Origin of the sequence: Rufibacter sp. XAAS-G3-1 (assembly GCF_013623775.1) — a bacterium.
Classification (GTDB): Bacteria; Bacteroidota; Bacteroidia; order Cytophagales; family Hymenobacteraceae; genus Nibribacter.
On the sequence record NZ_JABFAM010000008.1, the window covers coordinates 288,358 to 340,010 of the forward strand.

The 51,653-nt window shown below is 52.8% G+C and carries 43 protein-coding genes; 18 read left to right on the forward strand and 25 right to left on the reverse strand.

What is annotated here, in order from left to right:
* Window positions 1–236: 236 nt before the first annotated feature.
* The 4 genes from HHO50_RS11350 to HHO50_RS11365 all read right to left on the reverse strand — a co-directional run bounded on the left by HHO50_RS11350 (window position 237) and on the right by HHO50_RS11365 (window position 3,051).
* Entirely contained in the window at window positions 237–701 is a 465-nt protein-coding gene (locus HHO50_RS11350) for a MaoC family dehydratase (RefSeq protein ID WP_181306160.1), read from the reverse strand.
* Entirely contained in the window at window positions 698–931 is a 234-nt protein-coding gene (locus HHO50_RS11355; RefSeq protein WP_181306161.1) for a hypothetical protein, read from the reverse strand. Before HHO50_RS11355 ends, HHO50_RS11350 begins: the two co-directional genes overlap by 4 nt.
* A 128-nt stretch (window positions 932–1,059) precedes the next feature.
* Window positions 1,060–2,055: an OmpA family protein gene (locus HHO50_RS11360; protein WP_255478703.1), complete on the reverse strand. Its 996-nt coding sequence runs from the start codon at window positions 2,053–2,055 to the stop codon at window positions 1,060–1,062.
* 285 nt (window positions 2,056–2,340) lie between these two features.
* Complete coding sequence (locus HHO50_RS11365; RefSeq protein ID WP_181306162.1) at window positions 2,341–3,051, reverse strand: OmpA family protein; 711 nt, start codon at window positions 3,049–3,051, stop codon at window positions 2,341–2,343.
* A 1,121-nt stretch (window positions 3,052–4,172) separates the two neighbouring features.
* Between HHO50_RS11365 and accD the strand changes: the two genes are divergently transcribed.
* From accD to HHO50_RS11380, 3 genes are all read left to right on the forward strand, one after another.
* Window positions 4,173–5,069 (forward strand): acetyl-CoA carboxylase, carboxyltransferase subunit beta, encoded by an 897-nt coding sequence (gene accD / locus HHO50_RS11370; protein ID WP_181306163.1) that lies wholly within the window; start codon window positions 4,173–4,175, stop codon window positions 5,067–5,069.
* Window positions 5,070–5,263: 194 nt separating this feature from the next.
* On the forward strand, window positions 5,264–5,980 hold the full coding sequence (locus HHO50_RS11375) for an OmpA family protein (RefSeq protein WP_255478704.1): 717 nt from the start codon (window positions 5,264–5,266) through the stop codon (window positions 5,978–5,980).
* Window positions 5,981–6,780: 800 nt separating this feature from the next.
* Window positions 6,781–7,377 carry a hypothetical protein gene (locus tag HHO50_RS11380; protein WP_181306164.1) on the forward strand — a complete coding sequence of 199 codons (597 nt, stop codon included), beginning with the start codon at window positions 6,781–6,783 and terminating at the stop codon, window positions 7,375–7,377.
* Between the two features lie 500 nt (window positions 7,378–7,877).
* On the opposite strand, the gene HHO50_RS11385 is transcribed toward HHO50_RS11380, so the two are convergent.
* Together HHO50_RS11385 and HHO50_RS11390 are read right to left on the reverse strand one after the other, a co-directional pair.
* The gene (locus tag HHO50_RS11385) at window positions 7,878–8,516 is read right to left on the reverse strand and encodes a DUF2238 domain-containing protein (RefSeq protein WP_181306165.1); all 639 of its coding nucleotides are present in this window, start codon (window positions 8,514–8,516) and stop codon (window positions 7,878–7,880) included.
* Window positions 8,517–8,619: 103 nt separating this feature from the next.
* Window positions 8,620–9,336: an MBL fold metallo-hydrolase gene (locus HHO50_RS11390; protein WP_181306166.1), complete on the reverse strand. Its 717-nt coding sequence runs from the start codon at window positions 9,334–9,336 to the stop codon at window positions 8,620–8,622.
* A gap of 104 nt (window positions 9,337–9,440) precedes the next feature.
* On the opposite strand from HHO50_RS11390, the gene nth reads away from it, so the two are divergent.
* From nth to HHO50_RS11430, 8 genes are all read left to right on the forward strand, one after another.
* The gene (gene nth / locus HHO50_RS11395) at window positions 9,441–10,148 is read left to right on the forward strand and encodes an endonuclease III (protein WP_181306167.1); all 708 of its coding nucleotides are present in this window, start codon (window positions 9,441–9,443) and stop codon (window positions 10,146–10,148) included.
* Window positions 10,149–10,360: 212 nt separating this feature from the next.
* The gene (locus tag HHO50_RS11400) at window positions 10,361–12,808 is read left to right on the forward strand and encodes a TonB-dependent receptor (protein ID WP_181306168.1); all 2,448 of its coding nucleotides are present in this window, start codon (window positions 10,361–10,363) and stop codon (window positions 12,806–12,808) included.
* Between the two features lie 653 nt (window positions 12,809–13,461).
* Window positions 13,462–14,442, forward strand: a complete 981-nt coding sequence (locus tag HHO50_RS11405; protein WP_181306169.1) for a radical SAM protein — start codon at window positions 13,462–13,464, stop codon at window positions 14,440–14,442.
* Window positions 14,443–14,596: 154 nt separating this feature from the next.
* Window positions 14,597–15,127, forward strand: a complete 531-nt coding sequence (locus HHO50_RS11410) for a gamma carbonic anhydrase family protein (RefSeq protein WP_181306170.1) — start codon at window positions 14,597–14,599, stop codon at window positions 15,125–15,127.
* Window positions 15,128–15,241: 114 nt separating this feature from the next.
* Window positions 15,242–15,670, forward strand: a complete 429-nt coding sequence (locus HHO50_RS11415) for a hypothetical protein (protein WP_181306171.1) — start codon at window positions 15,242–15,244, stop codon at window positions 15,668–15,670.
* A gap of 96 nt (window positions 15,671–15,766) precedes the next feature.
* Window positions 15,767–16,561 carry an alpha/beta hydrolase gene (locus HHO50_RS11420; protein ID WP_255478705.1) on the forward strand — a complete coding sequence of 265 codons (795 nt, stop codon included), beginning with the start codon at window positions 15,767–15,769 and terminating at the stop codon, window positions 16,559–16,561.
* A 236-nt stretch (window positions 16,562–16,797) separates the two neighbouring features.
* Complete coding sequence (locus HHO50_RS11425; protein ID WP_181306173.1) at window positions 16,798–17,682, forward strand: glycosyl hydrolase; 885 nt, start codon at window positions 16,798–16,800, stop codon at window positions 17,680–17,682.
* Between the two features lie 298 nt (window positions 17,683–17,980).
* The gene (locus tag HHO50_RS11430) at window positions 17,981–18,904 is read left to right on the forward strand and encodes a glycosyltransferase family 9 protein (RefSeq protein WP_181306174.1); all 924 of its coding nucleotides are present in this window, start codon (window positions 17,981–17,983) and stop codon (window positions 18,902–18,904) included.
* A 182-nt stretch (window positions 18,905–19,086) separates the two neighbouring features.
* Here the strand turns inward: HHO50_RS11430 and HHO50_RS11435 are convergent, their stop codons facing one another.
* Entirely contained in the window at window positions 19,087–20,472 is a 1,386-nt protein-coding gene (locus HHO50_RS11435) for a Coenzyme F420 hydrogenase/dehydrogenase, beta subunit C-terminal domain (RefSeq protein WP_181306175.1), read from the reverse strand.
* The gene (locus HHO50_RS11440) at window positions 20,469–21,581 is read right to left on the reverse strand and encodes a polysaccharide pyruvyl transferase family protein (RefSeq protein ID WP_181306176.1); all 1,113 of its coding nucleotides are present in this window, start codon (window positions 21,579–21,581) and stop codon (window positions 20,469–20,471) included. Before HHO50_RS11440 ends, HHO50_RS11435 begins: the two co-directional genes overlap by 4 nt.
* A 322-nt stretch (window positions 21,582–21,903) precedes the next feature.
* On the opposite strand from HHO50_RS11440, the gene HHO50_RS11445 reads away from it, so the two are divergent.
* Together HHO50_RS11445 and HHO50_RS11450 are read left to right on the forward strand one after the other, a co-directional pair.
* The gene (locus tag HHO50_RS11445; RefSeq protein WP_181306177.1) at window positions 21,904–22,506 is read left to right on the forward strand and encodes a histidine phosphatase family protein; all 603 of its coding nucleotides are present in this window, start codon (window positions 21,904–21,906) and stop codon (window positions 22,504–22,506) included.
* An 82-nt stretch (window positions 22,507–22,588) separates the two neighbouring features.
* Window positions 22,589–22,873: a hypothetical protein gene (locus HHO50_RS11450; protein ID WP_181306178.1), complete on the forward strand. Its 285-nt coding sequence runs from the start codon at window positions 22,589–22,591 to the stop codon at window positions 22,871–22,873.
* Between the two features lie 308 nt (window positions 22,874–23,181).
* Here HHO50_RS11450 and HHO50_RS11455 read toward each other — a convergent pair whose 3' ends face one another.
* The 4 genes from HHO50_RS11455 to HHO50_RS11470 all read right to left on the reverse strand — a co-directional run bounded on the left by HHO50_RS11455 (window position 23,182) and on the right by HHO50_RS11470 (window position 27,065).
* Window positions 23,182–24,651 carry a hypothetical protein gene (locus HHO50_RS11455; protein WP_181306179.1) on the reverse strand — a complete coding sequence of 490 codons (1,470 nt, stop codon included), beginning with the start codon at window positions 24,649–24,651 and terminating at the stop codon, window positions 23,182–23,184.
* 195 nt (window positions 24,652–24,846) lie between these two features.
* Entirely contained in the window at window positions 24,847–25,452 is a 606-nt protein-coding gene (locus HHO50_RS11460; RefSeq protein ID WP_181306180.1) for a Pycsar system effector family protein, read from the reverse strand.
* Window positions 25,453–25,602: 150 nt separating this feature from the next.
* The gene (locus HHO50_RS11465; RefSeq protein WP_181306181.1) at window positions 25,603–26,160 is read right to left on the reverse strand and encodes an NUDIX hydrolase; all 558 of its coding nucleotides are present in this window, start codon (window positions 26,158–26,160) and stop codon (window positions 25,603–25,605) included.
* An 89-nt stretch (window positions 26,161–26,249) separates the two neighbouring features.
* A complete protein-coding gene (locus tag HHO50_RS11470; RefSeq protein WP_181306182.1) occupies window positions 26,250–27,065 on the reverse strand; it encodes a TIGR04290 family methyltransferase in 816 nt (271 codons plus the stop codon).
* 255 nt (window positions 27,066–27,320) lie between these two features.
* Here HHO50_RS11470 and HHO50_RS11475 point away from each other — a divergent pair, with 255 nt between their 5' ends.
* Window positions 27,321–28,112, forward strand: coding sequence for a polysaccharide deacetylase family protein (locus HHO50_RS11475; RefSeq protein ID WP_181306183.1), 792 nt, complete (start codon window positions 27,321–27,323; stop codon window positions 28,110–28,112).
* Window positions 28,113–28,418: 306 nt separating this feature from the next.
* Here HHO50_RS11475 and HHO50_RS11480 read toward each other — a convergent pair whose 3' ends face one another.
* From HHO50_RS11480 to HHO50_RS11530, 11 genes are all read right to left on the reverse strand, one after another.
* Window positions 28,419–29,291, reverse strand: coding sequence for a DUF1080 domain-containing protein (locus HHO50_RS11480; RefSeq protein ID WP_181306184.1), 873 nt, complete (start codon window positions 29,289–29,291; stop codon window positions 28,419–28,421).
* A gap of 388 nt (window positions 29,292–29,679) precedes the next feature.
* Complete coding sequence (locus HHO50_RS11485; RefSeq protein WP_181306185.1) at window positions 29,680–30,807, reverse strand: glycosyltransferase; 1,128 nt, start codon at window positions 30,805–30,807, stop codon at window positions 29,680–29,682.
* Window positions 30,808–31,179: 372 nt separating this feature from the next.
* On the reverse strand, window positions 31,180–32,310 hold the full coding sequence (locus tag HHO50_RS11490) for a glycosyltransferase (RefSeq protein WP_181306186.1): 1,131 nt from the start codon (window positions 32,308–32,310) through the stop codon (window positions 31,180–31,182).
* Window positions 32,300–33,439: a glycosyltransferase gene (locus HHO50_RS11495; protein WP_181306187.1), complete on the reverse strand. Its 1,140-nt coding sequence runs from the start codon at window positions 33,437–33,439 to the stop codon at window positions 32,300–32,302. The genes HHO50_RS11490 and HHO50_RS11495 overlap by 11 nt, the downstream gene beginning before the upstream one ends.
* A gap of 223 nt (window positions 33,440–33,662) precedes the next feature.
* The gene (locus HHO50_RS11500) at window positions 33,663–34,787 is read right to left on the reverse strand and encodes a glycosyltransferase (RefSeq protein ID WP_255478706.1); all 1,125 of its coding nucleotides are present in this window, start codon (window positions 34,785–34,787) and stop codon (window positions 33,663–33,665) included.
* On the reverse strand, window positions 34,777–35,814 hold the full coding sequence (locus HHO50_RS11505; RefSeq protein WP_181306188.1) for a Gfo/Idh/MocA family protein: 1,038 nt from the start codon (window positions 35,812–35,814) through the stop codon (window positions 34,777–34,779). Before HHO50_RS11505 ends, HHO50_RS11500 begins: the two co-directional genes overlap by 11 nt.
* A gap of 142 nt (window positions 35,815–35,956) precedes the next feature.
* Window positions 35,957–36,961, reverse strand: coding sequence for a zinc-binding dehydrogenase (locus HHO50_RS11510; RefSeq protein WP_219921520.1), 1,005 nt, complete (start codon window positions 36,959–36,961; stop codon window positions 35,957–35,959).
* Window positions 36,962–36,967: 6 nt separating this feature from the next.
* Complete coding sequence (locus tag HHO50_RS11515; protein WP_181306189.1) at window positions 36,968–39,025, reverse strand: NAD-dependent epimerase/dehydratase family protein; 2,058 nt, start codon at window positions 39,023–39,025, stop codon at window positions 36,968–36,970.
* Between the two features lie 45 nt (window positions 39,026–39,070).
* The gene (locus HHO50_RS11520) at window positions 39,071–40,189 is read right to left on the reverse strand and encodes an NAD-dependent epimerase/dehydratase family protein (protein WP_181306190.1); all 1,119 of its coding nucleotides are present in this window, start codon (window positions 40,187–40,189) and stop codon (window positions 39,071–39,073) included.
* Between the two features lie 28 nt (window positions 40,190–40,217).
* A complete protein-coding gene (locus HHO50_RS11525; RefSeq protein WP_181306191.1) occupies window positions 40,218–40,481 on the reverse strand; it encodes a hypothetical protein in 264 nt (87 codons plus the stop codon).
* A gap of 473 nt (window positions 40,482–40,954) precedes the next feature.
* On the reverse strand, window positions 40,955–42,265 hold the full coding sequence (locus tag HHO50_RS11530) for a hemolysin family protein (RefSeq protein ID WP_181306192.1): 1,311 nt from the start codon (window positions 42,263–42,265) through the stop codon (window positions 40,955–40,957).
* Between the two features lie 216 nt (window positions 42,266–42,481).
* Here HHO50_RS11530 and HHO50_RS11535 point away from each other — a divergent pair, with 216 nt between their 5' ends.
* Window positions 42,482–44,710 carry a cytochrome c biogenesis protein CcdA gene (locus tag HHO50_RS11535; protein ID WP_181306193.1) on the forward strand — a complete coding sequence of 743 codons (2,229 nt, stop codon included), beginning with the start codon at window positions 42,482–42,484 and terminating at the stop codon, window positions 44,708–44,710.
* Between the two features lie 84 nt (window positions 44,711–44,794).
* Here the strand turns inward: HHO50_RS11535 and HHO50_RS11540 are convergent, their stop codons facing one another.
* Window positions 44,795–45,325 (reverse strand): DUF4385 domain-containing protein, encoded by a 531-nt coding sequence (locus HHO50_RS11540; RefSeq protein WP_181306194.1) that lies wholly within the window; start codon window positions 45,323–45,325, stop codon window positions 44,795–44,797.
* A 78-nt stretch (window positions 45,326–45,403) separates the two neighbouring features.
* On the opposite strand from HHO50_RS11540, the gene HHO50_RS11545 reads away from it, so the two are divergent.
* Together HHO50_RS11545 and HHO50_RS11550 are read left to right on the forward strand one after the other, a co-directional pair.
* On the forward strand, window positions 45,404–45,961 hold the full coding sequence (locus HHO50_RS11545; RefSeq protein ID WP_181306195.1) for a hypothetical protein: 558 nt from the start codon (window positions 45,404–45,406) through the stop codon (window positions 45,959–45,961).
* A 1,013-nt stretch (window positions 45,962–46,974) separates the two neighbouring features.
* The gene (locus HHO50_RS11550; RefSeq protein ID WP_181306196.1) at window positions 46,975–48,903 is read left to right on the forward strand and encodes a hypothetical protein; all 1,929 of its coding nucleotides are present in this window, start codon (window positions 46,975–46,977) and stop codon (window positions 48,901–48,903) included.
* A 112-nt stretch (window positions 48,904–49,015) separates the two neighbouring features.
* Here the strand turns inward: HHO50_RS11550 and trxA are convergent, their stop codons facing one another.
* Window positions 49,016–49,342 carry a thioredoxin gene (gene trxA, locus HHO50_RS11555; RefSeq protein ID WP_062542637.1) on the reverse strand — a complete coding sequence of 109 codons (327 nt, stop codon included), beginning with the start codon at window positions 49,340–49,342 and terminating at the stop codon, window positions 49,016–49,018.
* Window positions 49,343–49,856: 514 nt separating this feature from the next.
* Here trxA and HHO50_RS11560 point away from each other — a divergent pair.
* On the forward strand, window positions 49,857–51,002 hold the full coding sequence (locus HHO50_RS11560) for a J domain-containing protein (protein WP_181306197.1): 1,146 nt from the start codon (window positions 49,857–49,859) through the stop codon (window positions 51,000–51,002).
* The last annotated feature ends 651 nt before the right edge of the window (window positions 51,003–51,653 follow it).

Consider the following 51,653-nt stretch of genomic DNA (forward strand, 5'->3'; position numbering starts at 1 on the left):
AGTCTTGCGCCAGTAGAATCCAAACCTGTGAGGTCTTCAAGACCTCACAGGTTTCTTCGTTTTGGGCCCGTTTTCCGAAAAACAGCCCCGAAACGCCTCAGCGGGGCTCCTGTCCCACAGAGAGAGGAGCCCCGCTAATGCGTAAGGTCAGTAAATATAAAGCCACTCAGTTCTTCTAAGTGGCTTTGGGGAAATGATGCGTTGGAATTGTCTTTCAGAGAGCCGATGAAAAGTGCTTAGATAAAATGGTAGAGGAACGTGATAACTCCCGTAAAGGCCGGTTTCTTGCCGCCTTCAATTTCCATGGTTACCTCTAACCGAGCTTTGATCACCCCCCTCAGGTTTACGGCCGAAAGCAGTTTTACCCGCAGGCGCAGGGCGCTGTCTACCAGCACCGCCTGGTTGAACCGCAGGCTTTCAATCTCATAGTTCACCTGCATCTTCAGGTTTTCAATGGTAATAATCTGTCCCCACAGGTAAGGCAGCAAGGACACCGTCAGATAGCCGTGCGCGATGGTGCTTTTGAAAGGCGATTCGGTTTGGGCCCGCTCCGCATCCAGGTGAATCCATTGGTGGTCTAAGGTCGCATCGGCAAAGAGATTGATCTGCTTCTGGGTGATGGTGTGGTACTCAGACACGCCAATTTCAGTTCCTTCATACTGTTGTAAGTCCTCGAAACTGCGGATGATGATCTTGCTCATGAGATTTCTCTTGTCTTATAGGTAGAACCAGGAAAGTTGTGCGGGGATGACGTGCCAAAGGTAATCTCTTTTACTTGTTTGTGAAAGCGCGATAAAGCAAGAGCCCGCTGGAAATCCCTGCCGGAAAACGGAAGATAGAGAAGCGAAGGGCGAAAAGCACAAACGCCGGTGAAAGTACCGGCGTTTGTTTTGGCAAAGTTTTCTAAAAAAGAGCCCTTAAACCCAATCATAAGTGCTGGGGCTTGCTGGCAAGTCTGGGGACTAGCTTCATCCCTAGCCCCGAGACTGTAGCCTCACGCCCGTTGGTTTTAAACCTGTGAGGTCTCCAAGGCCGCACAGGTTTTCGGTTGCTTACGCCTTAATTCGCCTCCAGAATCTGGAAGAGTTCGTCAAGCTTAGGGGTGAGGATGATTTCGGTGCGGCGGTTTTTCTGACGGGCTTCGGCCGTTTTGGCGGCATCCAGGGGAACGTTTTGGGCGCGGCCCGATGGGGTGATTTTGGTGCCAGCTAAACCGGCAGTAGTCAGGATACGGGTAATCTCGGTGGCGCGCAGGACGCTCAAATCCCAGTTGTCTTGCATACCCGCGGTGCCGCGGGCCACGGGCACGTCATCGGTGTGGCCTTCCACCACTACGTTCACGTCTTGCTGGTCTTTAAGGGCGGCGGCCAGTTTGCGGAGGGCGTCCTGGCCTTTGGCGTCTACTTTGGTGCTGCCAGATTTGAACAGCAGTTGCTCTGAAAGCGACACGTACACTTTGCCGTTGCGCACGTCTACGGAGAGGTCTTTGCTGTTAAAGCCCAGCAGCGCGTTGCTGACCTTGGCTCTGAGGGCGTTCACGGCTTTGTCTTTTTCAGCCAGAATGCGCTCCAGTTCGTTCAGGCGCTCTTCCCTTGATTTCAGGTCTTTGCTGAGTTGGTCTAGTTGGGAACGGTTTTTAGTTAGGGTTTCGCTCAGCTTTTTCAGTTCATCATCGCGGCGGGCCAGGTCTTTGGAGAGGGTGGAAGTCTCCAGCGCACTGTTGGCCATGAGGCGGTCATGGTTCTTGATCAGCTTGTCATAGGTGTTGCTCAGGTCACCGTATAACGTCTGGGTTTTCCGAAGCGTACTGCCCAGCAGTGTGGTGTCAGCGGCTAGTTGGGAACGGTATTCGGTGAGGGTAGCTACCTGTTTGGAAAGGTCTGCGCTTTCTTTTCTGGCCTTGGAGAGGGCACTCTGGGAATCGGCTTTTTCGCGCTCCAGCCGTACTTTCTGGGCCAGCAGCGAGTTGTATTTCTTGGTAGTGGTGCAGGAGCCTAAGAGGAACGTGCTCATAAGGGCTACGCTGGTGTACCGGAACAAGGAGGAAGGAAACATGACAGGACTTTGTAAAGTTAAAAATGCAAATTCAAGGGTTGTAGCGGATTTGTACCAGATAGGCTGGTGGAACGTAATGAACTTTGTGCAGGCCCTAACGACCTCAGATAGCCAAAGATAAGCAGGATACGGCTTGACACAAACACCTTTACAAGTTTTTAGGCTATTTTCCTGAAATAAGCCCAGAAACGAAAGAAGCCGGGCTACAGGCCCGGCTTCTTTGATTAATGCTGTTTATGTGCTTGCTGCCGCTTTTTAGTTAGCGGCAGTAAAATAAGAATAGGCCTAGTTGGTTTGAATCAGTTTCAGGATCTTCTCAAAGTTAGGGGCCAAAATGATCTCTGTACGGCGGTTGCTTTGGCGGGCTTCTGGGGTACGGGTCATGGCAACCGGTGTGTACTGTCCGCGGCCAGCCGGAACCACCATCTGCGGCGGCACTCCGTTGTTAATGAGTAAACGGGTAATCTCAGTGGCGCGCAGGACGCTCAAATCCCAGTTGTCTTTGTAGGTAACGTTAGCGGAGGCAACGGCTACGTCATCGGTGTGGCCTTCAATCACAATTTCGGTATCACGCTGTGATCTGATGGCGGCCGCCAATTTACCCAGGGCAGATTGGCCGTTAGGGTTTACTTTGGTGCTGCCCGAGGCGAAGAGCAGTTTCTCTGGCATGGTCACGTACACCCGGCCATCACGAATGGAAACAGTCAAGCCTTGCTCCTGGAAACCGGCTAAGGCTTCGTTCACCGATGTTCTCAGTTCATTCAGGATTCTTTCTTTCTGGGCAATTTGCTGTTGGTACTGCGCCAGCTTGGCATCACGATCACGCAGATCGGCGTTGGCTTGTTCCAGGCTGCGCTGGGCAGCAGTTTTCTCTTGTTCCAGCGCGTTTTTGCTTGCTTCCAGCTCTTTGTATTTCTTAGATGAGACACAAGAACCCAGAACAGCTACTCCAAGGATCATGGCGGCGGCGGATGAGGCGAAACGTGTTTTCTTCATAGGTGGCTTTTTAATAAAAGGGTTAGTGGTGGTGAAAATGGCCTGTCATCTACTACAGCGGCGGCTCCAGCAGAGACCTTGGCTTTGAAACGGACGCAAATAAATAATAATTGCCCTCAATATTCTAATTTACTTTCTCTTTGGTGTAAGATATTGATTAGGCGATGCTTATGATCTGGCAAAGGAGCGTAAAGTAACCTATTGAGTTTCAGCGGATAGGCACTTGTGTTTTCAGGAGGGAAGAATTGTGAAAAGAAAAGTTTGTTAGATGCCATTTGCCAACCGGGTTTCGTTTCCAGAGGCTATCAGAAAATAATAGACGGTCAATTCTAGTAACCTGTCTGATGACCAACGAGAAGTGCCTGCGTGCCTGCTGTTTTAGAGGCGTTTTACAGAAAACAGGCTGAAATGAGCAGAAGAATCCAGCGGTGTAGCGTTTATGGGGCAGAAAAAACATAGGAAACCTAACGTGAACTCGGAAATTCTCACGCATTGCGTCCCCCTTTGAAGGGGGTAGGGGGATGATTACTCGTGCTGAATACGGCATTTTGGAAGCTCCAAGAAGGGGGAGGACGTACCATTGGACAGGCGGATTTCCGCCCTCTTCCGCCTTTGGCATCCCCCTACCCCCTTCAAAGGGGGACGGAATGCGTGTACAGCATAGTAGAAAGGCAAACAATGGAATCAAAATGGATTATCGTATCCCTTTAATTCCCGAGTTCACGTGAAACCTATAAAGTACTGATTTCCCTCGCTCGCCTCTGGCGAGTGTGAGCTACCTGCAGCCTCTGGCTGCTTACGAGGCTGTTTTATACTGTTCACAAAGCGGCAAGGTGCCGGAACTAGCCCACACTCGCCAGAGGCGAGCGAGGGAAATGGAATCCAGCAGTGCGACGCTTGTGAAATATGTTCTTCTAAAAGAGGCAAGGTTTCCTGCCTTTGGTGCGCCAGAAAAACAATTGCCTGTAAAAACGGGTAAAACCCATCTGCGAGGAGAAATCTGGTTTTGAAAGGTACACTAGGGAGCTACCTTTTCTTTTTTATCTTTGCACGCGTATTTGTAACTGCTTGCGGTTTCCCACTGGAGGCTTCATTGTTGATAAAAACCTTTAGAGCATCATATGGCTTGGTTTAAAAGAGTAGAAAAAGGGATCGTCACCCCAACGGAGCAGAAAAAAGAAACCCCAGACGGTCTGTGGCACAAGTGCCCCGAGTGTAAGACCGTCATCAGCACCGCCGAGCACCGGCAACAACTGTATACGTGCCCCAAATGCGATTTTCATGACCGCATTAACTCGCAGGAATACTTTGAGGTACTGTTTGATGAGAACCAATTCCAGGAACTGGATGAGAACCTGACGTCTTCAGATCCCCTTAATTTCGTGGACACGAAGCCGTACCCAGACCGTATTATCGCCACCCAGCGCAAAACCAACCTGAAAGACGCGGTGCGTACCGCCCACGGAACCATCAATGGCCTTGATCTGGTGGTGGCCTGTATGGACTTCAACTTCATTGGCGGGTCTATGGGGTCTGTGGTGGGCGAGAAAATCTCCCGCGCCATTGACTACAGCCGCACCCACAAGATTGCGTTTCTGATGATCTCCAAATCGGGCGGGGCCCGCATGATGGAGGCGGGTTACTCGCTCATGCAAATGGCCAAGACATCGGCCAAACTGGCCTTGCTCTCAGAAGAGAAAGTACCGTACATCTCGTTGCTCACAGACCCCACCACCGGCGGCGTTACCGCTTCTTTTGCCATGTTGGGCGACTTCAATATCTCTGAGCCGGGTGCCCTCATTGGGTTTGCCGGGCCACGGGTTATCAAAGAAACCATTGGCAAAGACTTGCCCAAAGGCTTCCAGAGTGCCGAATTTGTGCTGGAGCACGGGTTCCTGGATTTTATTGTGCACCGCAAAGAGCTGAAAGACCGCATCTCTAACCTGCTTCGCCTTCTTCGGCCCGCCGAAGTGGCTACCCCCGAAGAGGCAGTAACCAAAACAGAGACCGTCAAATAAGCATGTTCCAGACGTAGTGACCTGAAAAGACCTGCCTTGCACAGAGGCAGGTCTTTCTATTTTGTTCTGGCACGATTATTATTGTACCCTATATAGATTGGAGCCTATGTCTGAACATTTTGCAGGCAAATCAGTATGTAACTCCGATACTAACCAACTTTAAGCGTACGTTTACCATCAAAAAAACCAAAACTATGAAACTCTTAAAAGGAACATTTACGGCCATGTTAGTAGGAAGCTTATTCTTCTCTTCCTGCAAATCAAGTCAGACCGCCGACACGGGTACCTCTACCACTCAAAATAAAGGCATGAAAAAAACTGCCAAAGGCGGCCTTTTAGGCGCAGGTGGTGGTGCTGTGCTGGGCGGTATTATTGGCAAAGCCACCGGCAACACGGCCCGCGGAGCCATCATTGGGGCCGCCGTAGGTGGTGCCACCGGAGCCGTAATTGGGCGCCGTATGGATAAACAAGCCGAAGAACTGGAGCGTGAAATGAAAAATGCCGAGGTGGAGCGCGTAGGCGAGGGGATTAAAGTAACCTTTGATGCCGGTTTGCTGTTCGCGACCAGCTCTGCTGAGTTACAAAGCTCTTCCAGGGCCGACATCCAGAAACTGGCCGAGACCCTGAAAAAATACCCAGGTACCAACGTCCTAATTGAAGGCCACGCCGACAACACCGGGAACGATGCCATCAACCAGCCTTTATCTGAGCGCAGGGCCCAGGCCGTGGCCGACTATGCTGCCTCTTTAGGCGTAGAGCGTAGCCGTTTGCAGACGCGCGGGTACGGTTCTACCCAACCCATAGCCGATAACTCTACTGCCGCCGGCCGCCAGCAGAACCGCCGTGTAGAAGTAGCCATCTTCGCCAGCGAAGAACTGAAAAAAGCCGCTGAGCGTGGTGAGATCAAATAACGTCCCCAGATCTCTTTAAAAGAAAGGCTAGCCCAACGGCTAGCCTTTCTTATTTATCCCTTTGCTACAACTATAAAGTTCCCTCGCCCGCCAGAGGAGAGCGAGCGAGGTTAAGTTCTGAGACACAAATAATGACACATTTTTCCCTTTGTCCTCCTGGAAGGATCTTGGTCGCGAACGGCAGTAGCAGGTAGTGCGGGCAATTCTAGTTCGCCCGCAAGCTCCTTTCAGGAGAATAGAATGTAAGTTTTATTTTGCCCAATTACTTAACTGATGTTCCGCAGGAGCCTAGCTCCCCTCCGTAGAAGAGGAGCTAGGTTTCTTCGTTTTGGGGCTGTTTTTCGGAAAACAAGCCCAAAACGAAGAAATCAATGAGGTCTTATAAGACTCAAAGGTGAACCTTTGTTGTGCGTAGAGTTAGCCAGAGCGCTCTACGCACCCTTGGACAGCCAATCTCCTGATTGGCGAGCCACCGGCGCAGGCGCGCGCAGGTCTAAAGACGCTACGGGGGCTTCTGAAGCGAGCGGTATTGCGGAAGCAGATTGTTAGAAAAAACTGGCGCGAGTCTCCGGCCTCGCCGGGAACCACCAGCACGTTTGCGTAACGTCAGTTAATAAAAGGAATCTCTCTTTTTAAGGCTGTTTTATAGAAAGTAGCTCAAAAACAGGTTCACAAGGGAAGCCATCAAAAGTGACGACAACCTTGTTCCTGTAACCAGGGAGGCAGCCCGAATCAACTGATTTGGTTAACCTCTGCCGTGTTTTCGCGTTTAGGGTGGGAAACCAATAGAAATGAAGAGAATGGGAAAAGTAACAAATGCACTCTTTTTAACGCTTTTACTAACCGTGTTTGGTGCCTGTGAGCGGGTGAAAGAGAAAGAAGCCGTGGCCGACCTGCCGGAAACCTCTGTAGAAGATACCCTCGTGCTTACCCCAGACACCCTGGAAATTGAGACCGCCCTTACTGAAACCGGCACAACCACCCCACCAAGCATGGTAGTAGACCCGTATAGCGACGCAAAAGCCCATACCCTCACCAGCGAAGGAACCCCAAAGCCAAGCACCGCCGTGATGACTTCCTCCCCGGTGTCAAGATATGAGGCTCCCACCAAAGCCTCTGGCGCAGGAACTACCGCCAAAAGAAAGTACGTAAAGCCTACCCAGCAGCAGCTACAGCGTTCCCTGGCGCTGGATGCCCGCAAATCAAACCAAATGGATTTGCCCCAACTGAAGGACTACTGGATGCGGCGGCAAGATTACTACCGGCGGGCCTCTAAAAATGTAAAGTACGTGGCCGGAGATACCAAAATCAAAATCTCACAGGAAGAGACCAAAATTGAGACCCCCCGCGGCAAAGTGAAAATTGAGGGAGATGACATCAAGATAAAGTATGATTAATGCCGTGAACACGGGAATTGAAAGTGACTTTAGTAGACTAGCAAATATTGTTCAGTTACGCTAACGACGCCTATTCAACGCAGAACTCTCCCCTCAAGGGGAGAATCTGCTCTTAGCACGGCAATACGGGTGGGTAGTGAGCCAGACAATTTCTAGCTGTTCGGGAGTAGAACTCCCGAACCTGCCTGCTGCGGAGTTCTACTCCGCCGGGAACCAAGGGCAAAAGAAGGGGAGTAGAACTCCCCGGCAGCTTGCTTCCGGAGTGGAACTCTGGAAGAGCGGGTAAGAACGGTTTGGTTTTCTGGAAGTTTCAGGAACTAAATAGCCGCTCATTTTTCCCTGCAAGATCAGCCTGGGAGGGGTAATTTTTACCTTTCCACCATCTTATTCAAAAGGGCACCACTTATTCAATGATGGTTAAATTTTACCACTAGGCTTATTCAGCCGTGCGCCCCTGATCTGTTTTGGGGCTGTTTTTAGATAAACAGCCCCAAAACAGATCAGGGGCGCTTCTTTTTGCGGGTAAGGGCAACGGCCGCCATGGTGATAAGGGCTCCCAGCAAAGCCACGGCAATGTCTTTCTGGGCATCCCAGACATCGCCCTGGGTACCTAAGTACGCCATCCCCTGCGTGGGGAAAAACACATCGGCCACCGACCATTCCATCAGTTCATAGAAGGCACCCATGCTTACGGTTAAGTCAACGGGTAGCGCGTAGCTGAAAAAAGGCCGCATGTTGGTCAGCCGGTAGAAGACCTCATTCAGGGGGTAGGCCAGAAAGAACCCAAACCCGAAATGCACCAGCCGGTCATAGTGGTTGCGTTCCAGGTGCAACTGGTCTTTGACCCAAAAGCCGAACGGGTTCTCGGCGTAGGTGTGCTGGCTGCCGTACACGTGCAGCATCATAAACAGGAAAATGCAGGTATAACTGAAGTCTGAAAACTGGAAATGCTTGTAGAACGCCACCAGCAAAATTACCGCCGACAGCGTGAGTGTGTTTTCCAGCCACCAGTTTTTAGAGTCCGTGGTATGGAAACCGGTATATGCCCAGAACAAACCAAAGATAATGACATACGCGATAAGCAGCAGATTTCTACGGAAATGGGTGCGTTCCTGGTCTGTGGTAAAGGAAAAGGCCATGCAGAAGGGGTCTTAAAGGTTATACAAGCTGCTGAAGAAGCATACAGACGGCGGCTGCTTTTTCAGCATCTTAAGTATAAGAGAGAAGTGAAAGAATTGTTTATCACACTGCCTCGTGCAACCGGGCGGGCAACATGAAGTCGGGCTGGTGGTACACCAGCCCGAACGGGTTATCTTTCGGGTTCTGGGTTGGGTCACAGTGATACCCCAGGACTTTGTAATCCTTAGACAGCGGAACCAGCTTTTTATAGTACGTGTGCGCGCTGTTCTGTTCAGAAAACGTGATGTCATGGAAAATGGTAGTGGCTTTGGGGGGCATTCCCCGCAAGTACGCGAAAAGCGCCTCTGGCTGACCTAAGTCACCGGAGAACACCATTCTTTCCCCTTTTTCTTCAAAGATGTAGGCGTACGTTTGCAATCGCTCGGCATGTTGGCCGTAGGTGTCCACAGAAGTGATGCCCGGTACTTCTGACAGCGGAATAAAGTCTGCGTACCTCTCGGGTTTCTGGAGCTGCAGTCGCAGAAACTCATACAATTCGTCCCTGAAATCATCATCTGGGTACAGAATGGTAGGCCGGCAGTTGGTGTTGAAATAATGACAATGCAGCAAAACGTTGGCCAAACTGCCCGTATGGTCGTTGTGCAGGTGGGTAAGCAGGATGTATTGCACACTGCGGGTAAGCTGGTGCTGCCTGAGGACGGGGTACACGGTAAAACCACAATCCAGCAGAATGGAGTTTCCTTTAAATTCTACAAGGGCGGCCGAATTGCCGTATGCCACATCAAACGCTCCGCCCGTTCCTAAGAAGGTGAATTTCATAGTTGTATCTTACTTTCCAAGACCATGCTTTGTGCTCTAAACTGTAGAGAAGCTTCACGCAAACTTTACCATCGGGGGCTCGTTTAGAGGGAAAAGAAAAGACTATGGCTGAAGCAAATCAGCAGCTTTCTCCCTCAGAAAAGATATGGCAAGTTCATATACGGTTGAATGAAGTTTTTGGTCATCTTTCCGGCCATCCGCGCCGCGAGCCCATGCGCGAACTCATTTCCACCATGCTCTCGCACCGTACCACGCACGCCAATGAGGAGAAAGCCTACTTTCAGATGCTGGAGAAATTCCCCACCTGGGAAGCCGTGCTGGCTGCGCCGATAGAAGAATTAGCCAATGTCCTGGCTCCGGCTGAATTCCCGGGTGCCAAAGCCGTGAACATCCAGAAAGCCCTTCGCCTCATCCAGGCTGAGCACCCAGACTTCAACCTGGATTTCCTGCACAACCTGGACGTGCCCGAAGCCCTGCAATGGCTCATGTCTTTGCCCGGCGTGGGGCTGAAAACCGCTACGCTGGTACTATTGTTTAACTTCCACAAGCCCGTGTTTCCGGTAGACACGCACGTGCACCGCATTAGTCAGCGCGTAGGGCTCATTGGCGCCAAGGTCACCCATGACAAAGCCCACCAACTTCTGCTGGATCTGCTGCCCAAAGACGCGCTGGTGCTTTATAACCTGCACCGCCACCTGCTCAAACATGGCCAGAAAATCTGTACCTGGCGCGCGCCCAAATGCGAAGTCTGTGTCCTGCAGAACCTCTGCAACTACTACGCTGAGGTACGTTTAAAAGGAATAGATCAGTAGCTTTGTTTTTGGGCTGGTTTCTGGAAAAGAAGCCCGAAACGGGATTTTCAGACGGGTCAATTGCTCCAGGCCTTTGCGTTTTAGGCCTCATTTCTGAAAATGGAGGCGAAAACGCTTATAACATCTTCCGTAAGCCCCATAATTGCTGTTCAAAACAAATATCTGTGCCGTTGGTTTGCATCCTGAGACCACCCATTTTTCTTTACATTATCATGACTAAGTTTTACGTGCTGTTTTTGCTGTTTCTCTCGTTTGCTGCGTTACCAGTGCAGGCCCAAAGCACGGGCAGGATCACGGGCGTGGTGCGAGACCGGAATACCCAGGAACCCATCATCGGGGCCACCGTGGCGCTGGAGGAAACCACCCTGGCCGCCGCTACCGATGCGCAGGGACGCTACCGCCTGGAGAACGTGCCCACGGGCAGTTACAACATCAAAGCTTCTTTTCTGGGCTACGATCCGGTGACGCGCTACAACGTGCCGGTGACCTCGGGCAACGCCCTTACCCTGAACCTGGAGCTTTCGCCGGGCGCAAACCAGTTGCAGGAAGTGAATGTGACCTTTGACCGTTCCATCAGGGTGGCCACGGTAGAAACGCCGCTGTCGGTGCAGAGTTTGAGCAGCGAGGAGATCAAGAGCAACCCCGGCGGTAATTTTGACATTTCAAGGGTAATCCAGACGCTGCCGGGCGTGGCCGGGGCCGGCAGCACGGGCGCTGGTTTCCGGAATGATATTGTGATTAGGGGCGGCGGGCCGAGTGAGAACGTCTTTTTCCTGGACGGCATTGAGATTCCCGTGATCAACCACTTTTCCACCCAGGGCAGCAGCGGCGGCCCGCAGGGAATTTTGAACGTGTCTTTTATTGAGGATGTAACCTTGAGCACCAGCGCCTTTGACGCCCGCTATGACAACGCCCTGTCCAGCGTGTTCCAGTTCCGGCAGCGCGAGGGCAACCCCGACCGCCTGCAGGGCAACGTGCGGCTGAGTGCCACCGAGCTGGCCGCCACCCTGGAAGGTCCGCTCGCGCCTAAGACTACGTTCCTGGCCTCGGCCCGCCGGTCTTACCTGCAACTTTTGTTCAAAGCCATCGACTTGCCCATCAGGCCTAATTACTGGGATTTTCAGTACAAAGTCACCCATCAGCTGAACGCCAAAACTACTTTGACGGCGCTGGGGATTGGGGCCATTGACGATTTCAGTTTTGCGGTGCCCAAGGAAAGCTCGCCGGAGAAAGAGTACGCGTTGCGTTCCAACCCGCTCATCAACCAGTGGAACTACACGGTGGGGGCTAGCCTGAGGCGGTCGCTGGAGAACGGGTTTGTGCAGGTAGCCCTCAGCCGGAACGTGTTTGAGAACCGGCTAGACCGCTTTGAAGATGCGCAGTACGGGGATGAATCTAGGAGGCTCCTGAAAAGCCGGTCACAGGAAAAAGAGAACAAGCTGCGGGTAGACGTGAACCAGTTTGTGGGCGGCTGGAAGTTCTCTTACGGGGCCATCGGGCAGTACGTGGGCTATGACAACCGCTTTTTCAGCCAGATACGCCAGGAGCTGCGCGACGGGAACGGCAATGTGGTGCAGCCTCGCGTAACCGTGGACTTTGACACCAACCTTGATTTCTTCCGCTACGGCCTGTACGGGCAAACCTCCCGCAGTTTCCTGCAAGACAAACTGAGTTTGTCTTTGGGTGTGCGCACCGATATGAACTCGTTCACCACGGAGGGCAACAACCCGCTGGAAACACTTTCGCCGCGCGTCTCTGCGTCTTATTCTCTGGCCGAGCGCTGGAAACTGAACGCCTCGGTGGGAACGTATTACCGCCTACCCATCTATACCGTGCTGGGCTACAAAGAGGCCAACGGGGCGTATGCCAACCAAGACAGTGAGTACATCAGATCCACGCATTACGTGGCCGGGCTGGAGTTCTTGCCGTCGGTGGCCAACCGCCTCACCGTGGAAGGGTTCTATAAACGCTACGGCAACTACCCGGTCTCGCTGCGCGATGGGGTCTCCCTGGCCAACCAGGGCATTGAGTTTGGGGCGATCGGCAATGAAGACGTGGCCAGCGTGGGCAAAGGCCGCGCGTACGGCGCTGAGTTCTTCTTTCAGCAGAAACTGACCCGAGGGCTGTACGGCTTGGTTTCCTATACCTTGGTGCGCAGCGAATTCACGGGCTTGGACAATGATAAATACGTTGCCTCGGCGTGGGACAACCGCCATCTGGTGTCGGCGTTGCTGGGCTGGCAGTTTGGCCGGAACTGGGAACTGGGCGGGAAGTACCGCTTCGCGGGAGGGTCGCCCTACACACCTTTTGACTTAGAGGCTTCGCAGCAGAATTACGCCTCTTTGGGCACCGGCCTGCTGGACTACGATCGCCTCAACACCCAACGCCTGCGCTCGTTCCAGCAACTGGACGTGCGCCTGGACAAGAAATGGAACTACAAACGCACCACCCTGGACGTGTACGTGGATATCCAGAACATCTTCCGGTTCAAAGGCCCTTCTCTGCCGCAGTACACCTTCCAGCGTACCGCTGACAACACCGCTTTCGTGACCACAGACGGCCAGCCGCTCCAGCCCAACGGTTCCAACGCCATCCCGCTGCTTCTGGATGAGGATGATGTGACGTTTCTACCCACCGTGGGGTTTGTGCTGGAATTTTGACCTCACCCCAACCCCTCTCCCGTGGAGAGGGGCTTTTCTGGTTTAGGGCTGATTTGTGGGAAACAGGCTCAAAACGATTGGTGTAGTTGAGGCAATGCGTAGAGACAAGGCGGTGCCTGGTCTCTACGATTCTGGAATGTGTAGGCACCAGAATGCGTAATCCGCGCATAGAAGGTGTTTGGGGGCCGATTTCTGGGAAACAGGATGGAAACTGGTAATTGTTTCACGCCTTCCGTCCCCTTTGAGGCTCATCTTGTAGGGTAAATTTGTCTTTGCTGTTCGGGAGTTCTACTCCCGAACCTGCCTGCTGCGGAGTTCCACTCCGCCGGGAGCCACGGGCAAAAGAAGGGGAGTGGAACTCCCCGGCAGTAGGCTTCCGGAGTGGAACTCCGGAAGAGCGGGAAAAGGTGTTTTCCGCGTTTTGGGCTGTTTCCCGCTAAACAGCCCCAAAACGTACCAGTAGGCTTTCCTCTCCGGTGAATTAAGTCCCAAACCCCGCCATTAACAAAAGTCTTCCTGCAAGATTAGCTTTGAAGGGGGGTGGAACGCGTGCTTTGTAAGGAAAGTATATCAGTACCCTTCGCTGCAATCTACCCGTTTTCCGTAGGCAATGCGTACCTTGCAGGGGCCAAGGCATTCCTTTATTCATCAGCATGCGCTTAATCCATCATCCAGTACTGGCCAATTACTACGTGACGTACCGCTGCAACGCCAAATGCTCGTTCTGCGACATTTGGGAGAAGCCGTCGCCGTACATTCAGCTGGACGATGTGCGCCAGAACCTCCAAGATCTGCGCAAGCTGGGGGTGAACGTCATTGACTTCACTGGCGGCGAGCCTTTGCTGCACCGGCAGATAGACCAGTTTCTGGAGGTGGCGCAGGAGCTGGGTTTCATCACCACGCTTACCACCAACGGCCTTCTGTACCCCAAATGGGCCGAGCGCCTGAAAGGCAGGGTAGACATGCTGCACTTCTCCCTGGACTCCGCGGATAAAACGGAGCACGACACGGGCAGGGGAGTGGCCTGTTTTGATTTCGTGCTGGAATCCATCAACATGGCCAAAAGCCTGGGCGAGCGCCCCGATATCCTGTTCACGGTTTTCAAGCACAACCTGGACCAAATAGAGCGGGTGTACCAGGAAATCTGTCTGCCCAACAACCTCATGCTGCTGTTGAATCCGGCCTTTGAGTACAACCAGGTAGAAACCGGCGAGCAACTGTCTGAAGCCGAACTGGACTATCTGGTGAGATTCAGCAAGCAGAAATGGGTGTATTTGAACGAGGCGTTCGTGCAGTTGCGCAAAGACGGCGGCAACCACATAGACAAACCAGTCTGCAAAGCCGCCAGCACCACGCTGGTGATCTCGCCGGAGAATGAGTTGGTCTTGCCATGTTACCACCTGGGGGCGCAGAAATTTCCCATCAACGGCAAACTGTATGAGTTGTACAAATCAGACGAAGTAAAAAAACTGATTGCCCTGGAAGGAAGGCTGCCCGCCTGCGAAGGCTGCACCATCAACTGCTACATGCAACCCAGCTTCGCGGTGGAGATGAACAGTTACTGGTGGAAAGCCCTGCCCAGTACCCTCAAGTACAACCTGAGAAAAGGCACCTGGAAGAAGATGCTTTCATAGGTATCAAGCATTTGATAGCACCATGTGATAGCATTGTGTTTAGGGGCCGTTTTTTGAAAAACAGCCCTTAAACGGAAATCCTGGTGTATTTGCTACTCCGTCCCACTTCCTATATTTGGTAAATTTCTAACTCTTAATTCCTAACTAAAAAATTATGGCTCTGCTGCTACCGGTAAAAGGTGTTCACCCCATCCTGGGGAAAGATTGTTTTGTTGCGCCCAACGCCACCATTGCTGGCGATGTGGTACTGGGCGACCAGTGCACCGTTTGGTTTAACGCCGTGGTGCGCGGCGATGTCAACCTCATCCGCATCGGGAACAAAACCAACATCCAGGATGGGGCCGTCATTCACTGCACGTACCTGAAAACAGCCACCATTATTGGCAGTAACGTGAGCATAGGGCATAATGCCATCGTGCACGGCTGCACCATTGAAAACAACGTGCTCATTGGCATGGGGGCTATTGTGATGGATAACGCCGTGGTGCAGGAACATTGCATTGTAGCCGCCGGGGCCGTGGTGCTGGAGAAAACCATCTGCGAAAGCGGTTTCATCTACGCCGGGGTGCCCGCCAAGAAAGTAAAAGCCCTTACGGCAGAACAGATGTCGGGCATGGCCCAAACCGCCGACAACTATGTGCTGTACGCCAGTTGGTTTCAGGAAGGGACTGGTGAGGAATCTTGATTCTGGGCTGATTTTTAGAAACTAGGCAGAAAAGCGGTAAGATGATGATTTCAGATATAAGGTTGATAACAGGAGTTACTCTTTATATTCAGTAGTTGGCAGAAATAGAAAAGTATGAAAAAACTCACTATACTGACAATCCTCTTAAATTTCTTTATTATCGTAGGTGCAGGACATGGAATCGGATTTGTGGGTATAATAGAATTGGCTTTAATAAACTATCTAAACAGCGATTTTACGCTTTCTCCATTTGCCGATTATGACGCATCCTTACCAGCCGTAGGATTGTTAGCCCTAATTGGACAAATAACCCTTATAATTTCATTAGCAACAAAATTTTACCGATTCAATTACTGGCTAAAGCTGTTAGGTCTCTTTCTCTTATGGTTAAGCTTTTATTATCTTACTCATACATTATTCACAAGCGGACTTGCAAGAATAAGCTTTGCCTTTGGACTACCATTTCTAATATGCTCAATTCTCTTATTTATAAAAATAATAAGGGAGCGACAGTTAAAGGAGACAGAATTAAAACAACCTTGAAAAGAACTACTTCTACCAACAAGGTGCATAAGGCATGCTAAGTCCGACGGCCTCGCACGCCTCATGCACTAGCCGTTAATAAAACCAATGAGAGCCATGCTTATTTCCATCGTTAAAATTGTGCTCTTATTGTATGCGGCCATCTGCGTCCTGGTCTATTTTGTGCAGGAGAAACTGATTTTCTTCCCTGAGAAACTCCGCCCAGATGTCAGGTTTACGTTTCAGGTGCCTTTTGAGGAAATCAGCCTTAAAACGCAGGATGATGTGCTGCTCAATGCCGTCTTGTTCAAAGCAGACCAGCCCCAAGGTGTCATTTTTTACCTGCACGGGAACGCCGGTTCCCTGAACTCCTGGGGAGACGTGGCCCCGGTGTACACCGCCCTGAACTATGACGTTTTCATGTTGGATTACCGGGGCTACGGCAAAAGCGAAGGGAAAATCAGTGGTCAGAACCAACTCTACCAAGACGTGCAGACGGCCTATGACCACCTGAAAACGCGGTACGCAGAACGGGACATCATCGTGTTGGGCTACTCTATTGGCACGGGGCCAGCTGCCAAAGTAGCCGCCGAAAACCAGCCCCGGCTGTTGCTTCTGCAAGCCCCGTATTACAGCCTGAAAGACCTCATGACCCGCTACTTTCCGGTGCTGCCCACGTTTCTCCTGAAGTATAAATTTGAAACGTATAAGTATCTTCCGAAATGCACCATGCCCGTGGTGCTCTTTCACGGGGAGCAGGACGAGATCATCTACTACGGTTCTTCTCTCAAATTGAAAAAACACCTCAAAAACACGGACACCCTCGTCACCCTCGCCGGGCTGGGCCACAACGGCATGACTTCCAGCCCCCAATATCAGGCCCAACTGCAGAGAATCCTTCAGAAACAATAAGCGGCCAACCAAGCTTCCCTTGCGGCTACTCAATAATATTGTGTTTTTTTAATGTTTTGTAACGGTGCCGGGCTGCCTGCGTAGTAGGCATGGACTCAGGCGAGGAATGTTGATGCTGGAGCGTGCCTCCGGTTCCCGGTTGAGTAGGAAGTCTGCGTTTGCGACCTTCGGTATGTTTCCCCAACGCCAACGTGCGTGCCGTTTAACCGGCTAAATGAGATGCTAAGTAAAAACATATGATAGAAGCAGTTAAATTCTGGAACGAACCAAACAACAAATCACACTGGGCCTACGAGATTGACCCCGAATGGAAGATTTTCGGGGAGATGGTACGGCTGGCTGCCAAAGCCGTGAAAGCCGAGAAGCCCGAAATCACCCGCGTCTTGGGCGGAATCTCACCCATAGACCCGCACTTCATCAAGACCTTGGAACGCCACGGCACCCTGGAAGACCTGGACGCCGTGGCGGTTCACGGTTTTCCGCTGGACTGGAACCTCTGGAGCATCAACGAGTGGCCCGACAAGATTGCCGAGATTGAAGCCGTCACCAACCTACCCGTGTGGGTCACCGAAGTGGGGATTTCGTCTTTCGGGGCCGAGGAAGTGCAGGAGTTTGGGTTGCGCCGTACCGCCGAATTGTTGATGGGCCGCGTAGACCGTGCGTTCTGGTACAGCCTCTATGATTTGCCCCAAGCCTGGGAAGCCACCACGCGCCACCGCGAAGCCGAAGGTTCTTCGTATTACCGCCACTTCCACATGGGTTTACTAAAAGAAGACGGAACCCCCAAACTGGCCTACAAACACTTCTCAGACTATACCCCAGAATTCGGCATCTGCCAGTGGTTCCACTTCGAAGACCACCGGCTGGACGACGCCATCAAACACCTCCGGGCATTAGGCGTGAAGAAACTGCGCACCGGCCTCAGCTGGGCCGATTGGTTGCGCCCGGACGCCGAGAAATGGTTCGACCACGTGATGAGTAAACTGGACGAGTTTGACGTCACCGCCACCTTCTGCTTCACCCCAGAGGCCAAAGGCATTCAGCCGCACCACACCAGCCCGCCCCAACACATAGAAGAGTTCGCTGACTTCTGCGCGCTCATGATGCGTCGGTACTCGTAAATTAAAAGCCTCATTGCATCTCCGTTTAAGGCACGTTTTCTGTTAAACGTGCCTTAAACGGAGATTTTTTCACTTGCTTTTTGGACGGTCATTTCCCTTCTATGGCGCGGAAGTTACTTCCGTGCCTTTTGAAACTGTAGCAAGGCACGGAAGTAACTTCCGCGCCATAGAAGGAAATTTTATTGTTAGGACTACAGCAAATTCCATCCATAGACGATGCTGTTTTAAGGCCATTTTCTGTAAAACAACCTCGAAACAGAAAAAATCTGCTTACCAAGAATCTACAACATATCATCCCATGAGCCAGAACACCCAGGAAGAAACGCCAGACGTTTGGTTGCAGAACATGCGCAAAGGTGACTTTGAAGCCGCCTGGAAACATAGCGATACCGTTCTGCTAGAGCGCGCCGGAAAACCCTGCTGGCATTGGCCCCGCCACTTCCAATACGTTTGGGACGGCTCTTCCCTGCAAGGCAAACGGGTACTGGTACGCTGCTACCACGGCCTGGGCGACACCATCCAGTTCATCCGTTTCGCGCCGCTCATCAAAGCCATCGCAAAGGAAGTCATTGTGTGGGCACAGGCCCCGCTGATTCCGCTCCTGGAAACCATCCCCACCATTGACCGCCTCTTGCCCCTGCACGACGGCACCCCCGAGGTAGACTATGATGTGGACGTAGAAGTCATGGAATTGCCCCACATCTTTAGAGCCACCGTCAACACCATCCCCTCCCAGATTCCTTACCTGCACGTGGAGCCCATGCCGCTTCCCGGCGAAAGGAAGAAGCTGAACGTGGGCCTGGTCTGGAAACCTGGCGACTGGAACCCGCATCGCTCCATTCCGTTTTCGTTTTTCGAGCCATTGGCGGAGTTGCAAGACGTACAGTTTTACATTCTTCAGGCCAACGCCGCAGAAAACGGCTGGCAGGAAGGTTTCGGGGTTCATCCCGGCGAGTTTAGTTTGTATGACTACGCCCACATTATCAAAAGCTTAGACTTGCTGATTTCCGTCGATTCCATGCCCGTCCACTTGGCCGGAGCTCTCAACGTTCCCGTCTGGACGCTCCTGCACAACCACGCCGACTGGCGCTGGATGGATGACCGGGAAGACAGTCCCTGGTACCCCACCGCGCGTCTGTTTCGGCAAGAAGTAGCCGATGATTGGGCAGGCGTGGTGAAGCGGGTGGTGGTAGAATTGAAGAAGCTCACGACCAAGGCATAATCCACCCCTTTTGTCATCCTGAAAGGATCTTGTGGGCGAACTAGAAAGACATTGAATAAACGTTACTGCCGTTTGCCCACAAGATCTTTCCAAGATGACAGGCTAAGAGAAAAGCTTTCCTGCTTTGGGCTTACTTTCTGGAAATTAACAAAAAAGCGGAGGGTTTCCCCTCCGCTTTTTTGTTATCCTTTCAACTGCTTATATCGGTTTTTAATTTCTCCGAAATCACCTTGATGATAGGCAAAACCGTGGTAAGCGGCGAGGGCCATTTGGGCCCAGTTGACGTATAGTTTAGGCGCGTTCAATTGGTGGGCTAGTTTCGCCATCTTGTGGCTGCTCGCCGAGATATGATACCGCATCCGGTAAATCAGTTTACGCTGCTTGGTAGGCGTTTTGGAATCTGGGGCAACGCGTTTGCAGGGCGTGATGCCGCGGCGGCTCCAGGTCAGGCGATATGCAAGACCTTCGCGGCGTTGGCGGAAACCGGCGGCCTGGGTTTGCTCTACAAACTTGGCATCTACGGCTTCTAATTGCAGGCGACCTCCCTGTATGGCGTTGGAAACCAATTGGTCTACCAAAGGCGAACGAACTACCACTACGTTGGTGCCGCGTCCGTCAGAAGAATAGGGTTCTACCCAGGCATCACCGAAGGAGATGTCAGACGTTTCGGCCACCACATCATCGCAGTAGTTGCAGGCCGAGTTCATGAAGAAACCGGCGCCCCAGTCCCCGTCCGCCAGGTGCCACCAGTCGCGGTTCACGGTGTTGCCATTAGGCAAAGTGAGTTTGGCGTTGTACCAGTTGGCCGGACGGTTAGGGTCTTTCTGACGGTATTCTACGCGCTCTACCTGGTTCACGGGCACATTCATTTGCCAAGCGAAGCTTTCCACGAAACGGGCGCTCTTCATATGTCCGCAGAAAAGCCCAAGGGTATATTGAATGCGTTCCCGAATGATGGGGTCTTCCTGGCGCAGCAACTGCACCGCCTTGATAAAGCACGGAATGCCCACCACGGCATAACGGCCCGGCACTTCTTTCACCAAAGAAAGCACCTCAGACAACTCAATAGGGTAGTACCGTGACTTGGCTCCTTCGCGGATTTCAGCCTCGGTACGGGCAATGCGGTACCGGAAGTAGCGGCCGTCTGCCTGCGGGTCTTTGGTGGCAATCACGTGGGCTACGCCGTCAATCAAGCCTTGGCGCATCAGTTCCGTGGCTACCCAAGTAACCATGCCGCCAGAACTGCCCTGCATCCTGAAATCTTCTTCGGCCACGTGGCCTACATAGGCGGTCTGGAATCGCCCTAGCGCCGCATCAATCACGGGCGCGGTAGGGTAGAGGTTAGCGGCTAAGTAGTCTTCGTTTTTGGCTTTGGGCGAGAACGGGCAGGTGTTGGAAAAACTTTCAGATTTGGTGTTGTACCACTGCGCGTCTCCGTAGGGCTTCAGTTGTTTGTGTCCGTCAAAGTCCATGCGCGTGTCGGGCCGGTTGGCCTGGGCCACGCAGCTGCCGCAGCCAATGCACAAACCAGAGCGCACGATGTCACGGGGGCTTACCAGTTCCTTCATACGGTTTGCTCTTGGTTTACCACCAGCGCCCGGTCTAGATACGCCGCCGAGGTTTGGCGCAACAGGTCAATCTTCCGCAGAATCTCAGGGTTCAGCGGCTCGCTTAACAAGGTGTTGAAAATCACGTGCGGCGTGCCTTCGGCCAGCAAATGTTTCTCGCCGCCAATCTTGGCCATGAGGCCCTGTAGTTTATGCCGCCGGTACGGCGATGATTCACACACAAACGGCTTGGCGTTCCGCAGGGCGAACACACAACCGTGGAAGAAGTTGGTAGCCACCGCTTCGGCCTTGGCCATGAAGTGCGCGAAATCGTGCGGGTCAGTGGTAATCCATTGCTCGTCGGCCCAGTCGTTGCGGTACCCGAAGCTGATGAGCGGCAGGTTTTGGCTGTCGGCGAACTGGCGGATCTCGCGGGCGAAGGACTCCGTGAAATTGTGGCCGTACACGGCTACGTACTTTCTGTTCAGGATTTCGTGGTTACGGTCATCTGGGGTGATGGGGAACTGCAGACAAGGGTCCAGCACCATTTCGGGCTCAAACCCGAGGGCGTTTTGGATGAGGATCTGCGAGTTGGCATCGCGCACCGAGATGGCGTCAAAGTTGTTCCGCAGTTTATCGGCCCATTCTTGCTCCAAACCCCAGGACGCATCATAATTCCCGAAACTGGCGGCGTACGAAATCAAGTGCTGCGCCTTCACGCCATCGCCGTAAAAAATGGGGCAGCGGCCGTACCACGGGTGCGACATGTTCCAGACCTCGTCGCTGCCCACCACCACTACATCGTACTCCTCCATCTCCTCGGGGTTGTCCAGTTGAAAGCGGGGCGACAGCGGCAGCGTGTCAAACACGTCAAAAAACTTCCGGATTTTGGCGCGGTACAGCGATCGGTCAGAAGCCGGAACCGGCGTAGGAAGCACCGGCTGAAACGCGCATTTCCATTCCACCAGATTCACCCGGCGGGAGTCATGGTCTAGGATGACGGCTTCGTGTCCGAGCGCCTGCAAGCCCTCGGCCAGGCAACGCGCCTGCCAGTAACTTCCGTAATTGATACAGCGGTGAAAAGTAAGCACTCCAATCTTTAAAGCGGGTTTGTTTGTTTTATTCTCCAAGGTTATTCTGAATATGTTTTGGTCTGCTGCCTATGAAAAATTGCGGAGTAAGGCAGCATCTGAGAGATGGTCACAGCATGGTTCTGCCGCTGTATCCTGCCAACGGGATAAATTTAGTTTAGGTTATATAGTGCCGTTCCTAAATTGCCGTTCGCCTCCGTTTTTAGCTCCTTTTCTCTAAAATAGGAGAAAAGGAGCTAAAAACGATAAGCACCAAAGATAACGGTTTAAGCCAATGCCCGTTAAAAGGCACGGCTCCGTTTCCGGCCTTCTTTTCAAGAAAGAAGCTGAAAACGGAAATTAGCCCGAGAAAGACCCAAGCATGACCAAACTTTTACTGATTCGCCACGCCACCACCAACTCGGTGGGCAAACGTTTGTCTGGCCGCACTCCGGGCGTTTTCCTGAACGAGGAAGGAAAGAGGCAGGCCCAGCAACTCGCCCAGCGCCTCACCCAAGTGCCATTGGCCGCCCTCTACACCAGTCCGCTGGAACGCACCGTGCAAACTGCCGAATATATCGCGCGGGCGCAACAATTACAGCCCATTATAGACAAGTCTTTTCTGGAGCTGGACTTTGGGGATTGGACGAATTTGGCCTTTGAGGAATTGGGGAGCAACCCAGAATTTCAGCGTTTCAATACGTTCAGAAGCGTGACGCGCATACCCGGCGGCGAAATGATGCTGGAGGCGCAGGCGCGTTTTATGGCCGGTTTGCAGAAACTATGCCTAAAACACCCGCATGAAACGGTGGCGGTGGTGAGCCATTCAGATTTAATCAAAGCCGCCGTGGCCTATTACGCCGGCACTCCCCTGGATATGTTCCAGCGTCTGGAGATTAGCCCCGCGTCGGTGAGCATGATTCAAGTGTACGCCGAAACCGCCCGCATTCTGGTGGTGAATGACACCGGTTCCTTGACGGGTTAGGGGTTTCAATCTGATTGGGAACGTTCGTTTTAAGGCTGTTTTGGCTAAACTAGCCCCTAAACAGCTTCAACTTCTTTGGCTTATGACCTTCGCAGACTTCCAGAAAAGCCTTGCTTCGCCAGTTTCTCCAACCGGTGCCTCGGTGTATTTGCAGGCCTTGTGGCATGATGCCCGCGGTGATTGGGAGAAAGGGCACGAACTGATGCAAGACCTCCCTGATAGGGACGCCGCCCTCATTCACGCCTACTTCCACCGGAAAGAAGGCGACCTCTGGAACGCTGATTACTGGTACAGACGCGCCGGAGAGAAAAGACCTTCTACTTCATTGGAGGAAGAATGGGAAGCTTTGGTGCAGGCGTTTTTGTGATGAATACCTCTACAAGCGAAGCTGCTTTTGGCCCGTTTTCTAGAAAACAGGCCAAAAGCGGCTTCGCTGTTCTCGCTATGGCGATGATTTACTTCCGCGACTTTCCTTTGTTCATGTGTAAGTGATTTGCAAAATCCGTCCCCCTTTGAAGGGGGTAGGGGGATGATTTCTCATGCTGATTACTCATTCCCGAGATTCAGCCTTACACATTCCAGACTTTCGGTGATAGTTTCTTCAACGGCCTTGTCATCCCCCTACCCCCTTCAAAGGGGGACGAGATGCGTGTTAGGTTTTTCACTTCTGACGCATCATGCAGACACCTTCACCACCGCTATCGCCACATCCGTGCGTACCTCCGGCACGGTGAAGCGACAGATTCCATGCTGCGCTTCCACTTGAAACTGCTCTCGCATGACTCCTTCCAGCGTGTTCCAGGTAGTAATTTGGAAGTGCCCATCCCGTAAGCCGGGTATTTGTACTTCCACCGAGAGGGGGGATGCTTCTGGGTTCATGAGGCGCTTGCGTTGGTAGAGGGCATCGGTACGTAAGAGCCAGACCACGGCCTGCTGGTCATCGGCGCAGCCGAAAACGGCGAAGGCTGGTTGGGAGAGTTTGATTTCCTGGTTCAGGTTTTTCCGGCGGAAGGTGGGCCAGTGGATGAGGTTCAGGAAACCAGCCATGTTCTTCTGGGCCACGCGCATGCCGGGCGTGAGGGTGTGCGGATGGCGGTTGGGCCAACGCATGCCACCGCCCGCCGCGCCCGAGGCCAGGTGCGCCCACTGGATGTGCCGAAAATACTCATCGTCGAACTCCGGAGCTAAGGTGTGCTTTTTGTCTTTGAACAGATGAATGGGGCCGTGCTCGCTGTCAAAAAACGGGCGGTTCTCGGGGGCGTGTTCCAGGGCTTCGCGTACCAGTTCGCCTACTTTGATGGCCGAGTCTACCGTGTTTTTGGGGTAGTCTATGGTTTTGGCGTCATAGAAGTGGGTGTTGGCGAAATCAAGCAGGGGGTGCCGGAAAATGGTATCGGCGGTGTCTGGGTGCGTGTGCAGGATGGGCCCAAAAATAGAAACCGTCTGCGGGTGCGAACGGCCGTAGAGGCGCAGTTCCAGGTCGCGCACGTGCTGGCTCAACTCGGTGGCAGCGGCGGCGAAACCAGCCGAGCTGTTGCCCATGTGGGCAGGGTGCATCTCGTTCCAGAGATCCCAGGCGAAGAGTACGCCGCTGCCTCCCCAACGTTCTATCACAAACGTGAGCCGGGCTTTGATGGCCTTCATGGTATCTGGGCACAGAAGCCATTGACCGCGCCCGGCGCAGGGGCCGCCCAGTTGCTTGTTGTACGGGTGGTATTTCCACTTGAGCCACATCCAGAAGGTGTCATAGGGCGTTAGCAAAATACGTAGGCCGTACTTGGCGCAGAGGGCAAAGAGGTCGTCCCAGAGCTGAACCATGCGGGGGTTGAAGGTACCGGCGGGTTTCTCAAAGTAGCGGTGCTTCACTTGGGCGTACTCCAGCATGAGCCGCAGGCAGGTAACGCCGTGTTCTGCAAGGTAGGCCAGGTACTCTTCTACCGCTTGTAGGTCTTTCCGGCGGAACAAGCCCTCCAACTCGGGCCAGGTGATGGCATCGTTCTGACCAATGGGCGTCCAGGGTTGGCCGTCTTCAGTGATGAAATAGGGTGCATCTGGTGCCACTTGTACCCAGGGCAGAGAGGCAGTAACTGGTAGGGGGTGAATCTTAGAAGCAGGAGCAGGTTTTAAGAGGGAAGCTTGACGCATGTTTCTTTGCTTGCTGTAAATCGTTGAATCCTGATCGGGAGGGATTTTATCTGCCGATGGGTTGGTGGTTTGAAAGCGTAATGGTGCCCTGTGCAATGTTCATCTGGCTGGCAAAGTGGTTTCGCCTTGCGTGCCCAACGCAAAGTATACGGGCAGGGATGATGACTGACTGCTTAAAACGAAAGGGTTCGGGGCCTAGAAAAACAGCTCGGTCACCACAAAGGAAAAGACCGATATCACGAAGCCCACCATAAAGAAGATATAGGCAAACCGCAGGCTGGTGTACTTTTTCTGCAGAACCAGGCCCAGGTGGTAATTGTCTTTGATTAAGCTGCCATACAGCGTCTTCGGATTAGACATCATATCGGTGAATCCTTGCTCGTATTCCAGTAGGCTCATGCTGTGGAAATCCCCGAAGAACATGAGGTTGACCTTGTTGGCCGCCGGGTCAGGCTGAACGGGTTTGTTTTTCTTGATGCGGGGCATGGTCACTAGTATGGCTTGTACCATGGTGCTCAAAGAGGTAAGCAAAAACAAAATGCCCGGCACAATCAACTCCGGTTCAGTGTCCAATTTCCTGAACAGCACCGAAAGCAGGATGGAGACAATGATGGAGTTGATGGTCAGCAGAATATGCGCCTTGTTATCGGCCATGTCACTGAGCCGCATCTGGTTGGCGGCCGTGATCCGGAACATGGTCTCCACACCTTTTCTGGGCTTCTCTGTCTTGTCTTTCTTTCTCTTTTCGTCGGGAAGTTGACCCTCTTTCACTTCAGCCATCGCGCTGCTGTCTTTAAGCATATTGGGGAGTTGGTACGCTGGATTGGGCAGAAGGAACGGGTGAAGGTTCTTCTGCGTTAAGTTCCTATACTTAGTTTTAGCGTTGTGGTTGAGGTCTGAATCTAATTTCTTTCCCAATTCCGTTTCTGAGGCGTTTTCAGTTTTTCAGGCCTAAACCGCCTGAAGATGCCGGAGCGCCAGAAAGCACAACGCGACTGAGCCAGACACACAAACCTCGCCGTTCAGCACTTTATCCAGCACCTGGTCTACCGGTACCCGAACTACTTCAATGTCTTCGGTCACGTCCAGCGCCTGGGACTGCTCCACGCGTACGTTCAGCGCCAGAAATGCATAAATACGGCTGGTGTCTTTGGCTGGGTTATCGTACAACCGGGCCAGCGGAATAAGGTCTTGCGTGAGCACGGCCCCGGTTTCCTCCCGTAACTCGCGGGTGGCGGCGTCCTCGGCTTTCTCCTCCTGCGGGAAGAAGGAACCGGCGGGCAATTCCAGAAAGATTTTACCGGCGGCGTGTTTGTACTGGCGCACAAAAAGCACTTCGTTCTGCTCCGTCACCGGGAAAATGTACGCGCCGCTGGGCCGCTCACTCACAAAGAAATCATCTACCACGTGGCCGTTGGGCAGTTCCACCTCATCGCGGCGAAGGGTGTACCATTTGTGTTTATAGGCAATCTGGGAGCGAAGCAATCGCCAGGGGCGCGGGGTAGGCATGGTTTTAAACGGTTTGAGCACAAAGATGCTCGTTTTTAGCCTTATTTCTAGAAAACGGGCTAAAAACGAGCATCTATTCTGTCTTCATCTTAGCGGGTGAGGGTGCGGTTTTTCCCTTCCACTTTAGCCGCCACGGCTTCCTGCCAGGCTTGTCCGGTGGCCGAGAGCAGTTCAGAGCTGTTCCAAGTGTGCGTGCTGTTCTGGTTGTGGGGGTCTGGCTCGCAGAGGTAAATTTCGTGGTCGGGCTTTCCGGTTACTTTCAGACCGCAGGAACGCAGCATGGCCTCAATGCACGCGTGGTTGGGGGCCCACCAGTTGGTGACATCACCGGCCAGTTTGTTTTCAATGAACGCCATTTTGGGGTAGCCTTTTTCCAGCATCACCTCGCGCTCGTTGAACTCAATGTCATTGGGGATTTCAGCGACCTCATCGCCCGGCATGGTCAGGGTCTGGAACACCATGAGGCGGGTGGTTTTCTGCGACAGAATATCCAGCGACAGCAGCGGGTAGCGCAGGTGGTACATCACGCCCATGTACCAGATAAGATCAAACTTTTCCTCTAAACGCGCCACGTCATAGACCTGCATCTGCCGGAACTCCGCCTTGTCCTCCAGCCCGAACTGCTGGGCCACCCAGGCCGCCTGGCGCAGGTAATGCGGATCTACGTCAATGCCCAGCACCTTCGCGCCGCGCTTGGCCAGTTCCATGGTGTAGAACCCGGCGTTGCAGCCCACGTCCAACACGCGCCAACCGGTCAGATCCTGCGGAATGTAATCTTTGATGTGTTCCCACTTGAACGAGGGAAAATCGCCTAAAGAATGGTTGGGGGCCGTTTGGGTGCCATCGGGAAGGTGCAGGTTATGAAACCAGGGGCCCAGTTGGGCTATTTCCTGTGTCAGGTTCATAGTGGTTGAGTACGTTAGGGAATGAATTCTACCGCTTCTACGGAAAACAGGATAGTAAAAGTTATATGTTTCTGGATCAGCAGGAAAAGGCTGTTTCATGGGATTGAAGCGCCCCCGCCAACCTCCTGGAACCTCCCGCTTGCCGTTTTAACGCAGTTTTCAGAAAATCAGGCTTTAAATGCTTCACATCTTGGGAAGAACCTGTAACTTGATGCATACTTGTTTTTTCCTTTTGAAAGCCTTTAGAAATAGAAAATGACCTTTAAAAGAACCCTGACTTTCCTGCTCTGTCTGGTGAGCGCATCGGTGTTCGCGCAGGACTGGAACAAAAAGAAATGCGCCGTGGTGCTCACCTATGACGATGCCCTCAACGTGCACCTGGACAAAGTAATTCCGGCGCTGGACTCCTTGAAACTGAAAGGCACTTTTTATCTGACCGCTGCCTCCCAGGAGTTCACCAAACGGTTGCCCGAGTGGAAAAAGGCCGCCGCCAACAAGCACGAACTCGCCAACCATACCCTTTTCCACCCCTGTGACGGGAGCCAACCCGGCCGCAGCTTCGTCACCGCAGACTATGATTTAGCCACCTACTCGGTGCGCCGGATCACCGATGAAATCAAGATGACCAATGCGGCCTTGGAAGCGTTGGACGGCAAGAAAGAGCGCACCTTCGCCTACCCCTGCGGCGATACCCAGGTAGCCGGTGTTTCTTACGTGGAAGGCCTAAAAGGAGAATTAGTGGCCGCCCGCGGCGTACAAGGTGTCTACGTGCCTAAAAACACGGCTGACCTGTACAATGTGGGCTCGTTCATGATCAACGGACAGACCGGAGACGAACTGATTGCCTTGGTAAAGAAAGCCATGGAAACCAACCGCATGGTTGTGTTCCTGTTCCACGGCGTGGGCGGGGAGCATTCCTTGAATGTATCGCTGGAGGCGCACCGGCAATTGATTCAGTTTCTGAAGAAGAACGAGAAAGATATCTGGAACACCACGTTTATAGAAGCTGCCAAGCACATGAAAGCGACGGCCTCGGCAAAGAAGTAATCTGGTTTCTGGTTGTAGAAATCCCCTGTGTTTTGAGGCTGTTTTTAATGAAACAGCCTCAAAACACAGGGGATTTTTGTAGTTACTATTGTTCTCTCTATTGATGTCTTTTTTAATTTATTGACGTCTTTTACTTTGCCGCTTTCTGCTATTGCCTCTTCATCTTATACCTTCTTCATCTTTGTCATCCTGAAAGGAACTTGTGGGCGAACTAGAAAGGCTTCTTAGTAAGCGCTACTGCAGTTTGCTCACAAGTTCCTTTCAGGATGACAGGAGGGGGCAAGACCACAGAGGTTGGGAGAGCGTCTAGAAATACGCGGCATACTGTTTCGGCAGTTCGTCTAGTTCTTTGATCAGGATGTCTTTATAGTACACCTCGGCGGCTTCGCTCTGGATCTGGATTTTGCCTTTGGTGAGCGGCACGGCTTTTCCGTTCTCTACGTAGCGCGAGTTGTGCAGCACCATCACCACGTGCCCGTTCACAATGTGCAGACTTTTGCCTTGGAAGCAAATCAATTCTATCTCAGTCCAGTCTTCGGTTTTGCTTTCGTGGTTTTCGCTGCGGAGGCAGAAACCGTCCCGGCCCGAGCCGGTGCCCATGCCGATAAACGGCTGTTTTGCATCTGCCACGGCATTCATCATGCCTTCGGGAATGAACGCGCGGATGTCAATGGCGGAGTTGGCGATGCTCCAGTAATCGCCGGTGTGGCCCTCCATGATCTGGAATTCCTGCGAGAGCATCCAGGCGCGCCAGTAATCCACGCCAGATTTTCCGATGGAGTGGTACAGTACGCCGGAATCTTTCAACAAGTCTTTCCTAGGCTCGAACTTGTTCTGGCCCCATTTGTATTTCAGCTTTAGGTGGTAGTTCTCGTACTCTTGTTTGGTGTACACGCACCCGTAAATTTCGCCGCTCACCTTCAGCATTGGTTCACCTTTCTCCTCTATGTAGGTAAACACCGTCTGGCCTTTCTGGTTGTAGCCTACAGGCGCAATTTCTTTCCCTTGCGCATCTACCGGCAGCTTGCCGTTGTAGCCCAGTTTATGCCGGTAGCTTAAATAGGTTTCCCATTGCGCTAGGTTTTTGTCCAGCAGGGGCGTCCATCCATTTTTAGGCAGAAAGGAAAACAAACCGAGGCAGGCGAGCAGGCAGGCAATAAGCCTAAGTTCCGTCTTCATAGGGTAGAGGAGTGGATGAGATGTAGATGGTGATTGTGAAATGTTTTTCAGAAATCCCAACTAAAGTAAGCATAAAAAGAGAAAGCTTACTGCCAGAAAAGGAAGCTTATCATAGCTTGTTTCTTGTTTTAACAAATGAATTTCTCCGTTTCCTATGGGAGAGAAAGCCATTTTATCGTATTCAGCTCACCCACCAGCAGGTACCAGCCACAGATTTCTCCGTTCCCGTGCGGGTGTAGTATATCGGGTTAATGGGCGTAACAGTACGTTGCTTCGGTAAGCTTGTTCTGTTCGGGTATGACCTTGTGAATAATTCAGTACAAAACGTTTTGGGCCTGTTTTTTCCAAAACAGGCCCAAAACCGGCATTCACGTAGGTTGAAGCAAAACTAACTGCCTAACCTCATTTCTTCTTCCCCACTCAGAACTCCAGACTCAGGACTCAGGACTCCCACCACGTAGCTTTCCAACTCCTGCGCCCGGTGCGCAGCGGTGTGGTGGGCCAACACTTTCTGGCGGGCGCGTTCGCCAATGGCGAGGCGTTCTTCTTCAGGTAAGTCAATCAGGAAACCCAGCGTGTCTTCGGCGGAGTAGGAGACCAGAATCTCTGTCCCGAATGCAAACAGTTCCTCCAGGCCGTCCCAGTAATCAGAGATGATGGGCGTCCCACAGGCGGCGGCTTCAAAGAGGCGCACGCTGGGCGAGTAACCGGCGGCAATCATGTCGGCGCGGGTGATGTTCTGGGCGAAGCGCTGCTGGTTGTAGAATTTGCGGTGCTCGGCGGGCGGCAAGTGATGGATGTAGGCACAGTTCTCCGGCCACTGAATGGAAGCGGGGTACTGCGGGCCAGCCACCACGAAGGAGCCCAGTGGCCACGCGCGGGCGGCGTCCAGCATCAGTTTCTCCAAGGGCGGCTGGCGGTCATCGGAGTACGTGCCCAGGTAGCCTAAGTCCCACACTTTCTCTTCCTGCGGCTCAGGGAAGTACAGCTCGGGGTCAAACGAGCAGTACAGCGGCCGGGCCATGGGCGAACCGAATTCCTTTTCCAGTTTCTCCAGCGTAGGGCCGCCAGTGAACGACAAGTACATATCGTACTGCGGAATAAGGCGCGGGTGCAGGTATTCGTAATCTTCGCGGGCCAGTTTGGCCAAGGTCACCGGCGTGTCAATGTCATAAAAACCAGTCACCCCCTGCGCCGTCTGGATGGCCCATTCGCCCACAGCCACCCCCTCGGGCACGTATGAACCTACCAACACGAAATCAGCTTCGCGCACCTGCTCGGTAAAGCGGGCCTGCAACTCTTCCAGGGTTTGGTACAGCTCGGTTTGGCAGTACTCCGGATTAGGTAAATCACGGTTAGAGGCGTACCACGGCACATCGCGCTCCAGGAACAGGATGTGGTGACCCCGGTTGCGCAACTCGCGCACCAAGCCTCTAAACGTGGTGGCGTGCCCGTTGCCCCAGCTGGAGGTAATGGACAAGCCCAGGATGACGATGTTCAAGGATTTTTGACTCATACTGGTATCAGATATCAGGTATCAAGACTTTTTGTTTTCGGGCTGTTTTCACAAAGACAGCCCGAAAACGGTGACGGAAACTACTTGCTCGTAATTCGCTCCTTCTTTTGCTCTTTCGCAGTTACCAATGTTGCTCTTTCGGATTTCTTAATCCGAAAGTCCACTGTGGGGGATTTCCTAATCCCCGCGCCAGCAATTCCCGCCCATGGTTCCCGGCGGATTGATAAACCCGCGACAAATGATTCGGGATTGAAATCCCGAACAGCAGAATACATATTTCAGCTTTTAGCAGACCAGTAAAAGCGCGTCAGCACGCACTGCTGAGTTCCGTTTCAGGCCTACTTTTCTGAAAGCAGCCCCAAAACGGAAGTGCTATGAAATCACCGCACCGGCTTCAGCCGAAGTTGGGGCGGAAGCGGTACGGGACGTAGTTAAGAGCAGCTGTTCCAGTTCATCGGCGCGGTGGCCGTAGGTGTGCTGGGCCAGTACCTTTTTGTAGGCGGCTTCGCCGATGGCTTTGGCACGTTCCGGGGTCAGGTTCTGCAGTTGCTCGGCCACTTCGGCTCCGTCTTTGGCTACCAGGATTTCGGTCTCCGGCTCGAAGAAGAAGTCAATGCCTTCCCAGTAATCGGTGATGATGCAGGCGCCGGCGCCGGCGGCTTCAAACACGCGGGTGGCCGGGGAGAAGCCATAGCGGGCCATGCTCTCGCGGCTGATGTTCAGGACGGCTTTGGGCGTGCAGTTGAAGGCGTTGTGCTCTTTGGTGTACACGTGACCGATGTAGTTCACGTTCGCGCTCATGGGTTTGTCGCCCCAGCCGCTGCCGCCAATGAGGAACTGCTGCTCGGGTAGTTTGGCGGCTACGTCCAGGAAGAACTGCTCTACGCGGGCTTCGCGGTCGGGCAGGCGGTTGCCCAGGAAAGCCAGGTCACAGTTGAAACGCTCTTCCGGCTCAACGGGATAATGCGTGGCGGTGTCCAGGGCGTTGTAGATGGGCACGCATTTTTTTGCGCCTAATTTGGCGTACGCGTTGATGACCGGGTCACCGCCGCCGTAGGTCAGAATGAGGTCGTATTGCGGAACATGGGCTCTAAATGGGTCGGCGGGGCCGTTCTCTACGCGGTCTAGGGTGGCGGGTGCGTCTACGTCCCAGAAAATCACGAGGCAGTTCTGGCTTTGCAGTTTCAGCACCTCGGCTTCCAGCAACTCGTCAAACACACCTACGCCGCTGGCTTTTACTACTACATCGGCTGAGGCCGCATCTTCCAGAGCTTTGTACACGGCTTCCTCGGTGGCCGGATACACCACTACTTTGGCGTACTCGGGGTCTGGAATGTCACGGTTTTCCTGGCGTTGGTAGGCATCGGGTTCATAGAAGGTGACCTGGTGGCCGCGGTCATGCAGCGCCCGCACGATGCCGCGGTAATACGTGGCGGCGCCGTTCCAGTACGCGGAAACCAGACTAGAACCGAAGAAGGCGATGTTGAGCTTTTTATTCTGCATGGGTCACAGGAGATTTTGAGGATGGATGGATTTTTTCGGGCGCGATGCCCAGTTCTTCGCAGATTTCCTCCAGCTCGTTCACGCGGTGGGAGCAGGAGTGCCGACGGTTGATGGTGCGCAACCCGTCGGCGACCATGTCCTGGGTGCGCCGGGTATCTTGCAACACGCTTTGCAGGTGTTTTTTCATTTCGGCACCGTTTCTGGCCACCAGGAAATCTTCGCCCGGTGTGAACAGACCTTCCGCATCTTCCCAGGGCGCGGTAATCAAGGGAATACCGCAGGCCAGCGCCTCAAACGGCCGGATGGTAGGAATACCCGGCAAAGCCTCCACGTACGGACGGCGCGGTACGTGCACGGTCACTTTGTACTTGGCAAATACCTCGGGGGCTTTGTAGTTGGGCAGCCACTCACCGTACTCAATCCCAGCCTCGGCCAGAGATTTGATGGCGTGGTCTGGGTAGCGCACGCCGTACACCTTGGCTTTCAGGCCGAGTTCTTTTACCGGGTTCAACAGAAATTCGTGCAGCTCGGCGGTACGTTCCTCGTCGCCCCAATTGCCAATCCAGACCAAATCACCTTCTTTCTCGGTGGAAGTGCGCGGGTAGAAAATGCGGGTATCGGCGGCTTCGTGCCATGTCCAGGCTTTCTTCGTCCAGCCCTCGTTCAGGTACAGTTCTTTGATGACATTCCCGAAGGCCAGCACGCCGTCATAGTGGCTTAAGTCATAGGCGGCCATGCTCTCGCGCTCGGTCACAGCGCGGTGGTGCGTATCATGGAAGAGCAGGCGGTAGTTGTTTTTGCTTCTATGTTCGCCTACCAAACGCACCAGGTCATGGTCGTTCCATTCGTGCATTAACACCAAATCAGCACCGGCCAGCACCTCGTCTAAATTGAGCGTGTCCAGTTGGTAAAAATTGGTGTCCAGGCCCGGGTAGTATTGGTGGAGTTCCTCTATCTTCTCTTCGCCGTACTGCGAAATCAGGTTGCTGAGGCTCCAGCCGTCTTTGGGTTCGTAGACCTGCACGTCATGGCCGCGGCTCTTGAGTTCCTGTACAATGCCGCGCAGGAAATGGGCATTGCCGTGGTTCCAGTCGGAGAGCAGGGAGTGGTAGAATAAAACCAGTTTCATAGTTCTGTATGTTTGAGGCTAGTCACTAGATGTTAGCGATTAGGCCTAGTATTCTTGTTATAATTTTCACGCATTCCGTCCCCCTTTGAAGGGGGTAGGGGGATGATGTCTCGTGCAGATAATTGCATTCCCGAGAATCAATATCCTTTGTTTTATTTTTTATTGCTTCGGTTCTTCCACCTGCTTTGTCATCCCCCTACCCCCTTCAGAGGGGGACGAAGATTCACAACGTTTCTACCGGGTCTGGCGTAATAGCCGTTTCGCTTTTTGGTAAAGACGCATAGGCTTGCAGGTACTCCTGGGCCATAAGGTCAGTGGTATAGTCTTGTGCTTTTTTCACTGCTCGGCAGGCCATGATGTTAAGCAGGAATTCGTCTTTAATCAGTTTCTGGAGAATGGCGGCCAGTTCTTCTGCGTTATGGGTGTCTACGTACTCAGCCGAGGTGCCCCAGATTTCCTTCAAGCTGTTAATCTTGCCTAACACCAACGCGCAACCCGAGAAAGCGGCTTCCAAAATGGATAGGCCGAACGGCTCGTACATGGCGGGCAGCACGTACAGCGAGGCGCGGGAAAGCCAATCGGCTACTTCGCGCTGCGAGAGCTTGCCCAGGAAATGCACGTTTTTGAACAGCTTGTTGTCACCGGTGGACGGATGCACGGCATCTCCGGCAATGTAAATGGGCCAGGAAACCTGGTCGGCGACTTGGGTAAGCAGGGCGATGTTCTTGGCTTCGTCCCACACGCGGCCCATGCTGAAGATGAAGGGTTCCTTCTGCCCGAAGTGGAAGGCAAGTGGGTCTCTTCCGTTGTTTATGACCTTCTTTTGGGAAAACGGCCCGTAAACGGAGGTAGCTTCTTCCAGCATGGCCTGGGTAGGGGCTATCACCAAATCGGCGGCGTGCAGCCCGTCGCGCACGCGTTCAAAATACGTGTTCCAGTTGGCGGGGGCATTCTCGCTTTTGAGCGCGCGCCACCAAGTTTGCACGCAGGAATGGATGACCATGAGCACCGGCTTGTTCCAGGGCAACTGGCCGTGGCAGAAGTTGTTCAGGTGAATAAGGTCTGGGTTGAGTTGGTCGTTCAGTTCCAGCAACCATTGTCCGGCCTGGTCAACTTCAGCCCAGGGGTTGTCCATCCACTCCAACTGGTACTCACTTTCGTACACGGTTACGTTGGTGAGGGCCGCCAGTTCCTGCCGTTGTTGCAGGGTAACGGCCGCGCCCATGGTAGCCAGATAAAAGTGCACGTTATGCGGGGCCAAGGCACGGATGAGCTCCAGACTGTACGTCCAGACCCCGCCCACGCTGTCGGTGGTCATGAGGACGCGCCGATGCGGTTTATCTACCATAGATTTTGTCCAGTACTTCTGCTACTTTCACAAACTGTTCGGCTTCTTCGTTGAATTTCTCGCCGTTGGCCACGCGCTGCGCCCACTCTACCCCGGCCCGTCCGCCCCAGGCATCCGGCGGGGAAACCAAGGTTTCGGTTTGGGTGCCCCAGAACCGTTCGGCCACGAAATCATAGAAAGAGCCGTTTACGTTTTTAAAGGCCGCGCCGCCGTTGGTTCCGTAAAAAGTAGCGCTGATAATGGCTTCCTGCCCGGCGGGCAAGTTCCAGGAGCAAGTCAACTGCACGTGCGGGCCAGTGGCTAACTGAATGCTGGCAGTAGCGTAGTCTTCTACAGTATCTACAGAAGAGGTCAGGCGCTTGCCTTTGGAGAACAGGCTGCTGTTCACGCTTTCCACTTCGGGAAAGTCTAGCGTCCAGAGGGCCAAATCTACCAGGTGCACGCCCAAGTCAATCACGCAGCCGCCGCCAGAGAGTTTCGGGTCATAGAACCACGGTTTGTCGGGGCCATAAGCATTGTGGAACACCAGCTCCACGCCGTAGATGTCGCCCATTTCGCCGGATTTTACCAGGTCGTAGACTTTGCGCATGGCCACGGTGCTGCGGTAGGAGAGGTCTACGCCCAAGAGGGTATCGGCTTTGCGGGCGGCTTCCACTACGCGTCTGGTTTCCTCGGCAAATCGGCCCAAGGGCTTCTGGCAGAAAACGGCTTTGCCACTTTCTAAAGCTTGGATAGATTGGTCGGCGTGGAACGCGCTGGGGGTGGCGATGACGACGCCGTCTATTTCTTCGGTCAGTAAATCTTCAATGCTTTCACCCACTTTGGCCGCAGGGGCAGTTTTCTGCGCTTCCTCCACGTTCTGAGGGGCCGGGTCTACCACGGCGGTCACCTCCGCTACGCCTGCGTTGGCGATGGCTTCCATGCGGTTCCGGCCAATCCAGCCGATGCCTAAGAAACCGAGTTTAAGTGTGTTTGAAGTAGAAGCAGTAGCTTCCTGGGTAGGTTCTGGTAAAGTATCTTCAGTCATTAAAGTAAAGGGTCTGTTAGGTGTTGAGCTTCTTAGTAGAAGCAAAAGGTTTCCCGCCTGTTTCTGTAAAAAGAGGCGGGAAACGGATTTATAAGGTGTACGGACAGGTCGCGACCTGTCCGTACACCTCATCATGCCTGTTCTACATGGTGACAATCGCCTTCATGAATCCGTCCGGGCGGTCGGTCAAGGCGGCAAACGCTTCGTCCATGTTTTCCAGCGGGAAGGTGTGGGTGTAGAGCATCTCGGGTTTGAGGCGGCCGCTTTCCACAGCTTCTACCGCTTCTTTGATGCCGTCTAAGTACATCTGCGGATCGCGTTCGTGGGCGTTGATGACGTCCAGACCGCGCCAGTTCCAGAGCTGGATGTTCACCTGGCGCATGCCGTCCTGGTGGAAACCGGCAATGATCAATCTGCCACGCTCTTTGCATAACTCGCCGGCCAGGTTCAGAGGCCATTCTTTGCCGGTGCACTCAATCACGCGGTCGCAGAAAACGTCGCCGGTGAGGTCTTTCACGCGCTCAATGATTTTGTAGTGGTCATCCATCGGGATGATTTCATCGGCGCCGCATTGCTGGGCGATGTCCAGAGAGAACGGACGCTGGGAGATGGCAATAACCCTGGCGCCCGCCTCTTTGGCTAATTGTACGAGTAAAGCTCCCAGAAACCCGATGCCCAAGATGGCGACGGTCTGTCCGGCTTTAATATCAGAGCGTTTGAAGATGTTTATGGCGCAGCCCAACGGCTCGCCGGGGAAAGGTTTGCCCGCCAGAGACTCCGGTAACTTCACCACCGAAGTGGCTTCGGCTACGTCATAGGCGGCGTAGGAATTGTAGGAAAGGGCGGCTACGCGGTCACCTACGTGCAGGTCTTTCACGTCTTCGCCTACAGCGTCAACAATGCCCCAGCCTTCGTGGCCGGGATTACCGGCCGCAGTAGGGTAGGAGAACCACTCACGGCCTTCCCACACGGGAATGTTGGACGCGCACAGCCCGCAGCCTTCCAGCTTGATGCGGACTTGCGTGGCAGTTGGTTCTGGCAGAGCCAGCTCCTGAATTTCAACTTGCTTGGGAGCGGTAATCACCACCGCCGCCATGGTGGAGGCAGAGGCGGTGGGAAGGATTTCTTGGAGTAGGTCGGTTTGCATGTACTGTTATGCTACTGCTACGTTATCGGTTTCTTGTTCTAGGGCGACGGGCGCTTTCAAGGAGACTTCAATGCCTCTGGTTTCGCAAAGCCACTGGTAGAGTTTGGCTACGCCTTCGGCCACGCTGTTTTTAGGGTACCAGCCGGTGGCCTCGTGGAACTTGCGGATGTCAGACACATAGTAGTGCTGGTCGCCGGGTCTCCAATCTCCGAAGCTCAGGTTTACTTTCTTGCCGCGGTAGTTGCCAATCAAGTCCAGCAATTCCAGCAAACTGGTGGTGTTTTTTACGCCTCCGCCAATGTTGAAGGCTTGTCCAGACAGGTCTTTCATGTTTTCCTGCGCCAGCAAAAATGCGTCTACCAGGTCTTCCACAAACAGGATGTCGCGCACCTGCTTGCCGTCGCCGTAAATGCTGATGGGTTTGTTCTCAATGGCTCTGATAGCGAAGTGCGCTACCCAGCCCTGGTCTTCGTTGCCGTACTGGTGCGGGCCGTAGATACAACTCATTCTGAAAACCACAGCCGGAATGCCATAGGTTCTGGCATAATCTACCACGTACTGGTCAGCAGCTCCTTTGGAGCAGCCGTACGGACTGTGGAAGTCCAGCGGACGCGCCTCAGAAATACCATTGGCTTTGATGTGTTTGTCTGACGGGTTGTAACGGGTGCCATTCTGGATGAAGCGCAGGTCTTCTAGGCCACCGTACACTTTGTTGGTTGACGTGAACACCAACGGCGGCGGGTTGTCTTGCGCCCTGATGGCTTCCAGAACGTTCACCACGCCACGGGCATTGATTTCAAAATCCTGGATAGGGCCCGTGAGCGAAGTGGTCACCGCTACCTGCGCCGCGAAATGGAACACCTCGTTGGCGTACTTCATCACGCGTTTCATGGCTTGTAAGTCGCGGATATCGCCTACGTACACTTCCAATCGGTCACCGTAATTCTGGTGCAGCCATTTCAGGTTAAGTTCTACGCCAATACGGGAAAGGTTATCAAAAATGAGGACACGTTTGCCTTGTTCCAGCAAGCGTTTGGCTAGGTTGGTGCCCACGAATCCGGCACCACCGGTTACTACGGAGTAGCGCTCCTGGTCTGAGAAATCTTCCTTGCGGCGGATGAAGTTGAACTTGTCCAGCCCATCCAAGCCGTTCTCAGCCCATAGGCGGTACAGCAGTTTAGGGCAACCATCCACGTGCTTCAGGCCGAAGTGATATTTCCGCTCATCCGCGTGAAACTCTTCGGTGGCATTCATGTCTAAATCATGCACACTAGACCAGTAGACTTTGTTTACCGGAGCCTTGCATACCTTACGGAATTCCTGGAACTGCTTGAATTCATCGTGCTGCCAGGTAGAGAAACCGGCTTCGGTAATCCAGATTTCAGCTTTGGTGTTGTTGCGGTCTAAGACTTCGCGCACGCGTTGGATGTTGGCATCCCAGCCTTCCCAATCTTGGTCAAAGACATCGGGGAACCCGTGAATGCCTATGGCATCTATGTTCTGCAACACGCCGCGGTTGTACATCAGCTGCAGCCAGTTGGGGTCAATGGGGCTCATGCCACCCAGCACCGTTTTCTTCCCGTGCTGCTTGGCTACCTGTGCCGCAACAGCAATCATGTGAGAAAACGTATTCCAGTTCTGGTCTAAGGTGTAATCGTATTGGGTTCTGTTGTTAGGCTCGTTCCAAAGTTCCACCCACTCAAAGTGAATACCTAGCTCAGTAAGAAAGGTGTCCAAAAACGCAGTGAAGGCGTTAGGGTCTTGCGGCGGAGCCGAGGTCTTGGGAGTCACTGCCAAGGAAATGGGAGTCTCGTGAAAGCAAGGCAATACCTGCACTTGCTTGGCTAAGGTTGGAAGTAGCCAATTGTACCAGGCCTTTCCCTCTTCAGTGGTATAGGCGGCCCAGGAGATGCCGGTGCGCAGTTCCGTGACGCCCAACTCCGTTACCTCCGCCAGAACAGTTTCTACGCGGGCGTGCTCACCAGGCTGGAACCATTGTACCAAGCCGATGGTGGGGGCGGGCAGGGGAGTATGTGTAGGATGTGTGTTGGCGATTCTTGTCATACGGTTTAAGCTTCTTTTTAAGAAAACAGGTCAGAAACGCAGAACCTACACGGTTAAGCCCCGGGCGGCTAACTCGGCGCTCGCCTCATTGACGCGGTCGTACGCAATCTGTCCTTCCAGCCAATCGGCTAGCTCGGTTAAACCGCTGTTGAATTCTACCTGTGGGTAAAAGCCCAGTACTTCTTTGGCCAGGCTGATGTCGGCGTAACAGTGGCGGATGTCGCCTACCCGGTACTTGCCAGTAATCTCGGGAGTTAATTCCTGTTTTCCCATTACCTCGGCTAGACGCTCGCCAATTTCCTTGATGGTGTAGTTGTTGCCGCTGCCTACGTTGAAGACCTGTCCGTTGGCTTCCTCTTTCTCCATGGCCAGACGGCAGGCCAAGGCCACATCGCGCACGTGCACGAAATCGCGCTGCTGGTTTCCGTCCTCGAAAATCATGGGCGCATTGTTGTTCAGGAAGCGCGAGGCGAAGATAGCCAGCACGCCGGTGTACGGGTTAGACAAGGCCTGCCGCGTGCCGTACACGTTGAAGAAGCGCATGGCTACCGTTGGGATGTTGTAGGCACGGCCCACCATCAAGCAAAGCCGCTCCTGGTCATATTTGGAAAGCGCGTACACGGATGACAGGCACGGAATCTTTGACTCGGGCGTAGCCATGGGCGTCAGCGCCTCACCTTTTTCGCTTTTCAATTCCCATTCGCCGGCCTTAAGTTGCTCTAAACCGCGCTCGGTGGCAATCACCTTTTCACCTGAAGGGGAGGTGTACAACCCTTCGCCGTAGATGCTCATGCTGGAGGCCACCACCAGTTTGCTTACCGGCTTTTCAATCAGGCACTCCAGTAAAACGGCGGTGCCGATGTTGTTCACATCAGTATATTCCTTGATTTCATACATGCTCTGGCCCACGCCCACCATGGCGGCGAAGTGGAACACGGCCTCTACGCCGTCCAAGGCTTTGAGCACGGCCGCTTTGTCGCGCACGTCGCCTACCTGCAGCTCCACGGCGGGGTTCAGGTACTCGGGGCGCTCACAGTCTTTGCCGTGCACCTGCTCAGAAAGGTTGTCCAGAGCGCGTACCTCATATCCGAAGTGGAGGAGTTCATCTGCCAGGTGAGACCCAATGAAGCCAGCACCGCCGGTAATCAAGACTTTCTTTTTCATAGTTGTCAGTGGGTGTGTCATAAGGGGGTTAAAAGGGTTGGAGGGAGGGGCATACCGTAAGGTGGTTCAGCGAGACATGCCTTGGTCTCTGCAACGCAAACAGCACCGTCTCGGCTACCTCGTCAGGGCTCAAAGCTCCGTACCCAATATTATATCCTGAAATTGTGTTTTGAAAGAAGTTGGTGTCTGCGCCCAAGACGCAAAGCTTTTCGGCGATGGCCTTCCCGATATTGGACGCTCCGCCACTTACAAGGGCGACAGAGGTCTGCGTACGGGAGGAGCTTACAACCATAGAAGAAGATGCTGATGAATTAATATATAGCTTTTTTGCTTTTTATAACTAAAGGAAAGAACGTGCAAAGGCATCTTTGGGTTGTAGCTACAAAGCTTTATTGGTATTAATTCGGATATTTAGTACGTATAAATATCAAGGATTGTTGAAGCTTAGGCACATTCTACAGGTAAATCAGGCTCTTTTAAAGTAAGCCTGTTTCTGTGCTATTTTCAGGAAAAGCAGCTCAAACCAGAAGGCAAAAAAAATACCTTCTGGTTGTGACCAGAAGGTAGAAAGAATATTCTGTTTTTAGCCTATTTTCTTTAAAACAGCCTTAAAGCATGTTTAGATTTGAGGTTTGCAGGCTCAACTACCCAGAGAAAGGTTCTGCGGAAGCGTTTTTTGAGGGGCTAAGCAGCGCCACGGGGCGAGTTCTTTTTCTGGTTGTTTGCCGCGCAAAGATGAAATGTAAACATGCTCTTAAAACAGATTTACAGGATATCGTCCCGTTTGTCTTCGGTAACAGTAAGGAGTACGGATTCTACGTTGCGGTCGGTTTTCTCCAGAATCTTGAATTCATAGACGCCGTGCACCACGGTTTCGCCAATCTCGGGGATGCGGCCGTAGATCATGTTGAGGTAACCGCCTACGGTTTCGTAATCCTCGCCTTCGGGGAGCGGATAGGGCAGGTCATCGTTCACATCCAGGATAGACGCCGAGGTATCGACCTTGAACTCAAAATCGCCTAGCTTCTCTACCAGCGGAACTTCCTCATCGTACTCGTCCTGGATTTCGCCTACCAGTTCCTCAATGATGTCCTCAATGGTGACAATGCCCGAGGTGCCGCCAAATTCGTCAGAGACCACGGCAATGTGCATGCGGTTGCGCTGGAAGTCTTTGAGTAAACGGCTTATTTTCTTGGTTTCGGGCACAAAGTAGGGTTGGCGCATGAGCTTCTCCAGGTTCACCTGTTCGCCGGCGCGCAGTACCACCAGCAGGTCTTTCACGTACAGGATGCCCACAATATTATCAATGGTTTCGCGGTAGATGGGCATGCGGGTGTAGCCTTCGTTGAACACCGCCTCAAAGATTTCTTCTTCGGTAGAGTCAAGATCCAGGGCTACCAGTTTGGTGCGGGGCACCATGATCTGCTTGACCATGCGCTCATTGAACTCAAACACGTTCTCAATCAACTCCTGCTGACTGCCGCCAATCTCGCCGCTCTCGGCACTTTGCTCAAACAATAATCTGAGTTCCTGAGCGGTGTGTACTTCTGAACCGTGCATGGGCGTGATGCCCACGCTGCGCAGGATAATGTTAGACAAACCGTTCAGGACGTAGATGAAGGGCAGCAGAATGTAGTAGAAGATACGCAGCGGAATGGCGATGGCCAGCGTGGTGGACTCAGGCCGCTGAATGGCCAATGATTTAGGGGCCAGTTCGCCAAACACAATGTGGAGCACCGTAATGACGGCAAAAGAAATAGGGAGGGCAATTTTGTGGGCCAATACCGGGTCAGCGCCAAACCCAAACGCCTGCATGATGCTGATGATGATTTCAGATACCACGCCTTCGCCAATCCAACCCAAGCCCAGCGAGGCCAGCGTGATGCCTAGCTGCGTGGCGGAGAGGTAGGCGTCCAGGTGCCCGATCATGTGGTGGGCGATCTTGGCGAGTTGATTACCGGCCTGCGCCCGAAGTTCCATCTGCGAGGCCCGGACTTTTACCAACGCGAACTCAGCGGCTACAAAGAACCCATTGAGGGCAACCAATAATAAGGTTAAAAAGATGTTGAGGATCATAGTTTTTGGCGCCTTCTTAGGGGTATAAAAGAGACGCTTGCTTCAAATTTAAGGGTTTATTGGCACTATCAAAGTATTAGGATCGTTTCCTGTACGAGAACCCCGCCAGAAAGTAAGCCGCAAGTCGCCCTAAATAAAAGGCTTCGGGCGGGTATGTTCGGGTTTACGGCAGATTTGTAGTAATTTGCCGCTCTTTATATGAAGCTTAAAAATCAAATGATAATAGATTGGAAACGCGTCATGGGATTGCTGCTGCCTTTGCTCTTTCTGGTGCTGGCGGCGCAGGCCCAGATTCTCAAACCCGCCACGTGGAGCCACGACGTCTCTGCCCAGGAAGTGAAAGTAGGCGAGGAGGTGGAGCTTATCTTCAACGCGAAAATTATCCCCGAGTGGTACCTGTATTCCTCTGACTTTGACCCAGATCTGGGGCCCATTGTCACCGCGTTCACGTTCCAGAAACATCCTTCCTATGCGCTGGTGGGCAAAATAAAGCCCGTAAACCCCAAGAAAAAATATGACAATACCTGGGGCGGCGAATACACTTATTTCACTAAAACGGGCCAATTTAGGCAGCGAATTAAAGTGCTGCAGCCCACGCTGGTGGTGAAAGGAAGCTATGAGTACCAGGTGTGTTCTGAGGTGAACGGCCAGTGTATTCCCGGCGAAGGCGACTTCAACTTCACCCAGATCAAAGTACTGCCGGGAGCCGCCCCTGCCGCTACTCCGGCCCCCGGAACAGGTACTACCAACAACGGGAACACCCCAACCCCCGGCGCGCCCGCAAGCGAAGCTAACACCAATGTCCCTGGTACTGCAACTGCTGCCCCGGCCTCCACCAACACGGCCCTCACGTCAGATACTTCCCTGCTAAGCCCCGATGCCCCCGTGACCGCTTTCCCGCAAGCGGAGGACAGCGCGCGAGCAAATTCCGCAGACCCGCTGTTGACGCAGATAGCTGAAACAACGGCCGCTGTAGAGAATGGCTCGGAGCAGGAAAGCTTGGGGGCTTTTTTTTTGTTGGCGTTCATGTTTGGGTTATCGGCGCTACTCACGCCTTGCGTATTCCCTATGATACCAATGACGGTGAGTTTCTTCACCAACAGCAGCACCACCCGCAGACAGGCTGTTTTCAAGGCGCTAGTCTATGGATTTTCCATTATTGCCATTTATACTTTGATAGGGGTGGTATTTGCACGCATCTTTGGGGCCTCAGAAATCAACTATTACCTGAGTACCCACTGGCTTCCCAATGTGTTGTTTTTCATAGTGTTTATGGTGTTCGGGATGTCGTTCTTGGGCATGTTTGAGATAACGCTGCCGCATTCACTAGTGAACAAAATTGACGCACAAGCCGATAAAGGCGGTTTCTACGGGGTTTTTTTCATGGCTTTCACGTTGGCGGTGGTGTCTTTTTCCTGCACTGGCCCTATTGTGGGCACGGTCTTGATCGCCTCGGCGGGCGGTGAAATCCTCAAGCCTATTGTGGGTATGTTCGGGTTCTCTCTGGCATTTGCTCTTCCGTTTACCCTGTTCGCTGTTTTTCCTAACCTACTTAACAGTCTGCCAAAATCTGGCGGCTGGCTCAACTCCGTGAAAGTGGTGCTAGGGTTTCTGGAACTGGCGTTGGCCCTCAAGTTCCTGAGTATTGCCGACCAAGTGTACCACTGGGGAATTCTTGACCGCGAAGTCTATCTGGCCTTATGGATCGTGATTTTCTCACTACTAGGTTTGTACCTACTGGGCAAACTCAAACTTTCGCATGACTCTGATTTTCCGTACCTGAGCGTGCCCCGTTTAATGCTAGCCATGGTCACTTTTTCGTTTGTGGTATACTTGGTGCCGGGCATGGTGGGCGCGCCACTCAAAGCGCTTTCAGGCTATTTGCCGCCACAGGCTACGCATGATTTTGACCTTGCGGCAATGCTCAGAAAAGATGGCAGCACCCAGAACGAAACTTGCGAAACGCCCAAGTTTGCCGAGTTTTTGCATTTGCCGCACGGCCTTATAGGCTACTTTAATTTAGAGCAGGCAAAGCGTTGTGCCGCCGAGCAGAACAAGCCTATTTTCTTGGATTTCACCGGCCACGGCTGCGTGAATTGCCGCGAGATGGAAGCCAACGTTTGGTCAGATCCCCAAGTGCTGAAACGCCTCCGTGAAAACTACGTGATTGTGGCCTTATATGTGGACGATAAAACTGAACTCCCCCAGAGCGAGTGGGTCACCAGCACTCACGACGGAAAAGTGAAAAACACTATTGGCAAAAAGAACGCAGATTACCAGATAACCAAATTCAACGTGAACGCCCAGCCCTACTACGTGCTCATGGACGAGAACGAGAATTCACTGGTAACTCCCATTGCGTATGAGAAAGACGTTCAGAAGTTCATTCAGTTTCTAGATGCCGGAGTAGCCGCTTACAAAGCCAAGCAAACTCAAGCGCAATAAACAGTTTAAAGAAAACAGAAAAGCCCCGGTAGTGCCGGGGCTTTTCTGTTTTAAGCCCATTTTCTGGAAAGAAGCCCTAAAACGTTACTTCTCATCATATTTCTCTCTGAAAAGCTGCTTCTGCCGCAAATACTCCGGGTGGCCCTTGGCCCTAAACCAATATTCTTTGAAAATAGCGGCGGCTTGCGCTTTTTCATTGGTTAAGGCATCTGCCTCCTGCGGAAGCACTGCATTCCCCTTGTTCGCGCTGCCCGAGGAGTAAGGATAAGGAAGCCCCTGGTTGTTCGCCTCCGGCGAGGCCGTGTATTTCTTGCCGCCTTTGTGGTTGGCGTAGCGGCGGGCCCGGGTGAAGCCCATCTGCAGGAATTTCCGCGCCATGTCAGCACCCACAAAGTCCTGCTGCGCCAAGTACGCTTCAAACAGGCTGTGAATCTTCTCGGCCGATGCTTTTGCCACTTCCACGTTCCTGAACCGCCAGTGCGGCAGGATTTCGCTCTTGTAGGGCTCTACCAGCAGCACGCCCTGTTCGCCCACCCCCACGCGGTACAGCTCGGGGTGAAGGCGGAAATCTGTGTTTTTAAAATCAAGCGTGTAGTTGAAGCCGTTTTTAGCCATAGCGGTTTATACGAGACAGGCGGAAGCACCCAATCTGGGGTAAATACGTATGCGAGGTGTTTACATTCCTTTTCTACTATGAAACGTGCAACTCAGTTTTCTATACCCCTGCTGCTGCCCTTGGTTGTGACGGCTTTTCTGGTGACTTCCTGTGACACTACACCCCGCGAGCGGAAAGAGAAAGTGGCCGATGAACTGGGAAAGCTGGATGAAAAAGCCAACGAGGCCGCCGTCAAAACCAAGGATGAGCTAAAAGAAGCTGGCCGCGCCCTGGCCAGGCAACGCGCCGAGCGCAAGGAGCGGGAGGCCCGCGGCACGGTGGCCGGAAAGCAGGCCCAAATGGAACGGGAGCTGTTAGGCGAATACAGCACCCTTTCCCAGGTTCCCGCCAACAGCCTACGCGATGCCTATGTGTATTTCCTGCAACAAGTACGCAACCGCAAAGATGTCTGGACTTCAGAAGACTGGGACTACGCCAACGCCATCTACAAACGCCTGAACGAACGCGAAAAAGCCCTGCATGACGACATCATCCTGCGGCACGCCACCAAAATAAAAGCCTTGCAGGCCGAGTACGTTGCCTTAGAAAACCAAGCCGACCTAAAGGACTACCAACGCATCAAGAAAGAACAGTAAGGTGCTAATTTCTTAATGTGCTGATGTGCTAATTGGGAAGTTATACCCTACTGGTTCCTTTCTGCACAGCAGCAACTATCTCTCCTCTCTTCCCTCTGGCTTCTGATGAAAGATTCCCCTCCTGGGAGGGGCAAGGGTGGGTTGCGGCGTGCATCTATGGCGCGGATTTACTTCCGTAACTTTTTCTCAGGTATTTATACCACGGTTGAATGCTTGGTGCGCCTTAGAAGGAGATGGTGGAGCGCCAGAACCCACCCCTACCCCTCCGAGGAGGGGAATACGCCTATGTGGTAGAGTTCAGGCAATACGTGACAGAGACAAGGCAGTGCCTGGTCTCTATTGCTACTTTCCCCAATTCCAGTCTTCCCCGAGCGCGCCTCGCTTTTGGCCATAGATAGACCTCTACTAAGAGCAAAGGACTTCTCAGGCCGAAAGGGCAGTGCGCTCGGGGAAGACGGGGCCTCGCGGCCGTGAGCGCATACCGCCAGAGATGAAACAATACAGCACCTGCACCCACGCAAAAACAGAAAAACCAAGGGAATAGTAAACTGCATGCACAAACTAACCACTCTCCAAAGAAGCCACTTCTAGGCAGAGGCCAAAGCGCAAAAACATAAGAGAATTATAAGCCACATAAGTAAATCCACGCCAGAGCAGGGCATCCTCTACCTTTCCCCTACAAGAATGCTGCTTCGTAGCAGATGCGGGCTTACCTGGCACAAATCAACGGAAGATATGAAGCTGCAGTGGCTTGCCTTTAAAGACAACTCCTTCGTAAACCTGTTTTGAGCCTACTTTTAGCAAAAGAGGCTCAAAACCCCAACCTCTTTTGCTTTATTCAAAAGCTAACTTTAAACACGCCCTTAAAAATGGGAAGGTTGGGAGAAAGAATACACAAAGCAACTGTTCAATTTTTGGGATTGGCTAAATTACAAGCGAACTTTGTGCAACTGCATACGCGTTAGCGGATAAGTTGCGTTATTCCAAGAACAGATACCTTAACCAGTGCCTTCATGAAGTCAAGCCTTACCCGTTCGTTCCTGCTTTTTCTACTGCTGTGTGCCTTCTCCAGCCAAGCCCAAGACATGATTCAGACCCGTTTGGCGTACAATTACTTAGATAAGTATGAGTTCACAGATGAGTGGCAGTACCTGACCACCGACATGTATTTGCTCAACGCGGGGCAGTTCTCCAGAGTGATCAATGAAATGGAGCAGGGTACCACCAGAGCCCGCCGCCGCGATTATATAAATTTAGAGTCCTTGTTTATTTCGGCGCAGCTCAAGAACGCCAAACTTTTTGGGCAGGAACCGGTGGTGTACCCGTTGTATAATTTCGCCCTGCAAGGGGCAAGTGACAAGAAAAACTACTCGACACTTATCTCAGATAACATTGAGTCCATCCGGATCATTGACAAACTGCCCCTGGCCGCCGATGAGCGCAACATAGACGCCAACGTAGAGGCCCGGCTTTTCACCTCAGACAGCCGCGAGGTGTTCTTCAACATCATTGCAAACCAACTCACTAATATTTCCAAATTGATGACGCCCCAAGCCGCTATGCTTTCGTTGGTGGGCGAGTTCGGGAACCTCATCAGAAATACCGCCCAGCGCAAAGAATACAAGTTCAGCTCCACCATCAGGCTGTACGAAGGGCAGAATTTTGACACCCGGCTGCACTCAGTGCGGGTGTACGTGTTTGTGCCTTCTTTTGCGAAACTACCCGCGTTACGCACCCCCCGGCTCACCGAGTTGCTGAGCAACAGCCCGCAGGGATTTGAGCGGCAGAAACTGGAGGCGGCGCTTAACTTCAAAGACTACCCGGTGCTGGTGGTGGCCAATTACAAATCACTCTACAAGATGGATGCCCTGTCTGGCAGCGACATCACCTCAGAAACCATTGAGCGCCGCCGCGTGCGCATTGAGCAGGCCTACACCGCCGGGCTGGTCACCGACGACGCCTACAAGCAGGAAAAGCTCTTCGTGGAGTTTCTGCGCAATTTCAGCGACCTGAAGCAGAACCTGAACAACTACCGCCTCAACTACAAAAACAACAGCCCCGAGGCCAATGCCAAAACGCTGTTCACGGTGGTGCAGGACTACAAACGCCTGAAAACGCTGGCCTACCAACGCGACCGCGAGTTCTCCCGCAACCACACCTACCAGCGCATTTTCAAAAATGAGTACAACTCCATCCTGACCAACGCCGACAGCTACCTGGAAACGGACTATAACCTGAAAAACAGCAAGGAAATGGTGAACACCCTGCTGGATCTGGACCAGGAACAGACCAAAGCCTACACCGTGGCCCAGCGCGAGCAATACCTGAACAAACTCTACTCCGTGGAGTTGCCTAACCCCGAGTTTCTGGCCAGCACCCTGGAAGGGGAAGGGCTTTACCGCCACCTGACCCGGCTGGAGTCTACCCTGTACAATGATGTGTACGCCAAAGAAGTATCGCGCCTGCGCGATCTGGCCCCTACCGAAGAGAATATCAGTTTCCGGAATACCCTGCTGGAGAAGGCGAACGCCAGTAAATGCCGCAGTTGCCGCGAAGAAGTAAAGCAAGCCGCCCGCCTGTTCAACCAACGCCTGGAAGAGCAGCAACTGGAGAAGGAAAAGGCAAGGCTACAAGACCTGAACCAGCAGGTAGACAGCAAAATCCTGGCCTACCTGAAACAGGACGACTGCGTAGAGAACGCCTTCAAAACCCAGTATCCCGCCGATGCCTTACCTGAGTATGTGCAACGTCTGCACGAAAAGAAAGTGGAGCTGAAAAAGCACGTGGCAGAACTGGATGCCCTGCACAAAACTCCCCCCAAAGAACTGAAACTGGAGGCCGTACGCGAGCACAACCAGCGCCTCAGCGGGTTCCTGCGCCGTTTAGACCAAGGCTACGCCGATATCTGCGCAGCCGAAAAGAACCTCTGCGGCTGCGACTAACTTGAAGACCGAAGGCCTTCGTTTTGGGGCTGTTTTCCAGAAAACAGCCCCAAAACAGAGAAGCCTCTCCCGCGCGGGAGAGGCTTTTCTGTTTCTAAGACATGGTTTTAAATTAGGCTAATTGACCGTCTAGTTTTTGGGCCAATACGTTCTTAGGAACGGCGCCCACTTGTTTGTCAACTACTTGTCCGTTTTTGAAAACCAACAGGGTAGGAATGCTGCGGATACCAAACTTGGCCGAAGTCTGCGGGTTGGCGTCAACGTCCACTTTTCCTACCACCACGCGGCCTTCATAGTCGCCGGCCAGTTCTTCTACTACCGGGCCTACCATGCGGCAAGGGCCGCACCACTCTGCCCAAAAGTCTACCAGAACGGGTTTATCTGAATTAATGATCTCCTCGAAATTGGCATCGGTGATCTCGATTGCTTTATGTGCCATAATTGTCTGTTTATATAAGTATCATGAATGATGAAAGACGCAGTTCAAAAATAGAACCAACTCCCTTTGAACAGTAAAACTAACGCATTTGTGTCAGGTTTGTCACTATCCTTAAGGATACCGTTTTAAGGCCGTTTTCAAAGAAAAAGGCCAAAAACCTAGTATATCTACTGAATCATAGGGAAAAGGTTGGGGCTGAGGAAGAAAGAAGATGGAATGACAGATTGGCGGAGCCTTAGACCGCGCCGTAGGCTCGCTTTCCCCTAAATCAAACCCTTGTAGATGCCGCTCTGCCAGGCTGGATTTGCCCTTGTGACGGGGAAAGGACAGTTGGCAAATAGCGGAAAGTACTGAGTAAAACCAGTAGCCAGCACCCGTTCCAGGATTCTACGCCGGAAGAGCGGCGAGCAGATTGAACAAAAGCTGTCCTCAATGCTGTAACCCTGTTCGGGATTGATGCCTCCGGAAGAGCGGAGTTTTTAAGTTATCTTGTGATTTCTAAAACTTAAACGCCTTGCAAAGGGTAGAAAACCAACAGAAACCTATTTGCTTTATATCTGATAAACGCCTTTTCGCCATGGCCAAAGCCAAACCAGCGCAAGAGAGTCTGCTCCCGCAAATTCAGCAGAAAGAAAAAACCGCCCTTTCTAAGTTGCAGCAGCAATTCAACAGCAAAGTAAAGAAGATTGACAAACTCAAGGCAGACCTGGCGGAGCGGGTGAGGGTACTGGATGAAATCCGGGCCCGGGTGCAGCAAGAAATCCATCCGCTGGTGCAAGAGCTGGTGCAGAAACGGGTGGAGTACGTGAAAATGCTGGATCAAATGTGCGGGTTAGGTTTCTTCCGGAAGAAGGAAAAAGAAAAGCTGGGTTACCTGATAGAAGACCTTTCCTATTCGCTCATCCACAATTTCGGGGTGGAGGAGATGAAGGCCTATTTTGACAAATACGCCGACATCACCTTTGACGAGGAAGAAGAATTGGCCGATGCCGAAGCCAAGGAAATGACCCAATCCCTGCTCAAGAACATGCTGGGGCTAGACGTAGACCTAAAAGACCTGGACGACTTTGGGACGTTGCAGGAAAAGCTGGAGCGGCAAATGCGGGCAGAGCAGGAGCACCGCGAGGCGCAGCGGGCAACACGCCAGAAGTCAAAAGCCCAGCTGGCCAAAGAAGCCAAAGCCAAAGCCGAGCTCCAGAACATCAGCAAAGCTACCCGCCGCCTCTACACCGATCTGGTGAAACTGCTGCACCCCGACAAAGAGCAGGACCCCGCCGCCAAAGCCTGGAAAGAGGAGGCCATGAAACAGGTGACCACCGCCTATAACCAAGATGATTTCTTTGAACTGCTTCGGCTGCAGATGGCATTCATGCACGAGCAAGAGCTGCACCTAGACCGCATCCCCGAAGAGCAGCTGAAATACTACGTAAAACTGCTCAACGACCAGATACGGGATCTGCAGGAAGAGCATAGCAGCTACTTCTACGGGCCAGATGCCCGGCTCTTCTACAAATTTGGGGGCACGCCCAAGCAAATGGACGCCAAGTTCCTCCGCGCCAAAAAAGAGATCCAAGCCGAAATGAAGCAGCTCCAGTATGACATCACCGATTTCAAAGACCCCAAGTTCCTCCGCGAATACCTGAAAGACCTGAAGTTTTAAAAGACCTATTTTCGAGTTTGATGGAAGGCTGTTTTGAGCCTGTTTTCTGAAAAGCAGGCCCAAAACGCCTTTTTCAAGTCCACCCACCACTTTGTAAATGGCATGATTTTGTGTGTTTCTAGGCTGGGGTAGCGGTTTACCTGCGTTACTATCGTCTGCTAGCTGAAAAAGAGTAGGGACGGGGATTTATCAATCCTTTGCTCTCCTTTGCTCTTTCGGAGTTCTACCTTTGCTCTTTCGGAGTTCTACTCCGGAAGCACCCTGCCGGGGAGTTCCACTCCCCTTCTTCTGCAACACCTGCCCGTGGTTCACGGCGGAGTAGGAACTCCGCAGCAGGCAGGTTCGGGAGTAGAACTCCCGAAAAGCAAAGGAGTAGGCTTTCAGGGAGTCTATGAAAATATCGCTGCTAATGAAGTTCGGGAGTAGGGCTCCCGAACTTCATTAGCAGCAAAAGAACTCTCCAAAGGGAAAACGCTATTGAAGTACACAACTTAATCATTAAACAGGCATTGCAATAAACCGTACTTCCTCTTAATGTTAATGGGCTTGAAAAACAAAATCCACGAAGGCTACCTATACTACCTAACCTTAACAGTGGTAGACTGGATAGATGTTTTTACAAGACCCGTTTACAGGCACATCGTTCTAGAG

Excerpts from the sequence above, each read along its gene's own strand:
- HHO50_RS11350 (WP_181306160.1), bottom strand. The coding sequence starts at position 701 with ATGAGCAAGATCATCATCCGCAGTTTCGAGGACTTACAACAGTATGAA.
- HHO50_RS11355 (WP_181306161.1), bottom strand. The coding sequence starts at position 931 with ATGATTGGGTTTAAGGGCTCTTTTTTAGAAAACTTTGCCAAAACAAAC.
- HHO50_RS11360 (WP_255478703.1), bottom strand. The coding sequence starts at position 2,055 with ATGTTTCCTTCCTCCTTGTTCCGGTACACCAGCGTAGCCCTTATGAGC.
- HHO50_RS11365 (WP_181306162.1), bottom strand. The coding sequence starts at position 3,051 with ATGAAGAAAACACGTTTCGCCTCATCCGCCGCCGCCATGATCCTTGGA.
- accD (WP_181306163.1), top strand. The coding sequence starts at position 4,173 with ATGGCTTGGTTTAAAAGAGTAGAAAAAGGGATCGTCACCCCAACGGAG.
- HHO50_RS11375 (WP_255478704.1), top strand. The coding sequence starts at position 5,264 with ATGAAACTCTTAAAAGGAACATTTACGGCCATGTTAGTAGGAAGCTTA.
- HHO50_RS11380 (WP_181306164.1), top strand. The coding sequence starts at position 6,781 with ATGGGAAAAGTAACAAATGCACTCTTTTTAACGCTTTTACTAACCGTG.
- HHO50_RS11385 (WP_181306165.1), bottom strand. The coding sequence starts at position 8,516 with ATGGCCTTTTCCTTTACCACAGACCAGGAACGCACCCATTTCCGTAGA.
- HHO50_RS11390 (WP_181306166.1), bottom strand. The coding sequence starts at position 9,336 with ATGAAATTCACCTTCTTAGGAACGGGCGGAGCGTTTGATGTGGCATAC.
- nth (WP_181306167.1), top strand. The coding sequence starts at position 9,441 with ATGGCTGAAGCAAATCAGCAGCTTTCTCCCTCAGAAAAGATATGGCAA.
- HHO50_RS11400 (WP_181306168.1), top strand. The coding sequence starts at position 10,361 with ATGACTAAGTTTTACGTGCTGTTTTTGCTGTTTCTCTCGTTTGCTGCG.
- HHO50_RS11405 (WP_181306169.1), top strand. The coding sequence starts at position 13,462 with ATGCGCTTAATCCATCATCCAGTACTGGCCAATTACTACGTGACGTAC.
- HHO50_RS11410 (WP_181306170.1), top strand. The coding sequence starts at position 14,597 with ATGGCTCTGCTGCTACCGGTAAAAGGTGTTCACCCCATCCTGGGGAAA.
- HHO50_RS11415 (WP_181306171.1), top strand. The coding sequence starts at position 15,242 with ATGAAAAAACTCACTATACTGACAATCCTCTTAAATTTCTTTATTATC.
- HHO50_RS11420 (WP_255478705.1), top strand. The coding sequence starts at position 15,767 with ATGCTTATTTCCATCGTTAAAATTGTGCTCTTATTGTATGCGGCCATC.
- HHO50_RS11425 (WP_181306173.1), top strand. The coding sequence starts at position 16,798 with ATGATAGAAGCAGTTAAATTCTGGAACGAACCAAACAACAAATCACAC.
- HHO50_RS11430 (WP_181306174.1), top strand. The coding sequence starts at position 17,981 with ATGAGCCAGAACACCCAGGAAGAAACGCCAGACGTTTGGTTGCAGAAC.
- HHO50_RS11435 (WP_181306175.1), bottom strand. The coding sequence starts at position 20,472 with ATGAAGGAACTGGTAAGCCCCCGTGACATCGTGCGCTCTGGTTTGTGC.
- HHO50_RS11445 (WP_181306177.1), top strand. The coding sequence starts at position 21,904 with ATGACCAAACTTTTACTGATTCGCCACGCCACCACCAACTCGGTGGGC.
- HHO50_RS11450 (WP_181306178.1), top strand. The coding sequence starts at position 22,589 with ATGACCTTCGCAGACTTCCAGAAAAGCCTTGCTTCGCCAGTTTCTCCA.
- HHO50_RS11455 (WP_181306179.1), bottom strand. The coding sequence starts at position 24,651 with ATGCGTCAAGCTTCCCTCTTAAAACCTGCTCCTGCTTCTAAGATTCAC.
- HHO50_RS11460 (WP_181306180.1), bottom strand. The coding sequence starts at position 25,452 with ATGCTTAAAGACAGCAGCGCGATGGCTGAAGTGAAAGAGGGTCAACTT.
- HHO50_RS11465 (WP_181306181.1), bottom strand. The coding sequence starts at position 26,160 with ATGCCTACCCCGCGCCCCTGGCGATTGCTTCGCTCCCAGATTGCCTAT.
- HHO50_RS11470 (WP_181306182.1), bottom strand. The coding sequence starts at position 27,065 with ATGAACCTGACACAGGAAATAGCCCAACTGGGCCCCTGGTTTCATAAC.
- HHO50_RS11475 (WP_181306183.1), top strand. The coding sequence starts at position 27,321 with ATGACCTTTAAAAGAACCCTGACTTTCCTGCTCTGTCTGGTGAGCGCA.
- HHO50_RS11480 (WP_181306184.1), bottom strand. The coding sequence starts at position 29,291 with ATGAAGACGGAACTTAGGCTTATTGCCTGCCTGCTCGCCTGCCTCGGT.
- HHO50_RS11485 (WP_181306185.1), bottom strand. The coding sequence starts at position 30,807 with ATGAGTCAAAAATCCTTGAACATCGTCATCCTGGGCTTGTCCATTACC.
- HHO50_RS11490 (WP_181306186.1), bottom strand. The coding sequence starts at position 32,310 with ATGCAGAATAAAAAGCTCAACATCGCCTTCTTCGGTTCTAGTCTGGTT.
- HHO50_RS11495 (WP_181306187.1), bottom strand. The coding sequence starts at position 33,439 with ATGAAACTGGTTTTATTCTACCACTCCCTGCTCTCCGACTGGAACCAC.
- HHO50_RS11500 (WP_255478706.1), bottom strand. The coding sequence starts at position 34,787 with ATGGTAGATAAACCGCATCGGCGCGTCCTCATGACCACCGACAGCGTG.
- HHO50_RS11505 (WP_181306188.1), bottom strand. The coding sequence starts at position 35,814 with ATGACTGAAGATACTTTACCAGAACCTACCCAGGAAGCTACTGCTTCT.
- HHO50_RS11510 (WP_219921520.1), bottom strand. The coding sequence starts at position 36,961 with ATGCAAACCGACCTACTCCAAGAAATCCTTCCCACCGCCTCTGCCTCC.
- HHO50_RS11515 (WP_181306189.1), bottom strand. The coding sequence starts at position 39,025 with ATGACAAGAATCGCCAACACACATCCTACACATACTCCCCTGCCCGCC.
- HHO50_RS11520 (WP_181306190.1), bottom strand. The coding sequence starts at position 40,189 with ATGAAAAAGAAAGTCTTGATTACCGGCGGTGCTGGCTTCATTGGGTCT.
- HHO50_RS11525 (WP_181306191.1), bottom strand. The coding sequence starts at position 40,481 with ATGGTTGTAAGCTCCTCCCGTACGCAGACCTCTGTCGCCCTTGTAAGT.
- HHO50_RS11530 (WP_181306192.1), bottom strand. The coding sequence starts at position 42,265 with ATGATCCTCAACATCTTTTTAACCTTATTATTGGTTGCCCTCAATGGG.
- HHO50_RS11535 (WP_181306193.1), top strand. The coding sequence starts at position 42,482 with ATGATAATAGATTGGAAACGCGTCATGGGATTGCTGCTGCCTTTGCTC.
- HHO50_RS11540 (WP_181306194.1), bottom strand. The coding sequence starts at position 45,325 with ATGGCTAAAAACGGCTTCAACTACACGCTTGATTTTAAAAACACAGAT.
- HHO50_RS11545 (WP_181306195.1), top strand. The coding sequence starts at position 45,404 with ATGAAACGTGCAACTCAGTTTTCTATACCCCTGCTGCTGCCCTTGGTT.
- HHO50_RS11550 (WP_181306196.1), top strand. The coding sequence starts at position 46,975 with ATGAAGTCAAGCCTTACCCGTTCGTTCCTGCTTTTTCTACTGCTGTGT.
- trxA (WP_062542637.1), bottom strand. The coding sequence starts at position 49,342 with ATGGCACATAAAGCAATCGAGATCACCGATGCCAATTTCGAGGAGATC.